The following is a 54,555-nucleotide window of genomic DNA, read 5'->3' on the forward strand; positions in this document are numbered from 1 at the left end:
CCTGCCGCCAGGTGCTGCGCAACTACCGCAAGGACGGGAGCCTGTTCTGGAATGAGCTGTCCATCACGCCTGTTTTCAACGAAGCGGACCAACTGACGTACTACATTGGCATCCAGCGCGATGTCACCGCGCAGATATTCGCCGAAGAAAAGGTACGCGAGCTGGAGGCTGAAGTGGCTGAACTGCGCCGGCAACCAGGCTAGGCCAAGGGCTGACAAAAAACCTGTACAAGCCCCCTGGCTTGTATAGATTAATGCTTAGGTTTCAGCTATACCTGTACAACAAATCACTTTTGTACAGGATGGCCTGGAGCCCAGCATGTCAGCATACCTACAGCAATTCGCCGAGCGCTTCGCCAGCCTCGATGGGGCGCACCTCGACACGCTGGAAAAACTGTACAGCGAAGATGTTACCTTTCGCGACCCTTTGCATCACATACAGGGGCTGCAGGCCCTGCGAGCCTATTTCGAGCAGTTGTACGCCAACGCCAGTGATATTCGCTATGCCATCACCAGCGCCGACGAGGTAAGGCCTGGGCAGGGCTACCTGCGCTGGACACTGCAGTTTTGCCACCCCCGCCTGGCCCGCGGTCGGCCGATCACCTTGCAAGGGTGTAGTTGCTTGCATTGGCGCGAACGCGTGCATTTTCACCAGGACTATTTCGACGCCGGCGCCCTGCTTTATGAACACCTCCCCGTCATGGGCGGGGCGATACGCTGGCTCAAAGGCAGGCTGGCATGAGCCGCTGCTGGCTGACCGGCGCCAGTAGCGGTATCGGTGCCGCACTCGCACACATCCTTTTGGAGCAAGGCCATCAGGTTGCCTTGGGCGGGCGCCATGCCGATCGCCTTGCCCCTCTGGCCGAAAAATTTCCCGGGCAGGCATTGCTGGCCGTTGGCGATCTTGACAACCCGCAGCAGGTCGCCGGGATCGCCGCACAGATCGAGCAGGCCTGGGGCGGGCTGGACATGGCCATTCTCAATGCCGGCACCTGCGAATATCTGGAGCCGGGGCATTTCGACCCCGCGTTGGTCGAACGTGTAATGCGCACAAACCTGCTGGGCGTCAGCTACTGCCTGGCGGCGGCACTGCCCCTGCTTCGCACCGGCCAGCGCCCCCACCTGGTGGTTATGGGCAGTTCGGTGACCTGGCTGGCCCTGCCCCGCGCCGGCGCCTATGGCGCGTCCAAGGCTGCGGTGCGCTACCTGGTGGAGTCACAGCGAATCGACCTGGCTCGGGAGGGGATCGCGGTCACCCTGGTCAGCCCTGGCTTCGTCGACACGCCTCTGACACGTCGCAACGATTTCCCCATGCCGCAGCTGTGGACTGCGCAGCGCGCCGCCCGGCATATCGCCACGCGCCTGCCCCGGCGCCCACTGGAAATCAATTTCCCCGGGCTTTTCACCCTGGTGTTGCGCCTCTTGGGGGCGCTACCCGCGCGCCTGCGTCTGGCACTCGGCCAACGCCTCGCCCGCCATGAACAGGAATGATGATCCATGCGTATCGCAATCATCGGCAGTGGCATCGCGGGGTTGACCTGTGCCCACCTGCTGTCACGCAAGCACGACGTAACGGTTTTCGAAGCCGAGCAGTGGATCGGGGGCCACACGCATACCCTCGATGTGGTCTGGAAGGGCCAGCGCCATGCAATCGATACCGGCTTCATCGTTTTCAACGACTGGACCTACCCCCACTTCATCCGGTTGCTCGACCAGCTCAAGGTCACTTCGCAGCCGACCGAGATGAGTTTTTCGGTGCATGACCCGGTCACTGGCCTGGAGTACAACGGCCACGACCTGAACACACTGTTTGCCCAACGCCGCAACCTGGTGTCCCCGGGTTTCTGGGGCATGATACGGGATATTCTGCGGTTCAACCGCCAGGCACTGGCCGACCTGGACAACCAGCGTATCGACGCCGACACCACCCTGGGCGCCTACCTTCAGGCACAGCGCTATGGGCAGCGCTTCATCGACCACTACATCGTGCCGATGGGGTCGGCGATCTGGTCGATGTCCCGCGCCGACATGCTTCACTTCCCCCTTGAGTTCTTCGTGCGTTTCTGTCGCAACCACGGCTTGCTGTCGGTCAACCAACGCCCACAGTGGCGGGTGATCAAAGGCGGCTCGCGCAGCTATGTCGCGCCGCTGTGCCGACCGTTCGCTGATCGCATCCGCCTCAATTGCAGGGTTCACCGGGTCAGCCGCGACGAAGGTGGCGTGACCCTCGTGAGCGCGGCCGGCACCGAACGCTTCGACAATGTGGTGTTCGCCTGCCACAGCGACCAGGCGCTGGCACTGCTGGAAACCCCCAGCACACTGGAACGCGCCGTGCTCAGCGCCATCGGCTACGCAAGCAACGACGTGGTGCTGCACACCGATACCCGTCTGCTACCACGCCGCAAGAGCGCCTGGGCAAGCTGGAACTACCGCCTGGGCGGCCCAGAGCAGGCTCCCGCCGCGCTGACCTACAACATGAACATTCTGCAAGGTATTCAGGCACCGACAACCTTCTGCGTGAGCCTCAACCAGACCGCACTGATAGACCCAGCGCAAGTGATCGCCCGCTTCCAGTATGCCCATCCGCAGTACAGCATTGCGGCGTCCGCCGCCCAGGCGTGCCAGGCACAACTGCAGGGCCTGCAGCACAGTTACTTCTGCGGCGCCTACTGGGGCAACGGCTTTCATGAGGACGGGGTGGTCAGCGCGCTGAAAGTGGCTGCGCACTTCGGGGAGCAACTGTGAACAGCAGCCTTTGCCTGGGCTGGATCAGCCACCGACGGCTGACGCCGCGGCTGCATGCTTTCCGCTACCGGATCGGCATGTTCTACCTGGACCTGGACGAACAAGCCTGGCTGATGGGCCTGTCACGCTGGCTGGGGCGTTGGCGCCTGGCACCGCTGTGCTGGCGCGAAACCGACTACCTGCCAGCGCAGACCCGCCACGGCGAAACCCTGGCCCAGGCCGCACGCTTGCTGGTCGGGCAAGCCACGGGGCATATGCCCGAAGGCCCGGTACAGCTGCTCACGCAACTGCGTTGCTGGGGGCTGTCGTTCAACCCGGTGAGCTTCTATTTCTGCCATGACCGCGACGGCGGCCTGAAGGCGATCCTGATGGAGGTGCGCAACACCCCCTGGCGCGAACGCTTTCATTACGTGCTACCGGTGCAAGACAACCTTGCCAAGCCCTTCTCGGTGGCCAAAGCCTTCCACGTTTCACCCTTCATGCCACTGGACATGGACTATCACCTGCGCTTTTCCCTGAGCGCGGACCATGTACGCATCCACATGCAGAACTGGCAAGACGGCCGCAAGGTGTTCGAGGCCGACCTCGCCCTGCACCGTCAGCCACTGGATGGCATCGGGCTGCGTCGGTATGTCATGACCTTCCCATGGATGAGCCTGCGCACTGTCTCGGCCATCTATTGGCAAGCGCTACGCCTGTTGATCAAACGCACCCCCGTGCATGACCACACCACCAGCCAAAATGACCTGGCGCTCGGCCAACCTTGCGAGGACCCTGATGATGTCGAATCCCACCCTGAGCGTTAGCAAGTTCGCAGGCCTTGCGCCATTGATCGGCGGGCTGGCACGAAGCGCCGTACTTGCCCAGCTGGGCAAGCTGCGCCACGGCCACCTTCGCCTGCTCTGCCACGGGCAGCAGTGGAGTTTCGGTGATGCCGAGAGCCTGTTGCAGGCCGAGGTGGAGGTCCTCGATGACGCCGCCTGGAGCCTGATCGCCGGGAATGGTTCGATCGGGGCTGGCGAAGCCTACATCCACGGCTATTGGCGAAGCCCCGACCTGGCGCGGGTGACGCGCCTGTTCGTCGCCAACCTTGAAGTGCTGGACGCGCTCGAGGGTGGCCTGGCCCGCTTCGGCCGCCCTGCCCTGCGGTTGCTGCACCGGCTCAACCGCAACAACAAGCGCGGTGCCCGGCGCAACATTCTGGCGCACTACGACCTGGGCAATGCCCTGTTCGAGCGGCTGCTGGACCCCACCATGATGTATTCGGCCGCCCAATTCGAGCACCCTGGGCAAACACTGGAGCAAGCCCAGTTGCACAAGCTGGAGCGCATCTGCCAGAAGCTTGAACTGCGCCCTGACGATCACCTGCTGGAAATTGGCAGCGGCTGGGGCAGCCTGGCGATCCACGCAGCCACCCGATACGGCTGCAGGGTCACCACCACGACGCTCTCCGAGGCGCAGTACAGCCATACCCTGGCGCGCGTTCAGGCCCTGGGGCTGGAGCAGCGCGTGAAGGTGCTGCGCGAAGACTACCGCGACCTTCAAGGCACCTTCGACAAACTCGTGTCGATAGAGATGATCGAGGCTGTCGGCCACCGCTACCTGCCCGTGTATTTCCGCCAGTGTGCCTCGCTGCTCAAGCCAGAGGGCCTGATGCTGTTGCAGGCGATCACCATCCGCGACCAGCGCTACGCCCAGGCGCGGCGCTCGGTCGACTTCATCCAGCGCTATATTTTCCCCGGTGGCGCCCTGCCCTCGCTGAGCGTGTTGCTTGACACCGCCAGCCGACACACCACACTCAACCTTGTGCACATGGAGGATTTCGGCCAGGACTATGCCCACACGTTGCGGCATTGGCGTGAAAACCTGCGTCAGGCGCGCACAGCACTGGCGGACCTGGGCTACGACGAGATGTTCCAGCGCCTGTGGGAGTTCTACCTGTGTTACTGCCAGGGCGGTTTTGAGGAGCGCACCATCGGCGTTGCGCACCTGCTGTGGGCAGCGCCACTGGCACGGCGCGCCCCCTTGCCTGACGGTGCCTGATGCCCGGGCGCTGGCTGGTCGCCAATGCCGTCTGGTTACAGGCTGGCTGGTGGATCTGCGTGCTGGGCGCCGAACGCCCCTGGCTATTGCTGCTGGTGATCGCGGGTGTGGCGGTGCACTTGCGCCTGTGCCCGGACGTCACTGCCGAATTCAGGGCGCTGTTGCGCGTCACCTTGGCCGGGTGTGTGCTCGACAGCGTGCTGGGGGCAATGGGCGTGTTCGGTTTCGACGCTTGGCCGCTGCCACTATGGCTGGCGCTGCTGTGGCTAGTGCTGGCCAGCGGCATGCGCCACAGCCTGGCATGGGCTGGCAGGCACTGGCGGATCGGTGCGCTGCTGGGCGCACTCGGCGGCCCCCTGGCCTATTTAGGCGGCGCAAGGCTTGCGGATGTGGCCCTGCCGTTGGGCGCGCTGCAAACCGGCCTGCTACTGATGCCGATCTGGGCTTTGGCCCTGCCCCTGCTCGCGCGCCTCGCGGCGCGGCGCTGACCTGCGGCATCGGTCGGAGCAGTAGCGCACCTGCTGCCAACAGCGAGCCCAGCGCTTGCGCCAGCTGAACGGCCGGCCACACACCACGCAGACCTTGCTGGGCAAAAGGCTCTTTTTCATAACGCCTGCTGCGCATCGAGCTGCGCCAACAGTGCCTGGCCACGCTGCCATACAGCGTCTCGCCGGCTAGCCGTCATGCCATCGAGGCTACGATAGACCAGAGCCAAACGCGGGCTCGTCGACAGCAGAGGGCGATGGCGGATAAGAAAATGCCAGTACAGGGCATTGAACGGGCAGCCATCGTCCTCGATAACAAGATCAACCTTGTAACTGCACGCCTTGCAATGGTCGGACATGCGCTGGATGTAACGACCACTGGCGCAGTAAGGCTTGGACCCCAGGTAGCCGCCGTCGGCGTGCATCACCATGCCAAGCGTGTTGGGCAGCTCGACCCAGTCGAAGGCATCCATATAGACCGCCACGTACCACTCGCAAATCGCGGTGGGTACGATACCGGCCAGCAAGGCGAAGTTGCCGGTCACCATCAACCGCTGGATATGGTGCGCATAGCCCAGCCGCAGGGTCTGCCCGATGGCTTGCTCCATACAGCGCATTCGCTTGCGCATGCCACGGTAGAAGTGCTCCATACGCAGCTGCCGACGCTTATGGGCCCAGCGCGCGAAGGCTTCGCGGGAGCACAGAAAACGCCTGTCGCGATGCCACACCAGGGGCAAGGCGGCATCACGCAAAGCCTGCTCCAGGCGCCACTCCCCGCACTCGGTCAGGTGAATATGCGTGGCGCCCAGGGCGTGTTGCCAGCGACGCAATTCGCCAACGATGCTACCGCTGTTGCCGTCAGCATCGAGCTCGACATAATGCACTTGCCAACCCCGCTCGCGCAGGGCCTGGGCAAAGTGCCGCATGGCGCTGAAGATCAGAACGATCTTCAGCGGATGATGCGGCACGTACCGGGCCTCGCCCTCCACTTCCGCCATCAAGACAGCATCGCGCGCAGGATCAAGGGCCGCCAGGCTTGCCAGGTCGAACGACAGCTGGTCACCCAGCACAAGGCCCAGACGCATCGTTCGGGCTACCACTGGCTTGTGAGCGTTACCGGTACGCGCAGCGGTGCAACGGGGCCGTCACGTTGCCCGCACATCTCATCATGCACTACCTGCTGCACCAGCATGCAGGGCACTGGTGGCAGGTCGGCCAGCAATTGCCGCAGCTCGGTAGTGGAGCGCAGGCGAACGGGCTGCCCATGGGCGTCGCACAACGTCACGGGGCCTGCGTCGGTCAAGGCGCGCAAGAGGTAAAAACCACCCTCCAGCGACAGCAGTTCCAGTTCCTTGGCTTCGCCGGTGGATACCAGCTGGGCAAGCGCGATCAGGTTCATGGTGTGCCCTCTGGCAGGCGGCGGAAGAACAGGGTGATCTGGCCCACCTCCACGCCCAGTTTGCTCATGCTCGAGCGGTTGATCAGGGTGTCGTCATCCATGAGGTACATCCAGTCGTCCAGGTCTACCTGCCAGTGCCGGCCATCAACGGGCAAGTCCAGCTGGTAACGCCATCGCAGCGCGTTACCCGCCACTTCACCGCGCGCCTCACCGATGACGTCCCCCGCGGTTCCGCGCCAGCGGCCAGGCCCGTCAGGTACCAGCGTCCAGGTACGCTGCTGGCGAGTGCCATCGCTGTATAGAAAATGCTCGTCGAGAATCAGCCGCTCACCTTCGCGGCGGCTGTCGATGCGCACGTGGAAGCGCTTGACCACCTCCCCGGAACGCTTCTGGAACATCCCCCAGGCCTGCACCGGCCGCGAGAAGAATGCCGCCAGGTCGAGTTTCGGTTGCTCCTGGGCATAGTGCTCGACACCGACATTGCCACAGCTGCCCAGAAGCAGGCAGGAAGCCAGCAACAGTACTTTGTACATGTTCATGTTCCTCGGTCGTTGCCAGCCAGCCCCAGCAGGCGCTGACGCAGTTGGGTATCCCTGGCACGGGGGTCGAGCCAGATGGCAAAGAACGCTCGGGCAAAGACCGGGTCGGCGATTTCGCGGCTGAGTTTACCGTCGACGTAAAAGCGGCAACCCTGTCCCGGCAGGTACAAGCCCGTAATGCGCATGCCGGGGCGCACGTCCACGAATGCCTGTTCAATCGCATGGGTCCACGCCGTGCGTTGTTGCGACGTTATGCTGCCACCGTTGAGGCGGCGCATTTCCTCGAGGGTGGCCTGTACCAATGTGCCCTTGGACAACGATCGGTGATAGAGGAGCTCAAGGGCGAAAGGCTGGTTCCAGTCATGAACTGGCCCTGCTGTCCATAATTGGGCTGTGTAAAGACGCAGGCCAAACCAGGTGAACTCACCCACGCCCAGGCGTTTTGCCGCAGGCAACTCCGCTCGCCAGTCCGCCGCTGCCGTCGACAGGGCAGCCAGTAGCAGACAAAGGCAGATCCAACGAGCACGGTGCGCCATGCTGACCTCGATCACACCCGAATACTGTACAACAATAGCACCCTGTACAGTTATTGTGCTGCACTGCATAGATTTTAATGGACGCAGTCACCCTCGATCACGTAAGTAGCGATATCACCAGGTCCGCAATATTGATAGGTACGAATGCCACGGTAAGCAGCGCATAGGCCTTGCGCGAGCTGGCTGCAAACACACACAGCGGGATCACGATCATGATCACGTCAAATGCGCCCCAAAGCGCCAGGGGCGAAACGCCGAACAAGAGAATGTTGACGATAAACCCAAGCAGGTAATAGCCCGACAGGAACAGCAGCGCGTATCGGCCATCCTGCTCGAAATACACACGAAGGCCCTCGAGTTCGTCCTCACTTCGGCTGGGCAACACCAGCGCCGAGGCAACGAACAGCGCAAGTGCCAGCAACACCAGCAGCAAAAATTCCTGGAACGAAAAGGTCCCCCTTACTTGCGGCAGCGTATTGACCGCCCACCAGAAATCCATCTGGGTGGTGAACAGCATGACTGCCCAGACCAGGGCAACCCAGTCTGGGGTTGCGTTGCGACGGATACGGAAGACGGTTAGCGCCCCAAGAAGCAGGCGTGTGACAGAAAGGCCCAACACCATGGACAAGACGGTGGCAACGATAGGGAAATTGCTCATGGTGCCTCCTGCTGATCAAGACTCTGGACAGCGTAGGCGGCGAACAGCAAACTTTGTACAAATGACAAGGACGCCATTGCCCCAATCAGCTGGCAGTCTGTTTGTGATTAGGGGGCAATGGCGCCCGTCTGCAATTCATCGAATCTTGTATGTGAAGGTATTTTTTACATTGGCCACCGCTACCGCCCGCCCATCCACCACCCGAGGCTGGTAACGAAAGCGCTTCGCCGCCGCCAGCGACGGTTTGACGAACAACGGGTGGCACTGGCCCACCACTTGCGGATCGCTGACCTGCCCCTGCGGCGTGACCGTGTAGGTGACCGTGCATTCCCCCTCGATATTGCGATCCAGCGCCCGCTGCGGGTAGTCCGGTGCCTCCTTGGCGATGGGTAGATACTGGCGGCTGGCCGACTCGGCTGCGGCACGAGCCTGGGCAGCAGCCTCTCGCGCCTGCTGCTGCCGTGCCTGCTCTTGTTGCGCCAGTTGCCGCTCGCGCCGCTCAGCCTCTTCGCGTTGCTTGCGCGCCTGTTCCTGTTCCTGACGCTGTTGTTGATCGCGCTTCTGTTGCAGATCGCGCTTCTGCTGCTGCACACGCTTGAGTGCCAATGCGGCCTCATCCACGACCGGCATCTGGGCCTTGGGCGTCGGCAACGCGGGCTTCTCGACCACCGGCTCGGGCGCCGGCGGCTCAGGCACCGCTACGGGTGCCGGCACGTGCACCAGTTGGGTGTGGATCACCGCTGCCGGTACCGGTTGCAGCACCGGCGTATGCGACAGGTTGAACAGCACATAGACCAGCCCCGCGTGCAGTGCAAACGCCACGCCAAACGCCATACCGTGGTCGCGCCAGCTGGCAGGGTCAAAAGTCAGCTTGCTCATGGTTACGGCGCCTCGGTGATCAGGCCCAGGCGGCTGACACCGCCGCGTTGCAGCTCGGCGATGCCTGCCACCACTGCGGCATACTCGGTGTTGCGGTCGGCGCGCAGGTACACCTGGGTCTGCGGGTCCTGGGCGACGATGGCTGCGATCTTGTCGCGCATCTGCGCGGTGTCCACGGCGCTATCGGTCTGGCGGCTGGTGTCCACCTCGCTGCCGAGGTTCCAGTAATAGCTGCCATCGGCCTTCACCGAGAGCGTGACGATCCGCTGCTGGCTGGGTGCCGGCAGTGCCTCGGCGGCCACCTTGGGCAGCTCGATCTGCACGCCCTGTACCAGCATCGGCGCGGTGACCATGAAGATCACCAGCAGCACCAGCATCACATCGATGTACGGCACCACGTTCATTTCGGCCTTCAGGCCATGCTTGCGGACGGGTCTGGCGAGCATCGCATGTTCCTCCTCAGGCCGCTGCCGCCAGGTTGCTGGGCTGGCCTTGCAAGCGCCGTTGCAGGCGGCCTTGCAGTTCGTTGCCGAAGGCGTAGTAGCGGCTGATCAAGGTCTGGCTGCGCGCCGAGTAGCGGTTATAGGCCATTACCGCCGGAATCGCCGCGAACAGGCCTATGGCGGTGGCGATCAGCGCTTCGGCGATCCCAGGGGCCACCGTCGACAGGGTCGCCTGCTGCACCTGGGACAAACCCAGGAACGAATTCATGATGCCCCAAACGGTGCCAAACAGGCCTATATAGGGGCTGACCGAGCCGACCGTGGCAAGGAACGGCAAGCCCTGCTCCAGGCGCTCTTCCTGCTCGGCGATGGCAACCAGCAGGCTGCGTTCGACGCCCTCGAGCACGCTGTCGGGCTGCTGGCCAGGTTGCAGCTGCTGGAACGCCTGATAGCCGGATACAAAAAGCTGCTGCAGCCCGGCATCGACGTGAGGCTGTTGCGTCTTGATGCCTTGATACAGCTGGCCGACTTCGCTTTCCCGGAACTGTTTGAGAAACGCCCTGCTGTGCCTTTCGCTACGGCGCAGGCGGCTGCCACGCTGAATAATCAGGTACCAGCTGAGCAGCGAGGCCAGGGCCAGGCACAGCATTACGGCCTGGACCACCAGGCTGGCTTCGCTGACCAGCCCCCAGACGGTGGTGTGTTCGAGCGGAGTTGGGGTTTGCATGGGGCGTGTCCTTTCAATGTGAGTCTTAGTCAAAGGCAATCAGGTTGCGGTGGCATGACAGGCGGCGATTACTCCAGGCCCAATGCTTCAGCCACCGCCGCCCACGGCACGTATTTGTAGTTCTGGTTGCCTTCGGGCATGCGCTTGCGACCGTCCTGCACGACCAGCAGGCCCTTTGCCCAGGGCCCGCCAAGGTTGGCCGAGGTCACGTCGAGGCCGTCGGTCTCCGAGGCGCCATCGATACCGCGCTGTGCGTCCAGGCTTACCTGGAAGCGGCCGCGCAGCCGGTACGGCGGTTTGGCCTCGAGCACCACGTAGCTGTCATTGCCCTGGCTGGAGATCACCAGGTAATCGCCACCCTTGCCGTGGTACAGCGCCAGGCCTTCGATGTCGTCCTTGACCAGGCCGCCCACGCCGATCACTTTGTCCAGGCGGGTCGGGCCATCGCCACGGGCGTCCAGGGCCCAGACCGCGGCGTCTTCTTCGCCGATGAACAGGCGCTGGTTGCGGTCGTCGGCCACGCAACCCTCCGACTGGGTCGGGGTGCTGAAACTGCGCACCAAGGTGCCACCTGCCTGGCCGCTGCTGCCGTCGAGGCGGTATTGAACGAAGCGGCCATCCTTGTCATTGGCGATGGCGTAAATGGCCGAATCGGCATCCTTGAACAGGCACAGGCCGTAGATTTCCTTGAGCTCGGTCGGCACCTGGCCGATGTCGCTCAACTGGCCGCTGGCCGGGTCGATGGCAAACAGGTGCAGGCTGTTGCGGTCGCGGTTGCTGGCCACGGCCAGGTCGACCTGACGTTCGCCGAGCTGGAAGCCGCTGCGCACATCGACGTTGTTCAGGCGGCCCACACGCAGGTCCTGCAGCTGCTTGCCGTGCAGGTCGTAGGCCAGCAGCCCACCTTTCTTGTCAGTGCCCAGTACCCGACTCAGTTCGGGCTGGCGCGCGTTGACCCAGATTGCCGGGTCGTCCGCCGCATCGCCAAGGCTGGGCACGCCGTCGGTCTGCACCTGCGCCTTGATCTGTACCACCGGAGGCGCAATCGGCGCTGGCGTTGGCGTCCAGACCAGCGTCGCAAGGTGCGTGCCCTGGTCGTCGGCCAGCAACAGTTCCAGGCCTTTGCCTTTCACACGGGCGCTGATCTGTTCCGGCTCTTTCAGCCCTTGCAAGCTCAGGGCTCCATCACGCAGCCATTGCCCGGCGCGGCCCTGGTACAGGTGCAAGGCATTGGCGGCCGGGTCCAGCACCATCAGGCCCCGGGCACCAGCGCCACGCCGGCGGCGGCCTTGGCCAGGCTTCCGAACGGTGCCACCAGGTCCACCGGCTCGCGCACCAGGGGTGCTTCGGCAGCAGCTTCGTAGCGCCACAGGCCGACGTTTTCTTCGTTTACGTACAGGCTGTGACTTGCGTCATCCGCCTGGCAGAACGCGCTCTGCGGCGGCAGGCTCAGGGCGCGCACCTGGCGTGCCTCGGCCAGCGGCTGGCCATGTTCGGCGACCAGCCACTGCTCACCGATGCCCTCCTCGCCAACCAGGAACAGGAAGTCGTTGGCGGCGCTGTCGCGGTACAGGCACAGGCCCTCGATGGCATAGCGGGTCTTGGGCAGGTAGCGCGGGACGCCCCAACCACTTTGTGCATCGAAGCGGGCCAGCAACGCCTGTTGACGCTTCTTGTCGACGGTGGCGACCATCAGGCCGGTGCCATCGGCGCGGTGGTCGAGGGTTTCGAAGCGGCCCGGCAACGCGCCGAGCACACGGCCCTGGCGGTCAATCAGCTGCAGCTCCCTGGCGGTCAGTTGCAGGCGTTCGGCCTGCTTGAGTGCCGGGGTGGGTACCAGCCACTGGCTGGTCTCGCTGTCGATAACGCTGCGGTCGAGCGTGAGGCTCGGCGCCGCGCTCGCAGCCGCGTGGGCCAGGGCTACATACAGCCCCAGCAGGGACAAAGTAAACATACGCATGAGCAGGCAATATCCGTGAAGGGTGCGGGTCAGAAATGGGTGAGCGTCAAGCCGATCTTGTAGGTCGGGCCGTATTCTTCGTATTGGGCGTTGTAGCGACGGTGGCCGCTGTACACGTAATAGGACTCATCGGTGATGTTCTGCGCCTCGAACGTCAACTGCAGCTCGGGGGTCAGGAAGTAGCCTGCCTTGAAGTCCACGTGCAGCTGGTCATCGGCATACTGGTCGTGGGCCTTGTCGTCGATGGCACCCAGCTCCAGCAGGTAGCCCGACTTGTAGTTGGCGGCCAGGCGCATGTTGAAGCGGTCGTTTTCCCAGCCGACCATGAAGTTGCCCACCGTGTCGGACTGATTGGGCAGGTCGATGCTGCGCTTGCCGGTAGGCCCTTGCAGGGTGGCATCAGACTTGCTGAGGGTAAGGTTGGCGCCTAGCAGCAAGCCGTTCCAGGGTGCCGGCAGCCAGTCGAACTTCTGCGAATACGCCAGCTCCAGGCCATACAGCTTGGCGCCGCCACCGTTCTCGAAGGTGAGCGCTTCGTCGAAGTCCACCCAGTCGCCAGTGCCCGCCAGGTCGGTGCTGTAGATGAAGTGGTCGATATCCTTGTAGAACAGGAACGCCGAGGCGGTGCCGGCGCGGCCCATGTAGTGCTCGATGCCCAGGTCGAAGTTCATCGACTCCAGCGGCTTGAGTTCGGGGTTGCCGAACGACGCATCGTTTTCATCAATGACAAAACCCGGCGCCAGTTGACCAAAGGTCGGCCTCACCACGGTGTTGGTCCAGGCGGCTCGAATGGCCGTGGCCGGGGACAACTGGTAGCGAGCGTGCAGGCCCGGCAGCCAGTGGTCATAGCGATTGTTGCTGTCGACGCGCTCGTATACACCCTCGCGCAGGCCAGTACCCTTTGCCTCGAACCTGGTACCTTCGTAACGCAGACCGGCAATCAGGCGCCAGTCGCCGATGTCCAGCGTGTTCATCAGGTACGCCGCGTTGATGTCCTCGCTCATGTCGAAGTCATTGATGCGCGAGGCCTCCTCATCGTAGTAGGCCGCACGGTCGAGGTTACCGATCAGGCCCTTGATTGCGCTGGCGCTGATGCCGTTGCCGAAGTTGCCGAGGGCGTAGTCGACATTGCTGCCCTGATAATCGGCAAGGCTGATGTCATCGAACCCGTCATAGGCCCAGGTTTCGGTGTCGCTGGTCTTGTCGCGGCGGCTGAGCTTGCCGCCAAACTTGACCTGGGAGGCGTCGGCGAAATCGTAGTCGCGGGCAAGGTCCAGGCGGATGTTCTTTTCCTGGTCCTTGCCGTCAACCTTCTCCCACTCCACTTCGTCGAGTGTGAACCGGGCCGGGTCGTAGAAGTCGTTGCCCGCGCTTAGCCGTGGCTTGCGCGTGCCGTCGAAACCGACCTCGTCGAAATCGCCAACGAACCTGGCGCCGGCAATGCCGCCCGGATCCTGCTCGGTGGCCTGGCTGTAGCCGGCCTGGGCACTGATGGTCCACTGGTCGAGGATGCGCTCGCCGCCAAGTACGTAGGACTGGATTTCCTGGGTGTCCTCGCGCGATTTCAAGTCGCGCCAGCCTTCGGCCTCGCCACGCTGGCCGGAACCCTGTGGGTCGGCGAACTCCAGGCCTTCGGCGTTGCGCGTCTCGGTGTCCTTGAACTTGCTGTAGAGGGTGCGCAGGTAATAGCTGGAAAAGTCATCCGGCTGGTAATCGAAGTTCAGGCCCAGGCCGGTGCGCTCACGGGTGATCTGGTAGTCGCGGGCTTCGACCTCTTCCAGCCGGGCGCCGTCTTCGAAATCCCAGTTGCCGCCAGTTTCGACGTTGTCCGAGCCGAACTTGCGCTTCTGCCAGCTGAACGCCGCAGCTACGCCAAAGTTGTTGATGCCGTCACCCAGGCTGAAGCGGTCGCTGACTGCGCCGGAGAATTTCGGGCTGTCGCGGCTGACGTTGGTGTCATGGCTGGCTTCACCGCTGAGGGTGTAGAACAGCCCGTCATGGTCGAATGCCGACAGGCTCTCGACTTCGATGGTGCCGCCGAGGGAGTTGGCGTCCATGTCCGGGGTCAGGGTTTTGACCACCGACAGCGACTGCACCAGCTCGGCGGGCAGCACATCCAGTGCCACGGCTCGGCGATCGCCCTCGGGGGCCGGTACCAAAGTGCCGTTGATGGTCACGCTGTTGAGGTCCGGGGCAATACCGCGCACGCTGACGAAGCGGCCCTCGCCCTGATCGCGCTCCACCGACAGCCCGGGGATACGCTGCAGGGCTTCGGCAGCATTGTCATCGGGCAACTGACCGACACCATCGGCATGCACCACGCTCTTGATGCTGTCGGCGCTTTTCTGCTCACGCAGCGCCTTGTCGATGCTAGCCGCCTGGCCGATCACCTCGACCCGCTCGACCGCATCTTCTGCCCAGGCCGGAGCGGTGGTAATGGCAACGGCCAGCAGGCTGACCCGGAATCCGGCGTTGCGGATATGACGAAACGGCATTGCCACCTTTAAACCCTCGCTTGCAGTGACCCGGTTAACCCCGGGAATGGCTGCGAAAGCTAGAAAGTGTGTGTGGCACTTGCGTGACAGCGCTGGGCTGGACGGCTTGAAAACGCGGCTTTCACGCAGATTTCAGCCCGATTTGAGCTGATATGACCTGAGGCCTGCTGCGGCCCTGGCCAGGCCCTGCAAACCTGTGGCTCAGCTGTGGGGCCGGTTTGGCGGCGCGGGGCCGTTACCGACCACTTGAAATCGCGTTATTGCTGACGATCAGCTGAGCCAAATCGACCCCCCGCCCGGTAACAGAACCGTCATCCGGCTTTGTTTCCTTTGCGCCCATCACGCCTTCCGGGCTCATCGAGGAATTCCCATGCACCGCCCCCTGCTACTGGCCGCCCTGCTTTGCGCCGCACAGGCTCATGCCCAGGCCAATGACTCCGCTGCAATCCCGCGCTCCGCCGGCCTGCCCTACGCCGCCGGCAAGCTGGCCGACCGTATCGTGCTGACCCCCGGCCAGAACGCAGCCACGCAGATGGCCATCAGTTACCGCACCGACCTGGCCCAGGCCGACGCGGTGCTGGAACTCGGCCCAGCCCTCGCCGGCCCTTCGCTGGCAACCAAGGCCAGCCCATTGGGTGGCAGCACCCAGCGCCTGGACAGCGACAACGGCCCAGCCAACTACCACCAGGTGCGTCTGGACCACCTGCAACCGGACACCGCGTACGTCTACCGCCTCAAGGGCAGCGCGGGGTGGAGCGAATGGCACCAGTTCCGCACGGCCAAGGCCACCTTTGCGCCGTTCTCGTTCATCTACCTGGGTGACACCCAGAACGACATCCTCGCCATCGCCTCGCGCACCATTCGGCAGGCGTTGCGCAGCGTGGCGCACCCCGCCCTGGTGGTGCACGCTGGCGACCTGGTGGCATCGCGCGACGACCTCGCCCATGACGATGAATGGGGTGAATGGAACCAGGCCGGCGGCTGGTCGTACGCTGCCATCCCGCAGCTAACCGCGTTCGGCAACCACGAGTACCTGGAAACCCTCAACCCCGATGGCAGCGAAAGCCGCAGCCTCAGCCCTCATGTGACGGCGCAGTTCGCCCTGCCGCGCAACGGTGCCCCGGGTGTGGCTGCAACCAGCTACTTCAGCGATTACCAGAATGTGCGCTTCGTGGTGCTGGACGGCACCTCGGCACTCGACCTGGGCACCTTGCAGGCGCAAACCACCTGGCTGGAGGGGGTACTGAAAAGCAGCGAGGCACAGTGGAACATCGTGGTCATGCACCAGCCGCTCTATACCTGTGCCCGCCCCGATGATACCGAGCCGCTCAAGGCGGCCTGGCAACCGCTGCTGGAGCGCTACAAGGTCGACCTGGTACTGCAAGGCCACGACCACTGCTACAGCCGCCTGACCCACGCCGAAGGGCGCCAGGCCACACGTGCCGCACATCAGGCGAAACAGGCGATCGGCCCGGTGTACATGGTCTCGGTCACCGGCTCGAAGATGTACGGCCTGAACGACCGTGCTCGCCACCAGCCGGACCGCACAGCCGAGGATACCCAGCTGTACCAGACTATCGCTGTCGAGCGAAACCGCTTGCAGGTGCGCACCTATTCGGCTGACGACCAGCTATACGACGCGTTTGATATCACGCGTGATGTCAAAGGACGCAAGTTCCTGCAGGAGCCCAAGCTGGCGCTCGCCAACGAACGGTACTGCAAGGCCAGCATGGGGCCGGACGGGCTGCCGTGCACGGCCCGGAGCAAGTGAGCGTCATCGGTTTGAGATAAATGGCTTGCATGCTGCTCTGCCTGTGCCAGCGACAGTGCCAGCACAGGCAACAATACAATCACAGGACAACCCATGCCCCTGAGCCCTCTCTTCAAACAGCACGCCCTGACGCTGGCCGGCCTGCTACTGGCCGCCAACGCCGGCCTGCTCGTCTACCTGGCCGCCGGCACGCTCAAAGCCTGGCCCGAAATAAACTGGATGGACGTCGCCGGCGAGGGCGGCACCTGCCTGATCCTCTGCGGCTGGCTGGTCATGTTGCTGCGTGGGCGACCTGCTGGCCGGGTCACCCGCCTGCTGTCGCTGGGCCTGAGCTTCATCGCCTTCTCGATGTGGATGGACACCCTCGACGAATTCATCCGCCTGCCCGACGAGGCGGCCTGGGATAACTGGCTGGAGACTGCGCCCATGCCGCTGGGCATGCTGCTGCTGACCCTGGGCATGTACCACCTGCAGCAAGAACAGCACGCCATCACCGCGCAGATGCGCAAGCGTGAGCAACTGTTCCGCGAACACCGCCTGTTCGACAAGCTCACCCCGCTGTCCGGTGCCCGGTACCTGCGCCAGCACCTGCAGCAAGCCATTGCCCAGGCCGCCAGCGCACAGCAGGCACTGTCGCTTGTGGTCGTGGACCTAGACGACTTCAACCAGATCAACCAGCGCTATGGCCAGGAAGAAGGCGACCTGGTGCTGCAAGTAGTCGCCCAGCTGCTGCTGCTCAACCTGCGCCAGCAGGACATACTCTGCCGCCTGGCCGGCGATCGCTTCGTCGCAGCGTTGCCCAGCACCGGCGAGCGTCAGGCCCAGGCCATGGCCGAGGCCCTGCGCCAGAGCATCGCCCACCTCGCCCACCACACCGCCCGGCATGGCGAGCGCCTGCACCTCACAGCCACGGTGGCCAGCGTGATGGCGCTGGACGAAGACGAAGACCACCTGCTCAAACGCCTCAACTACGCCTTGGCCCAGGCCAAGAGCCGCAAGGCGTGCCAGGCATGAATGGCTATGACGGCGACAGCCGCTTCATCACCGCCCACCACCTGCCAGCGGCGCTAATCGACCTGGCGCGCTCGCGGCAGATCGATACCCATCACCTTCTACGCGGCTGCGGGCTGTTCTATGACGACGTCGTCGGCGGCAACGCGCTGATAAGCCCACAGCAGTTCCTGCGCCTGATCGGCAATGCGCAGCGGCTGCTCGATGCCGACGACAGCAGCTTTCTCTACGGCCAGCGTCTGTGGCCCGGGCACCACGGTGCCGCCAGCCTGCTGCTGGAGCAAGCGGATCACCTGCTGCAAGCCTTGGAGCGCATCGATCAGTACCGCGCCCTGCTGTCCCCTTTGCTCAGCCCGGTCCTGCGCCTGGATGAGCAGTACTTGCACCTGTACTGGCGGGAAAGCTGCGCCATCGGCGAGCAACGCCGCTTCCTGCTGGAGTCCAGCATGACCGCGGTGGTCGCCCTCGCGCGCCGCCAGCAGCAAGAGCATCTGCCTTGGCGTTTCCAGTTCAGCCATGCCGAACCGGCCTACGTCGAACAGTATTGGGTGCACTTGGGCGATTCCCTGGCTTTCGACCGCCCATCCACAGTGATGAGCCTGCCACGGGAATACTTGCTGCGCGCCTGGCCTGGCGCCGGGTCGACCGCCCAGCACGTGGCACGCCAAGCCTGCGATGCCCAGTTGGCGGCCTGGGGCTGGCGGGCAAGCTTCCTCGACCTCGTCTACGAACACCTGCTGGGGCTGATTCGCCAACCGTTGAACCTGGAACGGGTGGCGGCCGCCTTCGCCACCAGCCCCGCTTCGTTCAAGCGCCGTCTGGCCCGTCATGGTTCCAACTTCCAGGAACAACTGGACCAGGTGCGCTGCGACCAGGCGCTGTACCTCTACCAGGTCAAGGGCTACAGCAACGATGCTGTGGCCCGGTACCTGGGCTTCAGCGACAGCACCAACTTCCGCCGTTCGTTCAAGCGCTGGACCGGGCGTGTGCCGAGTGAACTGGAAGCCTTGTGGGGCTGATGGGGAGCTGAACAACCCCGCCTTCAGGAAGCCTTGCGCGGCCGTTTGGCAGCCGGCTTCCCGCCCTTGTCCTTGTCCTTGTCCTTGTCCTTCCCGCCGAGGCTGCGCTTGAGCAGTTCGGTGAGGTCGAGGATATCCGCGCCTTTTTCCGCGCCGGTGCCCTCCCCTTTGTCCACCGTCTCGATCTTGCCTTTGCTGGCCTTCTCTTCCACCAGGTCCAGGATGGTCTGGCGAAACGCATCATGGTACTCATCCGGCGCCCATGACCCGCTCATGTCTTCGACCAGGCGCTTGGCCATGGCCAGTTCGCGCTTGTCGACCTTGACATCGGTCACGCTCTTGTCCAGCTCAAGGGTGTCCACGCCACGCACCTCCTCGGGCCAGCGCAGGGTGATCAGCACCAAGGCGTCCCCCAGTGGCCGCAGCAGCGCCAGGTGCTGGCGGGTATGCAGCACCACGGTGGCCAATGCCACCTTGCCGGTGCTCTCCAGCGTGTCGCGCAGCAGTGCATAGACTTTGCCGCCGCGGCGGTCGGGGCTCAGGTAATAGGGGGTGTCGAAGTGCTGTAGCGGAATCTCGCCAGCCTCGACAAACGAGAATATATCGATGGTCTGGGTCGCCTCGGGGCGCGCGTCGCGGATCTCTTGCTCACTGATCACCACGTAGCGGCCCTTTTCGTACTCCACACCTTTGACAATGTTGTCCTTGTCGATTTCCTTGCCGGTGACCTTGTTTACCCGCTTGTAGCCCACTGGCTCCATGCTTCGCTTGTCGAGCCAGTCAAAATCCACCCGCTCGGAGCTCACTGCAACGTTGAGCGAAACGGGAATGTGCACCAGCCCGAAACTGATCGCGCCTTTCCAGATGGCCCGCGCCATGTCGACCTCCTATGCCTTCAACAGTGTAACGGCCCCATTAGTGAAATTGGACTGGCGGCAAGTGCGAAGGTTTAGTCTGGTTGCTTGATGGCAATGAGATAGGTCGGCCCCCTTTTCATCATATGGAGACCAACCGCCGAGCATCCCTTCGCACGGCTTGAGGGGGCACACCAAAACCACGGATGAACACCTCCCGCATATGCCGGCGGTCCCTGAAGCCGGTCTCCCTGGCCACTACGTCCAGGCTGTGCAGACTCTGCTCGATCATTAGCCGGGCAGCCTCCAGCCGCAGGCTCTCGACGGCCCTGGCAGGGGATTGTCCGGTCTCGGCGGTAAACACCCGGGTGAACTGCCGTGGGCTCAGGTGCACCACGTCCGCAAGCTCTTCCACGCTCAATGGGCGGCTGAGGTGCTTGCGTGCGTAGTCCAGCGCACTCTGGATACGGTCCGATTTGGGTGAGAGCGTCAACAGTTCGGAGTGTTGGGACTGCCCGCCAGAACGACGCTGGTGCATGACCAGCTTGTGCGCCACCGACCTGGCTATTCCGCTGCCCAAGTCCTTTTCCACCATGCCCAGCGCCATGTCCAGGGCAGCGGTCATGCCAGCGGACGTCCATATCGGCCCATCGACGATGAAAATCCGGTCTTCCTCGACATCGATTTCAGGGTGCATCTCGCGCAACTTGGGCGCATAAGCCCAGTGAGTGGTCGCGCGCCGGCCATTCAGCACGCCGGCTTGCGCCAGCATGAAACAGCCGGTGCAAAGGCCTGCTGTGCGACGCGCACCGTCGACAAAACCACGCACGCTGGCCAGTAACTCCTCGCTGGGCGGCGTCAGAGGCGTCAGTGTGCCGGTGACCATCCAGGTGTCGGCCAAGCCCGGCGCACCCAAGGGCAGCGTGTCGATATGCATCCCCAGGGATGAGCGCACCGTGCCGCCCCCGATGGAAAAGTTCTGGATCCTGTAAACCGCTTCGCCCGCCACGATATTGGTGAGCTCAAACACGGTTTGCGTCGCCAAGGACATGATCTGGAAGCCTTCGGTGATGAGGTAGCCGACCCGATGCATTGCTGATGCCCTCTGCGCTATGTCCTAAAACCGCACTATATGCGTCGTTCAAGACAAAAACCACCTGCTGCATGATGGCGCCATACCAACCAGCGGAGCATCAGCATGACGCAGCAATTCAAAGGCACCGCGCTCATTACGGGCGCCTCAACCGGCATCGGTTCGATCTATGCAGAGCAGCTGGCCCGCCGGGGCTACGACCTGGTGCTGGTGGCACGCAACCGGGACCGCCTCAATGCATTGGCTGGCCGCCTTACCACCGAAACCCGGCAGAACGTGGAGGTGTTCCCGGCAGACCTGGCCAATGCAGATGACCTGGCCAAGGTAGAACGCAAACTGCGCGAAGACGCCAGCATCAGCATGCTGGTGAACAACGCAGGGATCGGCACCCATACCAGCCTGCTGGAAAGTGACGTTGAGCGCATGGCGCAAATGATCACCCTCAACGTCACCGCCCTCACCCGGCTTACCTATGCAGCTGTTCCCGGCTTCGTCGCGCGCAAGCATGGCGCGCTCATCAACATCTCGTCCATCGTCAGCCTGGCACCCGAACTGCTCAACGGCGTGTACGGCGGCAGCAAAGCCTACGTCACCGCCTTCACCCAGTCGCTGAACAGGGAGCTGGCGGACAAAGGCATCAAGGTTCAGGCAGTACTGCCTGGGGCCACCGCGACCGACTTCTGGCAGACCGGTGGCTTGCCAGTCGAGAACCTGGACCCAGGCATCGTGATGTCTGCCCAGGACCTGGTGGACGGTGCCCTGCAGGACTTCGACAACGGTGTGCTGATCTCCCTGCCGTCGGTGCACGACCTGCAGGCCTTCGACCACTACGAAGCCAGCCGGCAAGCCTTGTTCGGCCAGCTGTCCAGCAACCAGCTCGCGAAGCGCTACAGCGCCAAGTGATCAGCAGTCAGAGCAAACGTGGTCGAGGATTGTGAAGCGACCAGCCAGACCACGGGCGCTTCACACCATTTTCATTGCAAGCGAGAAAGTCTTACTCCACTCAGGCTGTTTTTTGAGTGAATCGAATCGAATAGTCTGAACCCACTTTTCGCATCCCCAAGAGGCAGCGCCAATGAAGGCAGTCGTTTACACCCAGCCCGGTTTACCCATCCAGGACCCACAATCGCTGTATGACGCGCAACTGCCCACGCCCCAACCGGGTGCCCGCGATCTGCTTGTCGAAGTGAGGGCAATCGCCGTCAACCCGGTTGATACCAAGATCCGTGCAAGCCGTGGTGGTGAGCAACCACAAGTGCTCGGTTGGGACGCTGTCGGCGTTGTCCGCGAGGTAGGGCCGCAGGTAACGTTGTTCCAGCCGGGCGATGAGGTTTTCTACGCCGGTGCCATTGACCGCCCTGGCAGCTACAGCGAGCTTCATGTGGTGGACGAACGCATTGTCGGGCATAAGCCCCGCAGCCTGGACGACGCAAGCGCCGCCGCTTTGCCGCTGACATCCATTACCGCCTGGGAACTGCTGTTCGACCGCCTGGGCGTTGAAGAAAACGCTGGCAAGAACCAGAGCCTTTTGGTGATCGGTGCCGCCGGCGGGGTTGGCTCGATCCTGGTGCAACTTGCCCGCAAGCTCACCCAGCTTACGGTCATCGGCACCGCCTCAAGGCCCGAAACCCAGGCCTGGGTCCAGGAAGCGGGAGCCCATCATGTGATCGACCACCGCGAATCGATTCCACTTCAGCTGCAAGCGCTCAACCTGGGCCCGGTCGATTACGTCATCAGCCTGACCCACACTGACACCTACCTGCCGCAACTGGTGGAAGTGCTTCGTCCACAAGGCAAGCTCGCGTTGATCGACGACCCCGCGCAACTGGATGTCATGCCGCTCAAGCGCAAGTCTCTCTCACTGCACTGGGAACTCATGTTCACCCGTTCGCTGTACAAGACCGAAGACATGATCAAGCAGCATCAGCTACTCGATCGGGTTTCGCAGCTGGTCGATGATGGCGTGCTCAAAACCACCCTCGGCGAGCATTACGGCACGATCAACGCCGAGCACCTCAAGCGCGCCCACGCCATGATCGAGAGTGGAAAAGCACGCGGCAAGATCGTGCTGGAAGGGTTCTGACGCCCTGTCATGCGCCCGACGGCCACCCAGCGCGCCCGGACACTGCATTGACGCCTTCCAGCGTCGCAAACGAAATGTCTTTCGCCGTGAGCAGGAAATCACTCATGTAAGGCACTTCGAGCATGTCGCTGCGTACCGCCGCGAACAGCGTGGCCTGCAACCCTGCTGCGCCCAGGCGCCTGGCCAGGACATAGCCGCGGGTGGTGTACTCATGCACCGCCCAGTTCGGCAGGCAGCAAACACCACGGCCGCTGGCCACCAACTGCATCATCATCACGGTCATTTCTGCGGTACGGACCTGGGCAGGTTCGATGTCGGCCGGGTCGAAGAAACGGGTGAAGATGTCCAGGCGGTTTCGCTCGATCGGGTACGTGATCAAGGTCTGGCTGGCAATGTCGGCAGGCTCCAGATACGGCTTTTCCCGCAGGGGATGATGCTTGTCGATGGCCAGCATCGCCTCGTACCCGAACAACGGCACGTAAGTGATACCCGGCAGGGTCACAGGGTCAGAAGTCACCACAAGGTCCAGGTCCCCGCGTTCAAGGGCCGGCAGCGGTGCAAACGACAACCCCGACGCCAGGTCCAGCTCAACTTCCGGCCAGGCGCAGCGAAACTCGTCCAGCGAGGGCATCAGCCATTGATAGCAGCTGTGGCACTCGATCGCGATGTGCAGCCGGTCGGCCGAGCCGCCAGCCAGCTTGCTCAGGTTGCGCTCCGTGGTGCGGATCAGCGGCAGCACCTGGTCGGCCAGCTGCAGCAGCTTGAGACCCGCAGTGGTGAAACGTACCGGTTTGGACTTGCGCACAAACACGGGCATGCCAACGCGACTTTCCAGCTCCCGGAACTGGTGCGATAACGCCGACTGGGTCAGATGCAGGCGTTCGGCGGCCTCGGGCAGGCTGTCCGTTTCGCGCAAGGCATGCAGAGTGCGTAGGTGTCTCAAGTCAATCATGAGCAGAAGGCAACGCTCACGCCGCACCAAGGTTGCTAGAGAGTTCTCTGCGGACGATTTCTGCACCCGCACTCAACGCTCTGAGCTTGCCGCTGGCGACCCTACGCGGTAAGGGCGCCATGCCACAGTTGGTGCAAGGATAGAGCTTGTCTGCCTCTACAAATTGCAGGGCCTTGCGCAGGGTATTGGCCACTTCCTCGGGTGTTTCAATGGTGTGGCTGGCCACATCAATCGCGCCGACCATCACCTTCTTGCCTCGGATCAGCTCAAGCAGGTCCATGGGCACATGGGAGTTGTGGCATTCCAGCGAAATGATATCGATGCTGGACTTCTGCAGCTTGGGGAAGGCTTCTTCATACTGCCGCCACTCTGATCCCAAGGTCTTTTTCCAGTCCGTGTTGGCTTTGATGCCGTAGCCGTAGCAGATATGCACAGCGGTTTCACACTTGAGGCCTTCGATGGCCCTTTCCAGGGTGGCAACGCCCCAATCATTCACCTCATCAAAGAAGACATTGAAGGCAGGTTCATCAAACTGAATGATGTCAACACCGGCAGCCTCTAGCTCCCTGGCTTCCTGGTTAAGAATCTTGGCAAACTCCCAGGCCAGTTTTTCGCGGCTTTTGTAATGGCTGTCATACAGCGTATCGATCATGGTCATGGGGCCTGGCAGCGCCCATTTTATCGGCTGCCCGGTCTGCTGACGCAAAAACTTGGCATCTTCGACAAATACCGGCTTTTGCCGGGCCACAGCACCCACCACTGTGGGGACGCTTGCATCATAACGATCACGGATCCGGACCGTCTCGCGTTTCTCGAAATCGACGCCGCTCAGGTGCTCGACGAAGGTCGTCACAAAGTGTTGGCGCGTTTGTTCACCATCACTGACGATATCAATACCGGCGTATTGTTGCTCCTGCAATGCCAAGCGCAGGGCATCCTGCTTGCCTTCAATCAATGCCTCATCTTGCAGTTTCCAAGGTGACCAGAGCGTTTCGGGCTCTGCGAGCCAGGAGGGTTTAGGCAAACTGCCGGCAGTCGAAGTGGGTAACAACTTTTTCACGAGGGAAGACCTTATATAAGTTAATCAGCAGCAGTAATTGGCGGACCACTGCTCAAGCATCGCGTGGTGCGGTTTGATAAAGTGCTCCTCGACAAACTGCCCCTGCTCGATGGCCAACCGGCTACGCTCCTCCCGGTCATAAACAATACGGGTCAGCGAGTAATCCTGATGCTGCAAGCTGGGTTGATAGCATTTACCGGCGGCAGAGTTCGCATTGTAGATTTCGGGCCGATAGATTTTCTGAAAAGTATCCATGGTGCTGATGGTGCTGATCAGCTCAAGGTTGGTGTAATCACTGAGCAAATCGCCGGAAAAATAGAAGGCCAACGGCGCAACACTGTTTGCCGGCATAAAATAGCGCACCTTCAAACCCATCTTCTCAAAATAGGTATCCGTCAACGAATACTCATCCTGCTGATATTCAAAACCCAACACAGGGTGCTGGTTATCCGTTCGATGGTAGGTCTTGCTGCTTGAAACACTCAAACAAATGACGGGAGGCTTGTCGAAGTGCGCCTGGTAAGTACTTGAGTTGACGAAGCGCTTGAACAGCTTTCCATGCAGCTCGCCGAAATGGTCTGGGGTGCTGAACACAGCCTGGTTTGCATTGTGCCCCAGCAGCAGCACGCTGAAATCGTAATCGCGCACGTAGGATGAAAAATTATTCCCCACCATGCCCGCAAATCGCTCGCCGGTGTGTCGGTCGATAATGCTGGTTTTCAATATTTCAATAAGGGGCAACGCCTGATCCACGCCTTCAGCATCGATACCCATCTCGACAGAAATGATGTCAAGCTCGACGGCGTAGCGGTCGCCCTTGGGGTTGTCCCAATGCGCCAATGCGTTGAAGCGGTTATCTATCATCTTCAAGGTGCTGCGCAAGTTCTCTTGCCGGCTCGCACCTCTCGCCAGGTTGGCGAAGTTGGTAGTGAGGCGCGTCTTTTCGGAGGGTTGATAATGCTCGTCAAAGCGAATGCTCTTGATGGAAAAACTGAAGTCTTTATTCGTCATGGCAGGGAGCCCACTCAAATATCCATATACTCTGTAACTGGCCTGCAGTTTAGGTTGGGGGACTGACCGTGGGAACTGAATTGATTTCACAGAACCTTTAGTCACGCTCATGACGCCCACGGGGATAACGCGAAATATGACCGGCCGGGCCATTAGCGCGGGTTGGACATCAGCTGCGAGAAGCCCTCTCCAGTCGGCCAGACGGTCATGGCGAAGCGCCTTGAGAGGGCTATCGTTGCTTGTCTGGACAACGACTACCCAGCGAGGGCGGTGCCATGAACACCAGTGATCTACTCGAACAATTACTTCGGGCGGGGCAAGGTTCACAAGCGCGTCAAGGAAACAGCGGCCTGCCATGGCAAAACGGCCTTGGCGGCCTGGGCGGCTTGCTGGGTGGTCTGTTAGGTGGCCGTGGTGGCAGCAGCGCGGGCGGCTTGCCCCAGGGGCGCTCCACGGGTGGCACCAATTTCGCGGCACTGGCGTCGTTGGGCATGATGGCGTTTCAGGCCTACCAAAGCTGGCAGCGCAGCCAGGCGGCAGCCCCGCAACAGGCGCTACGTACTGTCGATCAATTGGCCGGCCCCGAGGCCGAGGACCACAGCCATGCGATCCTGCGAGCACTGATTGCGGCAGCCAAGGCAGACGGCCGCATCGACCCGCAGGAGCAACAGCTGATCTACGCGGAAATAAAGCGTCACACCAGCGACCCGCAACTGCAGCAGTGGCTGGATGATGAAGTCAGCAAGCCACTTGATGTTGCTGAAGTGGCCCAGTCCGCCCGCGACCCAGCCATGGCCGCAGAAATGTACCTGGCCAGCGTGATGCTGGTGGATGACCAGCAAGATGCGGAGCGGGCCTACCTTGATGAACTGGCCGGCGCGTTGCAAATCGACCCGGCATTGCAGGTGCATCTGGAACAGCAGGCCAAGGCAACGGCCTGAACGAATCTGAAGCCGCTACGCGGCCCGCTCGCACCAGGGTGGCTAGCCACCCTGGTGCACATCAGCGACGATCAGCGGTCTTGGTCACGCTGTGGGTTATCGCGCTGAGACTGCTGACCTCCCATGCGGTCTTTATCAGCCTGGTTCTGCTTGTCGGTCATGCTGTCTTCCTGCCGGCCGCCTTTGCTTCCGCTATCGCGGTCCCAGTCCTTGTTCATCTTGTCCTCGGGCTTCTGCCCTGGCTGGTTCTGACCTTGTTGCTGCTGGTTGGGCATGCCACCACCCGAGCCTTGACCGCCCTGCTGGCCGGTACCTGCGGTGTTGTTGCCAGTACCGCTATTGGCATTGCCCTGGTTGGCGCCCTTGTCTTGATTATTAGCCATGATCGCTTACCTCAAGTCAGACACAGAAAGGCCTGTGTGCTTCATACGACTGCGGCCTTGCGGGGGTGGATGTATTTATTCGCGGCCTTTCGGATGAGCGATACCAAATGCAGCGACTTGATACTGCGCGGCACTAAATACCGATGTGCCGTAGGACCGGGACTGAGCCTTCATCCGGCGAAAGGCACCCGCTTTGGCCAGGAAAATTGGCACAATTCATCTGTTTAGGCTGATCTATGCCGCTGCATGGCATATCCTTGTGCCTCGCAATCAACTTCGAAGCAGTGAATTGAACAATGGGTTTTGAACAACTAGCCGAGCTACGTGACCGCCTGCGGGCGGAGAAAGTGCAGGAAAAGGCCGATAGCACCAAACAGCCCAAGCGCAAGGCGCCGCCGCAGGCCAAGCCTCGTGAGCAGGACCCGGCGGTGGCAGCGATCTGGCCATTGCAGAAGCATTTTCCATTGGCCTTCCCTGTCAATCCGGCCCCCAAGGTTCCGCTCAAAGAGGGCATTTTCAAGGATGCCGAGCAACACCTGGAACTGCTCGGAATCACCCGCGAACAGCTCAAGCTGGGCATTTCTACCTGGTGCAAGGGAACCCGCTACTGGGCAAGCATGGTGGAGAATGCCCCGCGCCTGGACTTGAATGGTCAAGTCGCTGGCATTGTGACCGCCACTCAGGCGACGCATGCGAAGCAGCAGGCTGCGCGGCATCGCAGCCAGGACCGACGAAATCGTGCGAAGTCGAAAGCGCGTGTTGCGGCCCCCGCTGCCGAGAGCGCAGCGCCGCAGACTTCGGGCTGAATACAGTCGCGCTCTGCCCGGTGCCTGTCAGGATGAAACCCACAGGGAACTGGGCTGGGCGTGTGGCTGAGGGTCGCTATCGTATTCAAGCTGCGCCTGAATCCAGTCGATGAATGCCCGTACGTGGGGCCGGCTCAGGTTCTCTTGGCGGGTAACCACGTAATAGGCAAAGCGCGAAGGCCAAGGCCGGTCTACCGCTACTACCAATCGGCCGTTTCGCAGGTCATCCTCCGCGTGCTGCGCCTGTACCAGCGCGATGCCCTGGCCACTGGCGGCCGCGCGTAGCAAAAGCAGGTCTTCGTCAAAACTCGCCCCTCGGCGGCTACGGTGGTCGGGCTCGACACCATGAGCCTGCAACCACAACGCCCAGTCCGCACGGTCGGCATCCTGCAACAGTGGGTAGCGCAGGCAGTCCTGCGGCTCATCCAGCGCCGGCCCGCCCGCAAGCAGGCCAGGGCTGGCTACCGGCAGCAGCACAGGCGCCAGTAGCGGTATCGATTCCAGCCCAGGGTAATCGCCCAGGCCATGGCGCAGGGCAATATCGACAGGATCACGATGCAGGTCGACAAGCTCGGCCGTGGACTGCACACGCACGTCGATTTCCGGGTGCAGTGTATTGAAATCCACCAACCGGGGCACAAGCCAGCCAGACGCGAATGAAGGCTGGGTGCTGATCGTAAGGGTTTTAGCGCGAGTGAGCGCCTCCAGGTCCAGCAGCGCGCTTTCGATCTGGCCAAAACCGCGTGAAAGCCCAGGATAAAGGCTCGCTCCAGCCTCGGTAAGCTGCACCCCATAGCGGCTCCGGGTCAGCAGGATGACGCCAACACGGTCTTCCAGCAGACGAATCTGTTGACTGATTGCGCCTGGGGTAACCCCCATACGCTCGGCGGCGGCCTTCAGGCTGCCCAGCCGAGTGGTTTCGGTGAAAGCGCGCAATGCGAGCAACGGCAAGACCGCACCCATATCATTCCAACCTTAGAAAAACTGATGTTAGCGAGTGAAAGGATCGTTAGTAAGCCTGCTGGCTGATGCCTAGCATAGCGTTCAGCCATACAAACTCGAATCAGTTTTTTTAAGGTGAACACCATGCAGGGTCCTTCATTCGAGCTGTACACCGACAGCTCCCCCAACGGCTTCAAGATCACCATTGCCCTGGAGGAGCTGGGACTGCCTTATCGTCTCATCCACGTGAATATCGACCTGGGAGCACAGAAACAGGCTGACTTTCTGGCACTCAACCCGGCAGGCCGCATCCCGGTATTGGTAGACCGCCAAGCCGGCATCGTACTGTTCGAGTCAGCAGCGATTCTGCTGTACCTGGCGCAGTACAGCGGGCAGCTGCTCGAACAGGCCGCAAAACCCCGCTGGATGGCGATTACCTGGCTGATGCACCACAGCGCCAGCATGGGCCCTTTACTTGGCCAGCGCGTGCACTTCGACTGCTTCGAGGCCATACCCAACCCTGCGGCGCAGAAGCGCTACCGCACCCTCACCGAAGATGCCTTCGCACTCCTTGACCAGCAACTCGCCACCCGTGCGTGGCTGGCCGGCGAATCCTATTCGATTGCAGACATTGCCAACTTCGCCTGGTTGCACATTGCCGCGATCGTGGGGTTCGACTTCAGCCCCTATCACCACCTGAATCGCTGGTACCGAGAAGTCGAGAAGCGCCCAGCCGTACAACGCGGCATCCGTCTCCCCGCGCCAGCCATTGGCCCCTGAACCCCTGCAAGGATTGCCCATGAACCTCATCAACAGCAAAGGTGCCAGCGCCGATGCCTTTGCCCAGCATCCCGGTTACCGTCGCATGTTCGCCCAGGGTCAGTTGACCCTGGGCATCTTCCTCCCGCTTCGTTTCCATGACGGTGACATGGCTGTGCTCCGTGGACAGGCGCATCTGGTCAATGACATCGACCGCCTGGGCTTCGCAGCCTTATGGGTACGCGATGTCCCCTTGTACGACCCGGCATTTGGTGACGCCGGCCAGGTATTCGACCCGTTCACCTACCTGGCCTATCTGACAGCTCATACCGCTAACATTGCCTTGGCCACCGGTAGCGCGATCTTCGCCCTGCGCCACCCCATCGACCTGGCCAAAGCTGCGGCAAGCCTGGATTGCCTGTCAGGTGGGCGCCTGCTGCTGGGTATTGCCTCGGGCGACCGCCCCGTCGAGTTCCCCGCCTACGGCCTGCCCCATGAGACGCGCGGAGAGCGCTTCGCGCAAAGCGTGGACTACTTCCGTCAGCTATTGGCTGGCCAGCCTGCGCCAATCCATTCGCCACTCGGCCAACTCGATGGCGCGCTGCTGCTCCCGCACCCCGTTACCGGGCGCATCCCGTTGCTGGTGACCGGCTCGTCACGCCAATCCCTGCAGTGGCTTGGCGAACAGGCCGATGGCTGGATTACTTACCCCGAAGCCACTCATAACGTCCTTGGTCCGCGGCGCTTGGCCGAAAAGATCCGGGCTTGGCGAGCAGCCATTCCTGGCGGTGGTTTCCGTCCGCATGTCACCAATGAATGGATTGATCTTGATGAAGACCCGCATTTCCCGCGCACCCCGCTACAGGGTGGCTACGTGTTGCGCACAGGCCGCAACGGGTTGATCGCACTGCTGCATGAGTGGCGCGAAGCCGGGGTCAATCATGCTGCATTGGGCATGCAGATGGCCAAGCGCCCGGCACAGGAGATCATCCAGGAGCTGGCAGAAGAAGTACTGCCGCTGTTTCCATCGCTGAGGGGGCCAGCACCCCATGCGCAAAACTGGTAGCCACTGTGGGTTTCAACGGAGCGCTTACCGTCTGTTGGCCTGAGGCAGTACATTGAGAGCGGCTGCCTTCGACCCATAGCTGCCATTGCGAAAGCACTGCCAGTGCTCTTTTTCCGAGGCCGGCGCGAACCCTGTGGGAGCGGGTTCACCCGCGAAGCAGGCAACGCGGAGGCTGGCACGGGCTTCGCCCGTGTTCGCGGGTAAACCCGCTCCCACAAAGATCAGCTCTGACACGACTGACAACTGTGGATCGCAAGCGGCCATTCATTCATGGCCGTAATCGGCATTCCAATCGTTGAAGGCTTGCATCATCCTCTGCCTGGTCGATAAATCGGCTGGAATCAAATGTTCGATTCGCAGTGACTCAACGGTGATGTCCAGGGGCATGCCGAACGTCGTGAAGGTTGAGAGAAATCTCAACTCGCCGTCTGCGGTGCACACACGCGTCAGTAGTAAAGGGCTGGCTGTCGGTGCCGGCAAGACAAAGCCGGGAGACGGAAAACGGTTCAGGCGCTCTGCGAGCGCAGGATTACTGACTGACTCCCGGGAGGCGCGTTGCCACGCAGCAGCGCGGATCTCGTGTGCATTGGCCAACCGATCACCCAGGCCGCCGGGGCAGAACAGTGTTTCCAGAAGGTTGAGGCCAGAGCCCACGTCCTGCGCGACGCCCGCCATCGCCAACAGCAGCCCTGTACTCACGTTGGCGGCAGTGATATCCCAGTTGCTGTCGATCACGATGGCAGGTGCCGGATCGTTCGCATGCAGTATGTGATCAATGGCTGCACGAACCACATCCAGGGTGGGCGATTCAAGCGGCGTAGTGCTGTAACGAGGCGCGTAGCCAGCAGCAAGAAAAACTTCATTGCACTGATCCAACGGTGCATTCAGGGCCGATAACAGGGCGTGCAAGGTGCTGGGGCTGGCTTTAGCGCGCCCCGTCTCGACGCAACTGAGGTGGCGCTGGGAAACCCCTGCCATCAGCGCAAGGTCAAGCTGGCTGAGTGCTGCTTGCCGACGCAAGTGACGCACATGCTGCCCTGCCGTCGTTGTCGGTGCGGGTGACTTCTGGTGGAACAGCTGGTAATCCATGCTTCGCCTCTGACCGTCCTTGCACTCGACTTCAATGACCTCACAGGTCATTGAGCCTCAACAACCCTACCACTACTGTGCCAGGAAACCCTACCAAGGACAGGACCATGGCACTTCGTTTCATTGCGCTGGCATCGCTGGTGCTCTTTTCGATTTATACCGGCTGGACGATACTGATTGCAGAACAGTCGCTGATGGCTTTTGGGCTTGAGCTGATTTCTCGGCCGGACACCGCCCAGCTGGTCATGGACTTGTACCTGATGGCAGGGCTGGCCTGCTTCTGGATGGTGACGGATAACCGCTCTCGAGGCAGGTCCCCCACCGCCGTGCTTCCTTACCTACTGCTGACGGCTGTATTCGTTTCTGCCGGGCCGCTGCTGTATCTCGTGGTCAATGGCCTTGATCGGGGACGCTAACGATGAGCAATGCCTAGACCGTCCATGCACTCTGCGTGGTTGTGCTGTTTCTCAAGATGTTTGCGACCTCCTGTTACCGAGGTTTATTCCGCCTACGCTACAGAGATGTCACTGACATCTCTGCCCAAGGAGTCACCCCATGTCCACGCTTTATCCCAGTAATGATCCTGAGGGGCTCATCGAGTACTCGGTCGTCTATACCGACCGCTCGCTCAACCACATGTCACAAACCTTTCAAGGCGTGATGAAGAACATTTCCAGCACGCTGAAAGAGGTCTATGGCGCCCAGGCTGTTGCGGTAGTGCCGGGCAGCGGTACATTCGGCATGGAATCGGTAGCGCGACAGTTTGCCACCGGCCAGCAATGCCTGGTGATACGCAACGGCTGGTTCAGTTATCGCTGGAGCCAGATCCTTGATGCGGGCAACATCCCGGCGGCCACCACAGTGCTGAAAGCCCGACCGGTCGACGCGGGACGCCAGGCTGCCTACACGCCCCCGCCGCTGGAGGAAGTGCTGGCGAGCATCCAGGCGCACAAGCCTCAGATCGTCTTTGCCCCCCACGTTGAAACCTCATCCGGGATTATTCTGCCCGACGATTACCTGCGGGCCGTCGGCGACGCGGTGCATGCGGTGGGTGGCCTGTTCGTGCTGGACTGCATCGCCTCCGGCACGCTTTGGGTGGATATGCACAAGTGCGCAGTCGACCTGCTGATCAGCGCACCGCAAAAAGGCTGGAGCGCCTCCCCTTGCTGTGCCCTGGTGATGCTCAGCGCGTTGGCGCTTGAGCGCATCGAGCACACGCAGAGCAGCAGCTTTGCCTGCGACCTGAAAAAGTGGCTTCAGATCATGCAGGCCTACGAACAAGGCGGACATGCCTACCATGCGACCATGCCCAGCGATTCGCTGGCGCGGTTCAACGACGTGATGAACGAGATGCAAGCCTACGGTTTCGAGAAGGTGCGTAGCGAACAACAGGCACTGGGTGATCGGGTGCGCGCCATGCTGACCGGCAAAGGTATCAAGAGCGTGGCCGCAGCCGGCTTTCAAGCCCCGGGGGTCGTGGTGAGCTACACCGATGATGCCGACATCAAGAGCGGCAAGAAATTTGCCGATCACGGCTTGCAGATAGCCGCCGGCGTTCCGTTGCAATGCGACGAGCCGGCCGACTTCCAGACCTTCCGCATCGGTCTGTTCGGGCTCGAAAAGCTGCACAACATCGAGCGTACGGTCAGCACTCTTGAGCAGGCCCTTGATGAAGTGATGGCGGACTAAGTCATCCGGCGGGAGCCCGTGAAACGGGCTACGCGCTGGATGGCACGGGCTTCGCCCGTGTTCGCGGGGCAAGCCCGCTCCCACAGAGACCTTATGCCGCAGAGACCTTAGGCAGAGGGACCCTGTGCCACAGAGACCTTAGGCACAGAGACCTTGTGCCACAGCCTCCCTATTGCAGAGACACCGCATGCCGCATAGACCTCGTACCGCCGTTGAACAGATGATCAATGATCCAATTCGTCCTTGATGATCTTGCCGTCATGGGGATCGACCTGGAATTCGTACTGTTTGCCGTCAGCTTTCATGCCCTCACCTTCCCAATGGCCGTCATCGGCCTCGATCTTGGTGATTTGCGTGTAGCCGGCACCTTTCAGGGTGGCCTCTGCCTGATCCTTGGTCACCTTCCAGTCTGCGCCAGGCTGATCTGCCCATGCTGCAGTGCTGGCCAATGCGCCGGCCATGGCCAGGCCTGTGAACAGTCGAGTCATCGCTTTCATCGCTAACATCCTTTTTCATGAGGTTAAACGGTCTGACTGGCGCGCCAATGCCACGGTTCAGTTTGATTTGATGCCCGCCGCACCTATCAATCGATGAACCAGGGCTGCACGAAAACAGTCAACCCATTACCTGAATGACGGAAGGATGGGTGAGCGAATGGTTTCGTTTGATCTGCAACGGATGCTGATAGGCGAGTTCCCATTTACCTTTCTTCTGGAAGTTGCCGTCCGTGCTTCGGCGGCCTTCCTCGCCGTGTTCCTGTTTCTGAAATTCAGTGGCCGACGCGGGATCAGGCAGCTTTCCCGTTTCGAGCTCGTAGTGATTCTTACCTTGGGCTCTGCCGCCGGCGATGTGACCTTTTACGAAGATGTGCCTCTGCTTCCGGTGGCCCTGGTTTTCCTCACACTCTTTTTGCTTTATCGAGGCACGGTCTACCTCATGAGACGAAGCAGAACCTGCGAAGCCTGGATCGATGGGCTGCCCATTACGGTAGTCAAAGATGGCATGTACGAGATTCATTCGCTGCGTCACTTGAACATTTCACCGAATGAACTGTTCATGGAACTCCGCCAACAAGGCGTCGAGCATCTGGGCCAGGTTCGCCTGGGCCTTCTGGAAACCGATGGCGATCTCAGCCTGTATTTCTACGACCAGGAGGACACACGACCCGGCCTGTCGGTGCTGCCGGTTGAACACCGTCCGGAGTACCTGTCGCCGCCCGGCGCCGGCTTGCACTGCTGCGTCAGCTGTGGTTTTCCGACCTATCATGAGGCGCACGACACAATGGCATGTACACGCTGCGGTCATACGGTGTGGTCACCTGCATTGGTCACTGTGCGCAACCGCTAGCGGGTTTCGCCCAAGACACAAAGGTGCCAGCCTTCTGCATTGGCAGCAAAGGCTGGCACTGCACGTCCAACCGATCAAGGCGTGAAGCCCAGGCCAGCGGAAAGGTCTGAGCCTTGTGGTTTGCCGGCTTGCTGGGGCTGTTGCTGCTGGCCCGCCTGATCGAGCGATTGCTCGACAGATGCCTTCGCCTCGCTGGCTTTTTCCTTGAGTGTGTCGGTCAAACGATCACTGCTGGCGCCCATCAGCTGATCTTCCTTGCGGGTACCGGGCAGCGCCGCCCCCAATGCAGCGCCCAGGGCCATGCCCAAGGCAGCCAACACGAGCGGTTGCTCCTGGAGCAGATGATCGAACTGACCCTTCAACGCCGTAGCCTGGTCTGCGACCTTGTGTGCAGAGTCGCGCAGGGTGCCTGCCGAAGCGCCCACGGAATCGCGTACGCCGCTGCCAAGATCATGGGCCCGTTCGCGTACGTCATGGGCTTTCATGCTCACCTGCTGCCTGGCATCGTGCACCGCCTCCCCCGCATGGGCAAACGCATCCTTCACCGTATCCACGGCGTCTGTCAGTTTTGCGCCCAATCCGGGGCCCTGGTGCGCAGGCCCAGGGTTGAAGGGGCGGTTCTGGTTCAGGCCTAGCCAGACCAGGCCCAGTACGGTCAGGGTAGCGGGTACGGGGTTGTTTTTGAGAGTAGTGCCCAGGTTTTGAAAGAATTCGCCGCCATTGCCCTTGCCGTAGGCCAATAGCCGGTCGACCATCTGGCCTGGGCTAAGGCGCTGTTCAAGCGCATCCATCAGGTCGCTGATGTGCTCGCGCTTGGCATTGATTTCCTGCTCGAGCAGGTCCGGGTCTTTTTGCGCGTCATGTTCGAAGGAAGTGGTCATGGCAATTTCCTCTTCAGCGTGTCCTTGTCCTGTTGCATCGCGTGTAACGTGCGCTCAGGGGCCAGGTGCGCAGGCTCGAACTGTTTTTTGCCGGACTGCAGCATGATGAACCCTATCACCACGGTGATCGCGCCCACGATCAAGGCTGCAAGCCAGGGTTCGACCACCATGGCCAATGCGTAGACCGCCGCCAGCAGCAGGATGATAAAGCCCGCCAGTACCACGATCGCACCCGCCGCCACCGCCGCCGTGCCGGCCTTGAGCGTGGCAAGGTTGTGCTGCAGTTCGGTTTTAGCCAGTGCCAGTTCCTTGGTGAACAAATCCGGTACTTCCCGCATCAACTGGCGCAACAGGCCTCCGACGCCGACGGCGTCGTCTTCCGGCGTGTGCAATCCCGGTGTGGCATGCATGGGATCTTTGTTCATCATTCACCTCCTTTGAGCGGGTCGCGCTCGAACGGGCTGCCGCTGACCGGCGTGCCTGCACCAGCCCCGACCGGATCGACAGGGGTGTAAGGGTGCCGGGTGGAAACGTCGCTACCGCGATCAGGCGTCACGGCCTGCGCAGGGGGTGACGAGTGCCCTTCATGGGATGTGGCCGCAGCCTGGGCGCCATGGCTGGCGCTGGCGCGTATGAACCGCGACACTGCAAACCCGACCGCTACGCTACCGGCCAGGAACAGCGCCGGGTTGCTCCGCGCCAACTGGGCACCGCGCTGCATCAGGTGCTCGGCGCTTTCATGGCGTACCTGTTCGGCAAAGTCGCCCATGCATTCTGCGGCCTGGCTGAGGTATCGCGAGAGCCCCAGCGTGTCGTTGTCTTGCAGCGCTGCTGCCGCCGAACGCACCCCTTCCTCAAGCGAATCAAGCTGATCTGCTGCGCTATCGCGGTAGTGCTCGAATTGCTCGCTGCCTTTCTCCCTTGCCTCACCAAGCAGCGCACCTGCCTCATTGGTGATGGCATGCACATGATCCTGAGTGCTGCCGGGTGGGGACGTTGAGCTTTGATCGGTCTTGTCCATCGTCATGCCCTCGTAGCTGACTGTTGAGCGAATGCCACAACAATGACTGGGCATTCAGTCGGGGGACGCAGGTATGACGACGGGAGTTCAGAGTATGTGATCTATGACATTTACCTGAAGGCTCAAAAGAAATGACGCGATTAACCTGCGGCACTGGAGCCGGCGCAGAGGCTTTGGATGCGCTGGTAATCAGCGCCAGCAAAGGCATTCCGTTTGTCGGTACCTACGCACGGTTCGCTGCCGGGCAGGACGAAGAAGAAGTGAACAACCCAAAGAGGAGATTCACCATGAACATCATCAAGGCCCATTCACTGCTGCTCGTACTGTGCATCGGTGCCAGTGCACCGTTGGTGTTGGCAGCCACCGACATGAACGACCAACGCGCACCTGGTGCGCAGACACAGGACAACGGCCCGATGGATGGCACCGGCTCCGGCACGCCTGGGGATGGCATGGGAACCGGCTCTGGCGGTACGGGGACCAATGGCACCGACAATACTGGGGGTGACGGGACCGACAACGGCTCGGGGACGGGCACCGGCGCGGGTAACGGCACGGGTGGCGCCCCAGGTAGCGGCACAGGACCGGACGCCGGCAGCGGAGGCTCGGGCGGTTCTGGTTCTGGTTCTGGTTCCGGCTCGGGCGCTGGCGGTAGTGGCGGTGGTTCAGGCGGTTGAGCCAACCACCCAAATCTGCCTGCGATCATTCAAACCTGAAAGCTGTCGCGATCCCTGTGGGAGCGGGCAAGCCCGCGAAGCAGACCGCGCGTTGCATGGCAGGGGCTTCGCCCGTGTTCGCGGGCATGCCCGCTCCCACAGGATCTCTACAAGCTTCAAGACCAAGGCACGTACGCATGCCGGTTGATGCTGACACTTTGGCCAGATCGGCTGAACGTTTGCACAGCCGGCCCGGTCGCACCACAGAGATGCAGTCAACTGTGCAAGACCGACCGTGAGGACCATCCATGAGCGCAACCGCCCCCGAGGGTGTCGTAGAACACCCCATCCGCCTGACCCTCAATGGTCAGCCCCGATCACTGCAGGTGCACCCTTGGGCCACATTGCTCGACCTGCTGCGTGAGCAGCTGGACCTGGTAGGCACCAAGAAGGGCTGCGACCATGGCCAGTGTGGGGCCTGCACAGTGTTGCGTGATGGCAAGCGTATCAACGCCTGCCTCACGCTGGCCGTCATGTGCGACGGGGCTGAGCTGGTCACCATCGAAGGCCTGGCCAGCGACGGCGAGCTGCACCCCGTGCAACGCGCCTTCATCCGCCATGATGCCTTCCAGTGTGGCTATTGCACCCCAGGGCAGATCTGCTCCGCAGTCGGGCTGGTGTACGAAGGGCATGCTGACACTCGCGAGGCCATTCGCGAGCAGATGAGCGGCAACCTGTGCCGCTGCGGAGCTTACGGCAACATCGTCGCAGCAGTAGAAGAAGCCATGCCATTGATGATGGACGCGGCCCGGCGACAAGGCGGGTCGAATTCATGACGCCATTCAGTTACCACAAGCCCGCATCGGTCAGCGAAGCTGTCAGCCTGGCAGACGCCAGCTCGCGTTTCATTGCCGGTGGTACCAACCTCGTCGACCTTATGAAGGAAAACGTGGTTCGCCCCAACCGCCTGATCGACATCTCCGGGCTTGGCCTGAACGGCATCCAGGCCACCTCGAATGGCGGAGTGCTGATCGGTGCATTGGTGAGCAATGCCGACCTGGCCTGGGATCCAATCATCCAACAGCATTACCCGCTGCTGTCCGAAGCCATTCTGGCGGGGGCATCACCTCAGTTGCGGAACATGGCCAGCACCGGCGGCAACCTGCTGCAACGTACCCGTTGCTATTACTTCTACGACACCGGCACACCCTGCAACAAGCGCGAACCGGGCAGCGGATGCCCAGCGCGTACAGGCCTGAACCGTATCCATGCCATTCTCGGCGCCAGCGATGCCTGCGTCGCCACCCATCCCTCGGACATGTGCGTTGCACTGGCGGCGCTCGAAGCTGTGGTGCATGTACAGGGGCCAGCCCGTGAACGCAAGATACCCTTCGCGGATTTCCACCGCCTGCCCGGCGACGCCCCGGAGCGCGACAACCAACTGGCAACCGATGAACTGGTGGTCGCCATCGAGTTGCCACCCCCTGTATTCGAACACCATTACCGTTATCTGAAGATTCGCGACCGCGCCTCCTATGCGTTCGCACTGGTATCAGTCGCCGCGGCCTTGAGCCTCGATGACGGCGTGATCCAGCGGGCTCGACTGGCGCTGGGCGGCGTTGCCCACAAACCGTGGCGGGACACGGTTGTAGAAACGATGCTGGCCGGCCAGGCGCCTTCGCAAGCGCTTTTCACCCAAGCCGCACACACCCTGCTGCAAGGGGCACAACCCCTGAGCCACAACGGTTTCAAGGTAACACTCGCGCAACGTGCAATCGTTCGGGCATTGAGCGAGGCAGTGCTCGGTGCCGCAGCCGGGGGGACAACACCATGATCGACACCACACCCATAGTCGGCACGCCCCTGGACCGCGTGGACGGCGTCGCCAAGGTTACAGGGCAGGCGCGCTACGCAGGTGAGTACCCACAAGCCGGGCTGCTCCATGGCAGCGTCGTGTGCAGTACCATCGCCTGTGGTCGGGTGCTCGCCATCGACCATTCACAGGCAATGCGCGTGCCCGGGGTAGTCGCTGTGCTGGACCATGGCCATCGGCCGCACATTTCCAGTTATGACGACGATTACAGTGACGCCGACTCGGCCGAGGGGTCGCCGTTTCGCCCCTTGTTCAACGACCGCGTGCTCTACAGCGGTCAACCCTTGGCCCTGGTGGTAGCCACAACCCTTGAGGTGGCGCGATACGCAGGCTCGCTGATCAGAATCGACTATGCCGAGGAGGCCCACCAGACAGACCTGGGTGCAGCCCGGCAGTCGCATGAGGCACCCGCCGAAACACCGGCACCGCGTGGCGATTTCGCCGGGCAGTTTACCGCTGCGCCGGTGCAGATAGATGCCACCTACCTGACGGCCAGCGAGCATCACAACCCGATGGAGCCCCATGCTTCGACCGTGCACTACAAGGCCGACGGCACCCTCGAAATCCACGACAAGACCCAAGGCACGCAAAATTGCCAGGACTACCTGCACAAGGTGTTCGGCCTGCCCAAGGCCAACATTCGCGTGCGCGCGGCATTCGTCGGCGGCGCCTTCGGCTCGGGCCTGCGCCCACAGTACCAGTTACCGCTGGCCGTGATGGCGGCGTTGCATTTGCAACGCTCGGTGCGCGTCACGCTGACTCGCCAGCAAATGTTTACCTTCGGCTACCGGCCCCGCACCGAGCAGCGGCTGCGCCTGGGTGCTGACGCTGGCGGGCGGTTGCTAGCGATCGCCCACGATGCACTGGGCCAGACATCACGCTTCGAGGACTTTACCGAGCACCTGGTGGAATGGAGCGGCATGCTCTACCAGTGCGACAACGTTGCGCTCAGCTATCGCCTGGCGCCGCTCGATGTATATACCCCGCTGGACATGCGTGCCCCAGGGGCCGCGTCAGGCATGATTGCCCTCGAATGCGCCATGGATGAGCTCGCCTGCGCAGCCCTGATCGACCCGCTCGACCTGCGCCGGCGCAACTTCGCCGCCAACAATGGCAATGAGGGCAAGCCCTACTCCAGCAAGGAGCTGCTGGCATGCTACCAGCAAGGTGCCGAGCGTTTCGGCTGGCAAAACCGCAACCCGCAACCGCGCAGCATGCGCAATGGCCACCAGCTGATCGGCTGGGGCATGGCCGGCGGGGTCTGGGAAGCCATGCAGATGAAGGCCAGCGCCAAAGCCTGCATCGATGCCCAGGGGCACCTGACCGTGAGTAGCGCCACCACCGACATCGGTACCGGCACCTACACCGTCATGACCCAGATCGCAGCCGATGCAGTCGGCACCAGGGTGCAGGATGTCACCTTCGTGCTGGGGGACTCCTCACTGCCGACAGCACCGCTGCAGGGTGGCTCGTTCACGGTGTCGTCGGTGGGCTCGGCGGTGCGCCAGGCCTGCCTGGTCCTGCGCACCAAGCTGCTGGAACATGCGCGCAAGTCGTATGCCGAGGTGGCCAGCACCCCCACAGAGCAAATCGTCTTCGCCGAGGGCTACCTGCATGCGGGCAGCCATCGCCTGGCCTTGGCGGAGATAGTCGCCAGCGCCCCGGGGCGAAGTTTCGAAGTGCACATAGAAGCCGAGCCAGGTGCCAGGCGCCAACCCTTCTCCACCGCTACACATTCGGCGGTCTTTGTGGAGGTGCATGTTGACGAGGACCTTGGCACGATCAAGGTCACCCGGGTGGTCAGCGCCGTCGCAGCAGGACGGGTGGTCAACCCGAAAACCGCGCGCAGCCAGATCCTGGGGGGCGTGGTGTGGGGCGTGGGCATGGCCCTGCACGAGGAAGCCTTGACCGATCACCGGTTGGGCCGCATCGTCAACCACAACCTGGCGGAGTACCACATCCCGGTCAACGCGGACAGCGGCGATATCGAGGTTATTTTCGTTGAAGAGAACGACGACATCGTCAACGAGCTGGGCTCCAAGGGGGTGGGTGAAATCGGCGTGGTCGGGGTGGCGGCGGCAGTGGCCAACGCGGTCTACCATGCCACGGGCAAGCGTGTGAGGGCGTTTCCGATCACGCTCGACAAGGTGCTGTAATCGAGTACATCAACGCCTTTGCAAGCAGGCCTCGGCCGCCAGTGCGTCGCCCAGGGCCGCTCCGCTTGCGGTGTTGTCGAATACGCACCAGGTCGGTAGTTGCAAGCTGTCGCGCTTCTGCAACTGGGTAGCCAGACGCTGCAGGTAGTCGCTGCCATAAGCGCTGCGATAAATCTGCGGCTCACCGTGCAAGCGCCAATAGGCCAGGCCCTGCCAGCCGCCTGGCTGGGCATCCACACCAAAGCGCGAGGGGCTGGCCGCGACTTGGGCAACCTGAAAGTCGACGAGCACCGACTGCGCTGCCGCCCATGATCGGTGCCGCGGCTCGACCGCCAGCCCTCCCTCATAACGCGCGCGCAGGTCGGTGAAAAACGCATGAACAACGTCAACTTCAAACGCCAGCGACGGCGGCAACTGCACCAGCAGGCACCCAAGGCGATCGCCCAGATGCCCGCACTCATCGAGAAACCGCTCGAGCAGGCCCGCACAGCCCTGCAAGCGGTGCTCATGGGTGATGGCCTTGGGTAACTTGACGGAAAAACGAAAGTGCTCAGGCACCGACGCAGCCCATCGGGCATAAGTTTGCGACCGATGAGCACGGTAGAACGAGGAGTTGATTTCGACCGCGTTCAATCGGCCCGCGTAACGCTGCAAATGGGTCCCATGCAGGGGGAAGTGTTCGGCATGAAGCCGTGACAGGTTCCAGCCTGCGCAACCAAGATGAATCATCCTGAGCGTCCCTTGTGCATCATTCGTGCCCTCTCCTAGTCGAGGCTCGGGTACCCAGGAGGTTCACTCGCTGCACACCAGCGGTCATCTTGTAATTCAGCACGCCACTGGAACCCTTGACCTGAACTTTACAGCGTCCCACGCATTCCCCTGCTTACCCGATGCCTTTGTACACAGCGAAGGTTGAACGCTTGCTGACACACTTCGAGAGGGTTCTGCACCATGATCGATCAAGCGACAGGCATGAAACCAGGCGAACGCTACTGCGTGGAAAACATCGAACGCGCCCATCAATTCCCCGGTTACTTTCAGGACGGCAAATATTACCTTGGCCCAGAACTGCTGACTGCAGTCGGCTGGCTCGAAGGGACCACGTTCATTTATGACAGCCTGGATGCAGAAGGCGAGCCGGTCTTTGCGGACCGGGTAGCGGGCACCATCGAGGGCTTGAAACTGGTGCTGGTCGACGGCACCGCCCTTGAGCTCTCGAAGATGGAAGCCAGCGCCACCCTCGCGCCTGCGCCTGAGGACATCGAGCCACCCCAGGCTGCCGAGCCTGCACCGCCGGCCGCCCCCGTATCGACACAAGGCCCGTTGCGCGGCAAGGTCGTGGTCATCACTGGCGCTTCAAGTGGCATCGGCAGGGCCGCTGCGCATGCCTTTGCCTGCAAAGGCGCTCGCCTGGTGCTTGCTGCGCGGGATGAGGAAGCGTTATTCGACGTGCTGGACGAGTGCACTGATTGCGGTACTGACGCCGTGGCAATCACTACCGATGTCAGCCGCAGCGACCAGGTGCAGGCGCTGGCTGCGCAGGCTGCCGAGTTTGGCCATGGGCGAATCGATATATGGGTCAACAACGCAGGCGTCGGCGCGGTCGGCAATTTCGAGGACACGCCACTGGAGGCGCATGAGCAAGTCATTCAAACCGACCTGATCGGTTACCTCCGTGGCGCCTACGTCGCCCTTCCCTATTTCAAGGCGCAACGCAGCGGCATCCTGATCAACACGTTGTCACTCGGGAGCTGGATCGCGCAACCCTATGCAGCGGCCTACTCGGCGAGCAAATTCGGCCTGCGTGGCCTGACCGACGCGCTGCGCGGAGAACTGACGGCGTTTACCGACATTCATGTCTGCGATATCTATCCTGCGGTCATGGATACCCCGGGTTTCAGGGATGGTGGCAACTACACTGGCCACACGCTGACGCCCCCCGGGCCAGTCTACGACCCGGAGCTGGTGGCCAAGGCCATGGTGGCTTGCGCCCTCTCCCCTCGTGCGCGCACCACGGTCGGGGCAACCGCTCGCCTTGCCCACCTGGCCAGCTACCTCGTCCCGGGGCTGCCGCTGCTTTCAGGATGGCTGACCCGCTGGGGGTTGAGCCGTAGCCCCAGCGCCGGAACATCGCCCGGTAACCTGTTCGAACCGCCGAGTGACCGGCGCAGTGTGGACGGTGGCTGGAGAGCCCGAAAAGACAGGACAGCGGTGTTGGTGAGTGCCGCCGTGCTCGGGGCCATTGCCGGGTTTGCGATCACTCATTTGCAGCGCCGGCGCCGCCAAGGGGTCGACCGCTAAGCATCAAAGACAAAGGGTTTGAAGCGCCCTCATCACGCCCGCTGCTTCCACGTTTCGTATCGGGCAAGCAGCGGCTGCACGCTCAACCCATGCAGCAGTATGCTCAACGCTACCACTGACAACACCAGGTTGGTGCTCTGTGCCGCATAGCCAGGAGGCAGCCCATGGTCAAGGGCATAGAAGAGGTAGTAAAAGCTACCGATACCCCGGATGCCAAACCAGCCAAGCAGCCCACGTTGTCGAATATCCAGCATTCCCCGGATCGGAAACAGCACGATGCTCAAGGGACGAATCACCAGGAACAGCGCTCCGGCGATCAGCAACGCCCGCCAGTCCCAGTGCTCTATCAGCACCACCCCGAGCAAGGTCACGAGAAAAACCTCCATTGCACGCTCGATCAGGCTGCCGAAGGCCAGCATGTCCCCCAGCATGATCCCCGCTGCGACCTGAGAATCGTCCAGCCCGCGCACATCACCTTTGACAGCCAGCTCCGGCGCCACATGCTGGTGCCCCACTACGGGCTGCACCAAATGTTCGGCAGCCGGCTCCTCCGGGTTGCTGGATGTATGAGCCTCCGCCTGGCGCAAACCCAGCCCAGCGGCGAATACGGCGAGAAACCCATAGGCCTGGATCGTTTCGGCAAACACATAGGCCAGCGCGATCAGTGCCAGGGCCAGGTAATCGTTGGGCGATACGGTACTGTCGTCGTTGCGCAGTCGCAGGAAGAGTGTGAGTTTGCCCAGCCCGCGCCCCATCCAGTAGCCAAGCAGCAGACCAGCACTCACTGCCCACAGCATGTCCTTCAGCAACCAGTCGCCGAGCCAGGCCTGCCCGGGGTTCTGTTGCAGGAACAGCCCAAGGATGACGAAGGGAAAGGCCACTCCGTCGTTCAAGCCAGCCTCCCCCGACAAGCTGAAACGCACAGGATCATCGTCCTGGGCATCGGCCACCTGCACAAGTGTTGCAAGCACGGGATCTGTGGGTGCGAGGATCGCCCCGATCAGCACTGAAATACCCCATTCAAAGTTCAGGCCGTAGTGCAGCAGCAACGTTACGCCACCGATGCAGATCATCATCACAGGCCCCGCCAGGTAAAACGCGCTCCACCATCGGCGGTCGTGCAAGGGCAAGCGCAATTTCAGGCCGCTGAAGAAGAGGGAAAATAACACCGCGACCTCGGTCAGGTGCTCCATCCATCCCTTGGAACTGCTGACATCCAGGTGGAGTAAACCAAGCCCGGATGATCCCAGCCCGATGCCCAAGGCCAGACACACCACCGAGGATGTCACCGGGATCCAGCGTAAATAGGAGGATGAAAGCGCCAGCAGCAGCAAGACTGCGCCCAGCATGGCGAACCATACGATGAAGGTCATCTGCGCAGTTGCCTTGGTGAAGTGCTCGATTATGGTTTGACTTACCCTGGCGACGGGTCGTTCAGCTGCGATAACCGGTTCCCCGTAAACAACCTGTGGAAGCGGGCTTGCACCCGAAGCAGGCTGCGCGGTGGTTGGCACGGGCTACGCCCGTGTTCGCGGGTCAAGCCCGCTCCCACATGGACCGCATCGCGTCCAACTCATGCGCCATACCTGTGGGAGCGGGCTTGCCCCGCGAACCCCGGCGCAGCCGGGGCCGTATTGACCGGCCTTATGCAGGCAGTTTCATGTCGCATGACCCAGTGCCCGGCGTACCTTGACGAGCAGTTCGCTGATCTGGAACGGCTTGATCAGCAGGTCCATGCCACTGCCCAGAAACGCCTGGCGGTCCAGGGCGGTCTCCGCGTAGCCGGTCATGAACAGCACCGGCAGCCCCGGCCGGTAGCTCCGCGCCATATCGGCCAGCTCGCGGCCGCTTATGCCTGGCAGGCCGACATCGGTCAACAACAACTGAATACCGGCATCTTCACGCAGATGATCGAGGGCCTGCTCGATGGTTTCGGCCAGCACGCAGCGATATCCTGCATCGGCCAGTACTTCTGCCACTGACAGGCGCACCGAAGCCATGTCCTCGACCACCAGCACATATTCCCCGGCGCCTTGCTGGTCGACTTGCGGGCTGGGCGCCTCGCAAGACTCCTGCTGGTTGCTGGCAGGCAACATCAGGGTGACTTCAGTGCCCAGCCCCGGCGCGCTGTGGATCGACACGTGCCCGCCCGACTGGCGGGCAAAACCGTAGATGGTCGATAGCCCAAGACCGGTACCTTGTCCTACCGGCTTGGTGGTAAAAAAGGGATCGAATACCTTTTCCAGCAGCTCCGGCGCGATACCACAACCATCATCGCGTACCGTCACCGCCACATAAGGGCCATCCCGCAGGTTGGGGTCACCGAGTGAGAAGGCCGCCGCCGTATTCACCCAGATATGCCCGCCCTTGGCCAAGGCGTCGCGGGCGTTGATCACCAGGTTGAGTACCGCGCTCTCCAGCTGGATGGGGTCGACCAGCGCAGTGGTGGGCTCGTGTGACAGCTCCAGTTGCAGCACGATTCGCTCACCAATGGTGCGATTGATCAGTTCCTCCAGCGAGCGAACCCGCTCGTTGATGTCCACCGGCCGCGTGTCCAGGGGTTGCTGCCGTGCGAAGGCGAGCAGCCGATGAGTCAGCGAGGCAGCGCTCATGGCAGAGCTCAAGGCCGCGTCGGCGTATGCAGGGACCTTTTCGATACGGTTCTCTGCTACCCGTTTACGAATCAGCTCCAGGCTGGTGATGATGCCGGTCAACAGGTTGTTGAAGTCATGGGCGATACCGCCTGTCAGGCTGCCCAGAGCATCCATCTTCTGCAGCTGCAACAGTTGCGCCTCGGTCTGCTCACGCTGGGCCGTTTCCCGCGCCAACTGGGTGTTTGCGTCCTCCAGGCGCGCCAGATGCGAGCGCTCGCGGTGGCGATGCTCGGTGACGTCCTCGACAAACACCAGGCACAATCCCGGCTCCCGGTAGGGCGATAGCTGCCACTCGGTATCCCGGGGCATGCCGCCCACATGCATGCCTAACGTGCCGCGCCAGCGCTGCCCCGCAAGCAGGTGCTGACGCAAATCGGCGATGGCGGTCTGCTGGTCATCGGCGAAGCATTCCTGCAACGCATCGGGGTTGCGATTGTCCTGGATCAACTGCTCGAAGGCATGGTTGCATTCATGCACCTTCAGCCCTGCATCAACCACGGCGATCGGGGCTGACACATTGGTGAAGATTTCCCGAAAACTCGCCTCGCTTTCCCGCAAGGCCCGCTCAGTGTCACGTACCCGTAGCAGGGTACCCAGGGTGGCCACCAGCACGTCGGCGTCCACGGGGTGAACCAGGTAGGCGTCGGCGCCTGCATCGAGCCCGGTAATGATGTCACCCGTCTGGATCGACGCCGCCGACACGTGGATCACGGGTAGCAAGGCCGTTTCGGGCCTGGCACGCAGCAACCGGACGATATCGAAGCCGCTCATGTCCGGCAGGTTGACGTCCAGGATCAGCGCATCGAACTGCTCGCGGCCGATCAACGCCAGCCCCTCGCCACCGGTGCCAGCCTCCATCACCGTGTAGCCATGCAGTGCCAGGCGGCGGCGCAGCGCATAGCGTGTGGCGGCGTTGTCGTCGACAATCAGCAGACGGATATCAGCGTTCATCAGCGCTCTCCGGGGCCAGCGCCATCGGCAGAATGACAAAAAAACACGACCCGCTGCCAGGCGTACTTTCCACCCCCACCTTCCCGCCCAGCAGCGCCGCAAAACGCTTGCACAGCGACAGCCCCAGCCCAGTGCCACGCAGGCGTTTTTGCAGCGGCGAGTCCACTTGGGCGAAGTCTTCGAACAAGCCGCCGAGCAGCTCGGGGGCAATACCAATCCCCGTATCACTCACGGCAAAGCGGACCTGGTCGCTACCCAGAAGCTGCGCTGACACGCGCACTTCACCGCGGGTGGTGAACTTCAAGGCGTTGGAGATGAAATTGCGTAGGATCTGCGCCAGCTTCTTGTCATCGGTATACATCTTCGGCAGGCCCTGCGGCTCTTCGAAGATCAGGTCTACCGCGCCGGTGTCGACGATCGGGCGGAACATGCCGCGCAAGGCCGCGAACAGGTCGAGCATATCGAACCAGGCAGGCGATATGGTGATGCGGCCGGCTTCGATCTTGGCAAGGTCCAGCAGGTCGTCGACCATATCGCCCAGTTCACGCGTCGCGGTATTGATGAACGCCACCTGCAACTGCTGCTCCTTGCTCAACGGCCCGTCTACCTCGTCGGCGAGCAGGCTGGTGATGCTCAGGATCGAACCCAAGGGCGTGCGGAACTCGTGGCTCATGTAGGAGAGAAAGCGGCTTTTCAGGTCCGACGCCTGGCGCAGTTGCTCAGCCTGGCTGTCCAGCTCGGCATACAGCGCCAGCACCCCCTGGTTGGTGTCCTCCAGCTCGGCGCGCAGCGCCTGGTTTTCGGCCTGCAAGCGGATGACGAGGTCGGCCTGCTCGGCGCTGTTGTTGGATGATGGTTCAGCCATGCACGGTCTCCAGGTCAATGACCAACACCGTCACGTCATCCCGCCCACGGCAGAAATCGCGATGCAGCACGGCGGCTATAACCGCCGGGTGGCGGTGAACAAGCCCGGGGTAGGTTTGCAGATTCCAACGGGACTGCAGGCCGTCACTGAACATGATCAACAGATTTCCCTTCACGTGAGCGTAGTCGAACACCTGGCCCTTGCGGTATTGCCCGCCGACGATGCCCGGGTGCGAGGCCAGGCCGCGAGGCCGTTCGGTGCCGACCAGGGTAGCGCCGATATTGCCGATGCCGATAAACGACAGGCGGTCGCCGGTACCGTCGTACTGGGCGATGCCAGCCGCACCGCCACGGGTGCCGGCCATTGCATGATGCATCTCGCCAAGCACGTGCTCCGGCGCGCTGAAGGGCGCCAGGGTAAAGGCCTGAATGCCCGCCTTGGCCGCACGCTCGGCCTCCTCGCCATGGCCAAGGCCATCGATCATCACAGCGCTGAAACGCTGATCAGCAAGCGTTACGTGCCAGCTGTCACCGCAGGCCGGGTCATCGTGCAGCGAATGCTGGGTGACGCCGATGCGTATATCCCTGACCGTATGATCTTGCCGGTAAATGCGCGCCAGTACCACAGCACCCTTCGCGTCGGCGTGCACGTCAAACACTTGCGCCAAGCGGCTGACCGCCCCCAGCCCGATGCCCTGGGTGCCGCCGGTGGAATAGCCATCAGCCAGGCAGCTGGCCAGGTCGAACCCCTGGGCACGGTCTACCGCCACCAGCTCGATTCCCGGATCGGCGCCATGCGCAAGCACGCGTATATGCAATTCGCCACGCTCGGCGTGCTTGAGCACATTGCTGGCAAGCTCGGTGGCAACAATGGCCGCACGGCCAGCGTCGGCGGCAGAGAAACCAAGCTGCTCGGCCAGCTTCTGGACAACACGCCGGGCATGCCCGACCTGGCTGGCCTCATCAAGGCGCAGCACCTGCGTCAAACTCGCTGCCAGGTTCACGCCCATCGGGTGATCGTTACCCGGGTGCCTTGCCCGGGAGTGGTGTCCAGATCAAATTCGTCTACCAGCCGGCGAGCGCCGGTCAACCCCAGGCCAAGCCCGCCGCCTGACGTCCAGCCATCGGTGAGGGCCAGTTTGACGTCGGCAATGCCCGGCCCCTCATCACGAAACACCAGGCGCAGGCCAACCCGCCCGGCTTGTTCGATGACCTCCCAGTCCATGTCACCGCCGCCACCGTATACCACGGTGTTCCGTGCCAGCTCACTGACAGCCGTGACCAGTTTGGTAAGGTCGACCAACCGCATGCCGCAGTCAGTGGCAATCTTGCGGGTCAGCTGACGGGCCAGTACCACGTCCTGCTCCAGGCGTACCGGCTGGCTACCGCTTTGGCGGATGCTCATGAGTGGCCTACCCGCTGCCGCAACAGATGCATGCCGCGGTCGACATTCAGTGCAGTGCTTACCCCGGGCAAGGTCAGGCCAAGTTCCACCAGGGTGATGGCCACCGCGGGTTGCATGCCGACCAGCACAGTCTCGGCATCCATTATCCGTGAAAGGCCGGAAATACTGGCGATCATGCGGCCAATGAACGAGTCGACCATATCCAGCGCGGAAATATCGATCAGCACGCCGCGGGCTGAAGTCTGGTCGATTCGGTCGGTAAGATCGTCCTGCAGGCGCAGCGCCAGTTGGTCGTGCATGTCGACCTGAATGGTTACCAGCAGGAATTCGCCCATTTGCAGAATGGGAATACGCTCCATCGCCTCACACCTTCTCGCCAGTGCTGGTACCCAGACGCGAAAGCGCCAGCTTCAAGGCGTCAGCAAGGTTGGACTTGGTGGTCAACGTGCCCAGGTCAAGGCCCAGGTGCACGATGGTCTGGGCGATTTGCGGGCGAACACCGCTGATGATGCAATCGGCGCCCATCAAGCGGATGGCCGTCACGGTCTTGAGCAGATGCTGCGCGACCAGGGTGTCCACAGTTGGGACACCGGTGATATCGATGATGGCAATCTCAGAGCCGGTATCGACAATGCGCTGCAGCAGCGACTCCATCACTGTCTGGCTGCGTTGCGAGTCGAGTGTGCCGATCAACGGCAGGGCCAGTACACCCTCCCAGAGTTTGACCACCGGGGTGGAGAGCTCAAGCAACTCTTCCTGCTGGCGCTTGATCACGCCTTCGCGGTTTTTCTGATAGGTCCGTATGGTGTGCAGGCCGAACGCATCGAGCAACTGGGAGATTTCCCACAGTTGTTCGGCCAGCAGCGCTGGTTTTTCTCCGTAATGGGCCTGCAACAACCTGAACAGCGGCCCCTTGAGGGCGAAGATGAAATAGGCCGTCTGGTGCGATTCCTGCCCGACCTGGGCACGGCTTGCAGACAGTTTTTCGAGGAAGCGCCGGGCTTCCTCCCAATCTTGCGCACCAATCTGCGTACCGGCCTCCTTGCGCAGCCCGTCAATCACCAACTGCAGGAAGTCATGCGTCTCCTGGCGCAAGTCGTGTTCACGAATATTGCGTGTCGCGCCATTGGCCTCCAGGGCGCTGATCCACTCCGCCAGCAACTGCGCCTGATTACCGACAATTGCTTCCAACGTGCTGTTCTGCAGTGCTGCCATGTGCGCTTCGCTCCTGAAAAATGCCTGGCCGGCTCACCAATGTTTGCGCCGGCTTCGACAATGACATCTACCGGTGAAAATAGTTGTGGCGCTGATCAATAATTTCATTGCGCCATCTTCTGTGACGCTAACTGTAGGCCAAGTTACCGGTGCGCGTTACCGCCGGGCCCAAGGTCCAACCCATGGCAGAACGAGCCGCCGAGCATCGAGCAGGAACTTTGCTCGCTGTTCGCAGGCCCCTATGGAAGGCCTATCAGTAAGAGGAAACACATGATGAGTGCACAACTGAACGGCAAGCGCGTGGCCTTTCTGGTCACCGATGGCTTCGAGCAAGTAGAACTGACCGGCCCGCGTGAAGCGCTGGAAGACAGTGGCGCAGTGGTGGATATCCTGAGCGACAAGGAAGGCAGCGTACGTGGCTGGAACCATGACAAACCCGCCGACGAATTCAATGTGGACGCTACCTTCGACAGCGCGCAGCTTGACCTGTACGACGCCCTGGTGCTGCCCGGCGGCGTGCAGAACTCCGACACGATTCGCCTGGTCCCCGGCGCGCAAAAGCTGGTAAAAAGCCATGATGCGGCGGGCAAGCCGCTGGCGGTCATCTGCCACGGTGGGTGGCTGCTGGTATCGTGCGGGTTGGCTAAAGGCAAGCGAATGACCAGCTACAAGACCTTGCAGGATGACATTCGCAACGCCGGCGGTACGTGGGTGGATGAACAGGTGGTGGTGGATGGCAACCTGATCACCAGCCGCCAGCCGGATGATATTCCCGCCTTCAACGCGCAGCTGCTCAAGGCGCTGGCCGGCTGAGTCTGATCATCTTCAGCGCGTCTTCTGGTCGCACCGGGTGCCGACCAGGAGGCGCTGGTCACGCCAGCTGGATGTAAACCGAATAGCTGCCCAGCAAGATCCAGAAGCCGAGGAAAATCCAGGGCGTGCGCAGGGAAAACAGCAGCGATTTGCGGTGCCCCGCCTGTGAGGTTTCTGCCTCGCAGAACAGCGGCGATTCATCATAAGCCAAGCCCATCATCGGCTCGCTGCGCAGCAGATGGCTTTGCTTCAATTGCCAGTGCTCGATGATCCGGAAGGCCGCGCGAATGCCTGGCCAGGCGTTCAGCGTACTGAGCACGCCGAGCAGTGCGAGAAAAGCCGGCACCATCAAGGTGAACATCTCACCCCAGCCCTGGTTCAGGTTACTCATCGCCGAGACGTACGCGATGACCAGAAACGACTGCGCAGTGAGATAGGCATCGGTTCGGTTGGCCAGGATGCTGGTCTCGTACTGAATTTCGCGTCGATAGAAGTCCAGCCGCTCTTTCGGCGTACCGAACATCCTTGCATTTTGCTGATCGATCTCATGTTCAGGTGTGGCGGGCGTGATGATTCGAGGCACTGCGATACTCCTTGAAAACCTTGGCCTTGCCCGTGACAGCGCAAGGCCGGTGAGCGGTAGAGCTGTCCACGCGACGAAAATTCATTGGCAATGCGCGTGACAACCGCCCGTCGCACAAAGCCAGGATCCACTTCAACACCGGCTGCGCGCGCCCCCTCGAACGGTAACGAGCGTTTCCGACTGCTGGAGATATCACCATGAGCGACTACCCTACCCCGCCCTTCCCATCCCAACCGCAAAGCGTTCCCGGTTCACAACGCAAGATGGAGCCGTATCCGGACTGTGGCGAGCAGACCTACACCGGCAACAACCGGCTTGAAGGCAAGATCGCCCTGATTACCGGTGCCGACAGCGGCATCGGCCGCGCCGTAGCGATCGCCTATGCCCGCGAGGGCGCTGACGTTGCCATTGCCTACTTGAATGAACACGAGGATGCGCAGGAAACGGCGCGCTGGGTCGAGGCCGCTGGCCGGCAGTGCCTGCTGCTGCCCGGTGACCTGGCACACAAACAGCACTGCTACGACATTGTCGACAAGACCGTGGCACAGTTCGGTCGCATCGATATCCTGGTCAACAACGCCGCGTTCCAGATGGCCCATGAAAGCCTGGCCGACATTGACGACGATGAATGGGTGATGACGTTCGACACCAACATCACTGCCATTTTCCGCATTTGCCAGCGCGCGTTGCCCTCAATGCCCAAAGGCGGGTCAATAATCAACACCAGCTCGGTCAACTCCGACGACCCGTCACCCAGCCTGTTGGCCTATGCCGCCACCAAAGGGGCGATTGCCAATTTCACTGCAGGCCTCGCCCAGTTGCTGGCCAAGCAAGGGATTCGGGTGAACAGCGTGGCCCCCGGCCCGATCTGGACACCACTGATCCCGGCCACCATGCCTGACGAGGCGGTAAAAAACTTTGGTTCAGGCTACCCGATGGGGCGACCGGGGCAACCGGTCGAGGTGGCGCCGATCTACGTCTTGCTGGGTTCGGATGAAGCCAGCTACATCTCGGGTTCGCGCTACGGCGTTACAGGGGGCAAACCTATCCTCTGAATGCTTTGCCGGGGCCTGTATGCACGGGCCCCAGTGCTTCTGCCTGAACCATTTGCACTGCCAGTGCGTCCACCGCACAACAACTCGTGAGTCGATTCGAAAATGGCGTGCGATCCAGTACTGGCCGTGCTCGGCTACCTCAAAGATCATCAATTGATACTCACCACGGCCGAGTCCTGCACCGCAGGGTGCATGGTGGCTTTGCTGGCGGCTTTTCCAGGTACAGGGGAGGTATTGGAAAGCGGCTATGTGGTGTACTCACCCACTGCCAAGAAGCGCCTGCTAGGGGTGAACCAGGACACGATCGAGCGCTATGGCCTGACCAGCGAGGCCGTCGCCTGGGAGATGGCCTTGGGCGCGTTGAAGGACAGCGACGCCAACGTGGTCATCGCTACCACTGGCGTAGCCGGGCCAAGCCCGCAATCGGGGATCCTGCCCGGCACGTTGTGCTTCGCCTGGGCGTTTGCCGGCGAGCCCATTGCCGTGTTTACCCGCACCCAGCGTTTTTTTGGCGAGCGCTCGCAGGTGATGCACGACGGCGCCGTCTATGGGCTGACCCGACTGGTTCATTATCACGAACGCTGGCTGAGAGGCGAGCGCGCCTGAGGGAATTGGGCCTGCCGGATCGAGCCTGTGCTACCAGACATCATCAACGTTGAACCCTGCCGTGTACTGCTACTCAACACCAAGGAAGCCATTATTCATTCGCCCGCAACGAGGTGACACCATGAATGCAATCGATCTGCTGATGCAAGACCACAAACTGGTCAAGAAGCTGTTGGAAGAGCTCTCCTCGACCACCGAGCGTGCCGTTAAGAAGCGCGCTGATCTGCTGCACCGGATCGAGCAGGAACTGCAGGTCCACACGGCCCTGGAGGAAGACATCCTCTACCCCGCGATCAAGCAGGCCGGTGGCAAGGAGGAAGCCAAGATGTATTACGAAGCCAAGGAAGAACACCGGACTGTCGACGCCCTGGTGCTCCCTGATCTGCTTCATACGGACACCGGCACCCTTGAGTTTGCCGGTCGGGTGAAGGTGATGAAGGAGCTGCTCGAGCATCATATAGAGGAAGAGGAAGAGGAACTCTTCCCCACGGCGAAGAAGCTCCTGGGTAAAGCCCAACTGGACGAACTGGGGGCCGCCATGGAAGCCCAGAAAAAACTGCTCAAGGGTGAGCAGCGGGCTGCTTGAGTAAAAGGCGCCTCGCCAGACCGGGCGCGACCGGTCTGGCGAGGCGCCATGGTTAATGTCTGGGACTCGTTTCGATGGACAGCTGGATCGAATTGCTGGAATGGCCTGCCATGGCGGTCACAGTGGTGGCAGCCTGGTGCATCGGGTCGCA

Annotated in this window: 60 protein-coding genes and 1 pseudogene (2 of these 61 cut by a window edge); 29 read left to right on the forward strand and 32 right to left on the reverse strand. The window is 61.8% G+C overall.

Annotated features, from left to right (window positions below; translation table 11 throughout):
• From N805_RS10040 to N805_RS10070, 7 genes are all read left to right on the forward strand, one after another.
• Positions 1-203, forward strand: the end of a protein-coding gene (locus N805_RS10040; protein WP_028613713.1) for a PAS domain S-box protein. Its footprint begins 232 nt before the window's first position; 203 of the gene's 435 nt are visible here — the last part of the coding sequence; the start codon falls outside the window, past its left edge; it ends in the stop codon at positions 201-203.
• 115 nt (positions 204-318) lie between these two features.
• Positions 319-741 (forward strand): nuclear transport factor 2 family protein, encoded by a 423-nt coding sequence (locus tag N805_RS10045; protein WP_028613712.1) that lies wholly within the window; start codon positions 319-321, stop codon positions 739-741.
• Positions 738-1,490, forward strand: coding sequence for an SDR family NAD(P)-dependent oxidoreductase (locus N805_RS10050; protein WP_028613711.1), 753 nt, complete (start codon positions 738-740; stop codon positions 1,488-1,490). Before N805_RS10045 ends, N805_RS10050 begins: the two co-directional genes overlap by 4 nt.
• 6 nt (positions 1,491-1,496) lie before the next feature.
• Positions 1,497-2,744: an NAD(P)/FAD-dependent oxidoreductase gene (locus N805_RS10055; protein ID WP_028613710.1), complete on the forward strand. Its 1,248-nt coding sequence runs from the start codon at positions 1,497-1,499 to the stop codon at positions 2,742-2,744.
• A complete protein-coding gene (locus N805_RS10060) occupies positions 2,741-3,550 on the forward strand; it encodes a DUF1365 domain-containing protein (RefSeq protein WP_028613709.1) in 810 nt (269 codons plus the stop codon). The genes N805_RS10055 and N805_RS10060 overlap by 4 nt, the downstream gene beginning before the upstream one ends.
• On the forward strand, positions 3,525-4,787 hold the full coding sequence (locus N805_RS10065; protein WP_028613708.1) for an SAM-dependent methyltransferase: 1,263 nt from the start codon (positions 3,525-3,527) through the stop codon (positions 4,785-4,787). Before N805_RS10060 ends, N805_RS10065 begins: the two co-directional genes overlap by 26 nt.
• Positions 4,787-5,275, forward strand: a complete 489-nt coding sequence (locus N805_RS10070) for a DUF2878 domain-containing protein (RefSeq protein WP_028613707.1) — start codon at positions 4,787-4,789, stop codon at positions 5,273-5,275. Before N805_RS10065 ends, N805_RS10070 begins: the two co-directional genes overlap by 1 nt.
• Here N805_RS10070 and N805_RS31160 read toward each other — a convergent pair.
• From N805_RS31160 to N805_RS10120, 11 genes and pseudogenes are all read right to left on the reverse strand, one after another.
• Entirely contained in the window at positions 5,213-5,395 is a 183-nt protein-coding gene (locus N805_RS31160) for a DUF2256 domain-containing protein (RefSeq protein ID WP_080956792.1), read from the reverse strand. The two genes, N805_RS10070 and N805_RS31160, sit on opposite strands and share 63 nt — an antisense overlap.
• Complete coding sequence (locus N805_RS10075; RefSeq protein ID WP_028613706.1) at positions 5,392-6,357, reverse strand: cryptochrome/photolyase family protein; 966 nt, start codon at positions 6,355-6,357, stop codon at positions 5,392-5,394. Before N805_RS10075 ends, N805_RS31160 begins: the two co-directional genes overlap by 4 nt.
• 8 nt (positions 6,358-6,365) lie before the next feature.
• On the reverse strand, positions 6,366-6,671 hold the full coding sequence (locus N805_RS10080; protein ID WP_028613705.1) for a DUF6482 family protein: 306 nt from the start codon (positions 6,669-6,671) through the stop codon (positions 6,366-6,368).
• Entirely contained in the window at positions 6,668-7,204 is a 537-nt protein-coding gene (locus N805_RS10085) for a DUF3833 domain-containing protein (RefSeq protein ID WP_028613704.1), read from the reverse strand. The genes N805_RS10080 and N805_RS10085 overlap by 4 nt, the downstream gene beginning before the upstream one ends.
• A 2-nt stretch (positions 7,205-7,206) precedes the next feature.
• Positions 7,207-7,746, reverse strand: coding sequence for a chalcone isomerase family protein (locus N805_RS10090; protein ID WP_028613703.1), 540 nt, complete (start codon positions 7,744-7,746; stop codon positions 7,207-7,209).
• 97 nt (positions 7,747-7,843) lie between these two features.
• Positions 7,844-8,404: a hypothetical protein gene (locus N805_RS10095; protein ID WP_028613702.1), complete on the reverse strand. Its 561-nt coding sequence runs from the start codon at positions 8,402-8,404 to the stop codon at positions 7,844-7,846.
• A 135-nt stretch (positions 8,405-8,539) separates the two neighbouring features.
• The gene (locus tag N805_RS10100; protein WP_028613701.1) at positions 8,540-9,283 is read right to left on the reverse strand and encodes an energy transducer TonB; all 744 of its coding nucleotides are present in this window, start codon (positions 9,281-9,283) and stop codon (positions 8,540-8,542) included.
• Between the two features lie 2 nt (positions 9,284-9,285).
• Complete coding sequence (tolR, locus tag N805_RS10105; protein ID WP_028613700.1) at positions 9,286-9,729, reverse strand: protein TolR; 444 nt, start codon at positions 9,727-9,729, stop codon at positions 9,286-9,288.
• A 13-nt stretch (positions 9,730-9,742) separates the two neighbouring features.
• A complete protein-coding gene (gene tolQ, locus N805_RS10110; protein WP_028613699.1) occupies positions 9,743-10,453 on the reverse strand; it encodes a protein TolQ in 711 nt (236 codons plus the stop codon).
• 68 nt (positions 10,454-10,521) lie between these two features.
• A pseudogene (locus N805_RS10115) lies at positions 10,522-12,407 on the reverse strand (phytase).
• A 35-nt stretch (positions 12,408-12,442) separates the two neighbouring features.
• On the reverse strand, positions 12,443-14,908 hold the full coding sequence (locus N805_RS10120) for a TonB-dependent receptor (RefSeq protein WP_028613697.1): 2,466 nt from the start codon (positions 14,906-14,908) through the stop codon (positions 12,443-12,445).
• 370 nt (positions 14,909-15,278) lie between these two features.
• Here N805_RS10120 and N805_RS10125 point away from each other — a divergent pair, with 370 nt between their 5' ends.
• From N805_RS10125 to N805_RS10135, 3 genes are all read left to right on the forward strand, one after another.
• On the forward strand, positions 15,279-16,679 hold the full coding sequence (locus N805_RS10125; protein WP_019473321.1) for a purple acid phosphatase family protein: 1,401 nt from the start codon (positions 15,279-15,281) through the stop codon (positions 16,677-16,679).
• A gap of 99 nt (positions 16,680-16,778) precedes the next feature.
• Positions 16,779-17,693 (forward strand): GGDEF domain-containing protein, encoded by a 915-nt coding sequence (locus N805_RS10130; protein WP_026034656.1) that lies wholly within the window; start codon positions 16,779-16,781, stop codon positions 17,691-17,693.
• The gene (locus N805_RS10135) at positions 17,690-18,709 is read left to right on the forward strand and encodes an AraC family transcriptional regulator (protein WP_019473319.1); all 1,020 of its coding nucleotides are present in this window, start codon (positions 17,690-17,692) and stop codon (positions 18,707-18,709) included. The genes N805_RS10130 and N805_RS10135 overlap by 4 nt, the downstream gene beginning before the upstream one ends.
• A gap of 23 nt (positions 18,710-18,732) precedes the next feature.
• Here N805_RS10135 and N805_RS10140 read toward each other — a convergent pair whose 3' ends face one another.
• Both N805_RS10140 and N805_RS10145 read right to left on the reverse strand, forming a co-directional pair.
• Entirely contained in the window at positions 18,733-19,587 is an 855-nt protein-coding gene (locus N805_RS10140) for a Ku protein (protein ID WP_019473318.1), read from the reverse strand.
• A 118-nt stretch (positions 19,588-19,705) separates the two neighbouring features.
• On the reverse strand, positions 19,706-20,656 hold the full coding sequence (locus tag N805_RS10145) for a GlxA family transcriptional regulator (protein ID WP_019473317.1): 951 nt from the start codon (positions 20,654-20,656) through the stop codon (positions 19,706-19,708).
• Positions 20,657-20,761: 105 nt separating this feature from the next.
• On the opposite strand from N805_RS10145, the gene N805_RS10150 reads away from it, so the two are divergent.
• Both N805_RS10150 and N805_RS10155 read left to right on the forward strand, forming a co-directional pair.
• Positions 20,762-21,559 (forward strand): SDR family NAD(P)-dependent oxidoreductase, encoded by a 798-nt coding sequence (locus tag N805_RS10150; RefSeq protein ID WP_019473316.1) that lies wholly within the window; start codon positions 20,762-20,764, stop codon positions 21,557-21,559.
• A gap of 172 nt (positions 21,560-21,731) precedes the next feature.
• Positions 21,732-22,739, forward strand: coding sequence for a zinc-binding alcohol dehydrogenase family protein (locus tag N805_RS10155; RefSeq protein ID WP_019473315.1), 1,008 nt, complete (start codon positions 21,732-21,734; stop codon positions 22,737-22,739).
• A gap of 7 nt (positions 22,740-22,746) precedes the next feature.
• On the opposite strand, the gene N805_RS10160 is transcribed toward N805_RS10155, so the two are convergent.
• From N805_RS10160 to N805_RS10170, 3 genes are read right to left on the reverse strand one after another with little or no spacing between them, the layout of a single operon-like run.
• Complete coding sequence (locus tag N805_RS10160; protein WP_019473314.1) at positions 22,747-23,691, reverse strand: LysR family transcriptional regulator; 945 nt, start codon at positions 23,689-23,691, stop codon at positions 22,747-22,749.
• A gap of 16 nt (positions 23,692-23,707) precedes the next feature.
• Positions 23,708-24,751 (reverse strand): methionine synthase, encoded by a 1,044-nt coding sequence (locus N805_RS10165; RefSeq protein WP_026034655.1) that lies wholly within the window; start codon positions 24,749-24,751, stop codon positions 23,708-23,710.
• Positions 24,752-24,775: 24 nt separating this feature from the next.
• The gene (locus N805_RS10170) at positions 24,776-25,762 is read right to left on the reverse strand and encodes a DUF1852 domain-containing protein (RefSeq protein WP_019473312.1); all 987 of its coding nucleotides are present in this window, start codon (positions 25,760-25,762) and stop codon (positions 24,776-24,778) included.
• 275 nt (positions 25,763-26,037) lie between these two features.
• Between N805_RS10170 and N805_RS10175 the strand changes: the two genes are divergently transcribed.
• Positions 26,038-26,703: a tellurite resistance TerB family protein gene (locus N805_RS10175; protein ID WP_019473311.1), complete on the forward strand. Its 666-nt coding sequence runs from the start codon at positions 26,038-26,040 to the stop codon at positions 26,701-26,703.
• A gap of 71 nt (positions 26,704-26,774) precedes the next feature.
• Here the strand turns inward: N805_RS10175 and N805_RS10180 are convergent, their stop codons facing one another.
• Positions 26,775-27,086 carry a hypothetical protein gene (locus N805_RS10180; protein ID WP_019473310.1) on the reverse strand — a complete coding sequence of 104 codons (312 nt, stop codon included), beginning with the start codon at positions 27,084-27,086 and terminating at the stop codon, positions 26,775-26,777.
• A 296-nt stretch (positions 27,087-27,382) separates the two neighbouring features.
• On the opposite strand from N805_RS10180, the gene N805_RS10185 reads away from it, so the two are divergent.
• On the forward strand, positions 27,383-27,892 hold the full coding sequence (locus N805_RS10185; RefSeq protein ID WP_019473309.1) for a ProQ/FinO family protein: 510 nt from the start codon (positions 27,383-27,385) through the stop codon (positions 27,890-27,892).
• 27 nt (positions 27,893-27,919) lie between these two features.
• Here N805_RS10185 and N805_RS10190 read toward each other — a convergent pair whose 3' ends face one another.
• Positions 27,920-28,855, reverse strand: a complete 936-nt coding sequence (locus tag N805_RS10190; protein ID WP_019473308.1) for a LysR substrate-binding domain-containing protein — start codon at positions 28,853-28,855, stop codon at positions 27,920-27,922.
• A 123-nt stretch (positions 28,856-28,978) separates the two neighbouring features.
• On the opposite strand from N805_RS10190, the gene N805_RS10195 reads away from it, so the two are divergent.
• A complete protein-coding gene (locus tag N805_RS10195; protein WP_019473307.1) occupies positions 28,979-29,614 on the forward strand; it encodes a glutathione S-transferase family protein in 636 nt (211 codons plus the stop codon).
• A 19-nt stretch (positions 29,615-29,633) separates the two neighbouring features.
• Positions 29,634-30,659: an LLM class oxidoreductase gene (locus tag N805_RS10200; RefSeq protein WP_019473306.1), complete on the forward strand. Its 1,026-nt coding sequence runs from the start codon at positions 29,634-29,636 to the stop codon at positions 30,657-30,659.
• A 264-nt stretch (positions 30,660-30,923) separates the two neighbouring features.
• Here N805_RS10200 and N805_RS10205 read toward each other — a convergent pair whose 3' ends face one another.
• Positions 30,924-31,748, reverse strand: coding sequence for a helix-turn-helix domain-containing protein (locus N805_RS10205; RefSeq protein WP_026034654.1), 825 nt, complete (start codon positions 31,746-31,748; stop codon positions 30,924-30,926).
• A gap of 107 nt (positions 31,749-31,855) precedes the next feature.
• Between N805_RS10205 and N805_RS10210 the strand changes: the two genes are divergently transcribed.
• Both N805_RS10210 and N805_RS10215 read left to right on the forward strand, forming a co-directional pair.
• Positions 31,856-32,164, forward strand: a complete 309-nt coding sequence (locus tag N805_RS10210) for a hypothetical protein (RefSeq protein WP_019473304.1) — start codon at positions 31,856-31,858, stop codon at positions 32,162-32,164.
• 139 nt (positions 32,165-32,303) lie between these two features.
• Positions 32,304-33,437 (forward strand): aminotransferase class V-fold PLP-dependent enzyme, encoded by a 1,134-nt coding sequence (locus N805_RS10215; protein WP_019473303.1) that lies wholly within the window; start codon positions 32,304-32,306, stop codon positions 33,435-33,437.
• A 224-nt stretch (positions 33,438-33,661) separates the two neighbouring features.
• Here N805_RS10215 and N805_RS10220 read toward each other — a convergent pair whose 3' ends face one another.
• A complete protein-coding gene (locus tag N805_RS10220) occupies positions 33,662-33,934 on the reverse strand; it encodes a PepSY domain-containing protein (protein WP_019473302.1) in 273 nt (90 codons plus the stop codon).
• A gap of 157 nt (positions 33,935-34,091) precedes the next feature.
• On the opposite strand from N805_RS10220, the gene N805_RS10225 reads away from it, so the two are divergent.
• Positions 34,092-34,784, forward strand: a complete 693-nt coding sequence (locus tag N805_RS10225; RefSeq protein WP_019473301.1) for a DUF421 domain-containing protein — start codon at positions 34,092-34,094, stop codon at positions 34,782-34,784.
• A 74-nt stretch (positions 34,785-34,858) separates the two neighbouring features.
• Here N805_RS10225 and N805_RS10230 read toward each other — a convergent pair whose 3' ends face one another.
• The 3 genes from N805_RS10230 to N805_RS10240 are packed head-to-tail and all read right to left on the reverse strand — an operon-like array spanning position 34,859 to position 36,686.
• Positions 34,859-35,665: a DUF3618 domain-containing protein gene (locus tag N805_RS10230; protein ID WP_019473300.1), complete on the reverse strand. Its 807-nt coding sequence runs from the start codon at positions 35,663-35,665 to the stop codon at positions 34,859-34,861.
• The gene (locus N805_RS10235) at positions 35,662-36,090 is read right to left on the reverse strand and encodes a phage holin family protein (RefSeq protein ID WP_019473299.1); all 429 of its coding nucleotides are present in this window, start codon (positions 36,088-36,090) and stop codon (positions 35,662-35,664) included. Before N805_RS10235 ends, N805_RS10230 begins: the two co-directional genes overlap by 4 nt.
• Positions 36,090-36,686: a hypothetical protein gene (locus N805_RS10240; protein WP_026034653.1), complete on the reverse strand. Its 597-nt coding sequence runs from the start codon at positions 36,684-36,686 to the stop codon at positions 36,090-36,092. The genes N805_RS10235 and N805_RS10240 overlap by 1 nt, the downstream gene beginning before the upstream one ends.
• Positions 36,687-36,817: 131 nt before the next feature.
• Between N805_RS10240 and N805_RS10245 the strand changes: the two genes are divergently transcribed.
• The 4 genes from N805_RS10245 (at position 36,818) to N805_RS10260 (ending at position 41,371) form a co-directional block, all read left to right on the forward strand.
• A complete protein-coding gene (locus N805_RS10245) occupies positions 36,818-37,363 on the forward strand; it encodes a hypothetical protein (protein ID WP_230685715.1) in 546 nt (181 codons plus the stop codon).
• Between the two features lie 287 nt (positions 37,364-37,650).
• A complete protein-coding gene (locus N805_RS10250; RefSeq protein ID WP_019473907.1) occupies positions 37,651-38,178 on the forward strand; it encodes a (2Fe-2S)-binding protein in 528 nt (175 codons plus the stop codon).
• Positions 38,175-39,176, forward strand: a complete 1,002-nt coding sequence (locus N805_RS10255) for an FAD binding domain-containing protein (RefSeq protein WP_019473908.1) — start codon at positions 38,175-38,177, stop codon at positions 39,174-39,176. Before N805_RS10250 ends, N805_RS10255 begins: the two co-directional genes overlap by 4 nt.
• The gene (locus N805_RS10260) at positions 39,173-41,371 is read left to right on the forward strand and encodes a xanthine dehydrogenase family protein molybdopterin-binding subunit (protein ID WP_019473909.1); all 2,199 of its coding nucleotides are present in this window, start codon (positions 39,173-39,175) and stop codon (positions 41,369-41,371) included. Before N805_RS10255 ends, N805_RS10260 begins: the two co-directional genes overlap by 4 nt.
• Positions 41,372-41,380: 9 nt before the next feature.
• On the opposite strand, the gene N805_RS10265 is transcribed toward N805_RS10260, so the two are convergent.
• Positions 41,381-42,100, reverse strand: a complete 720-nt coding sequence (locus N805_RS10265) for a DUF72 domain-containing protein (protein ID WP_019473910.1) — start codon at positions 42,098-42,100, stop codon at positions 41,381-41,383.
• A gap of 222 nt (positions 42,101-42,322) precedes the next feature.
• Here N805_RS10265 and N805_RS10270 point away from each other — a divergent pair, with 222 nt between their 5' ends.
• On the forward strand, positions 42,323-43,672 hold the full coding sequence (locus N805_RS10270) for an SDR family oxidoreductase (protein ID WP_026034705.1): 1,350 nt from the start codon (positions 42,323-42,325) through the stop codon (positions 43,670-43,672).
• Between the two features lie 32 nt (positions 43,673-43,704).
• Here the strand turns inward: N805_RS10270 and N805_RS10275 are convergent, their stop codons facing one another.
• The 7 genes from N805_RS10275 to N805_RS10305 all read right to left on the reverse strand — a co-directional run bounded on the left by N805_RS10275 (position 43,705) and on the right by N805_RS10305 (position 50,761).
• Positions 43,705-45,045 (reverse strand): cation:proton antiporter, encoded by a 1,341-nt coding sequence (locus tag N805_RS10275; RefSeq protein WP_019473912.1) that lies wholly within the window; start codon positions 45,043-45,045, stop codon positions 43,705-43,707.
• Between the two features lie 285 nt (positions 45,046-45,330).
• Positions 45,331-47,277, reverse strand: coding sequence for a response regulator (locus N805_RS10280; protein ID WP_026034706.1), 1,947 nt, complete (start codon positions 47,275-47,277; stop codon positions 45,331-45,333).
• Positions 47,267-48,142, reverse strand: coding sequence for a sensor histidine kinase (locus tag N805_RS10285; RefSeq protein WP_019473913.1), 876 nt, complete (start codon positions 48,140-48,142; stop codon positions 47,267-47,269). Before N805_RS10285 ends, N805_RS10280 begins: the two co-directional genes overlap by 11 nt.
• Positions 48,135-49,151 (reverse strand): ATP-binding protein, encoded by a 1,017-nt coding sequence (locus N805_RS10290; RefSeq protein ID WP_019473914.1) that lies wholly within the window; start codon positions 49,149-49,151, stop codon positions 48,135-48,137. Before N805_RS10290 ends, N805_RS10285 begins: the two co-directional genes overlap by 8 nt.
• Complete coding sequence (locus tag N805_RS10295) at positions 49,142-49,546, reverse strand: anti-sigma regulatory factor (protein WP_019473915.1); 405 nt, start codon at positions 49,544-49,546, stop codon at positions 49,142-49,144. Before N805_RS10295 ends, N805_RS10290 begins: the two co-directional genes overlap by 10 nt.
• A complete protein-coding gene (locus tag N805_RS10300; protein ID WP_016500103.1) occupies positions 49,543-49,905 on the reverse strand; it encodes an STAS domain-containing protein in 363 nt (120 codons plus the stop codon). Before N805_RS10300 ends, N805_RS10295 begins: the two co-directional genes overlap by 4 nt.
• 4 nt (positions 49,906-49,909) lie before the next feature.
• Positions 49,910-50,761: an STAS domain-containing protein gene (locus N805_RS10305; protein WP_019473916.1), complete on the reverse strand. Its 852-nt coding sequence runs from the start codon at positions 50,759-50,761 to the stop codon at positions 49,910-49,912.
• Between the two features lie 273 nt (positions 50,762-51,034).
• Here N805_RS10305 and N805_RS10310 point away from each other — a divergent pair, with 273 nt between their 5' ends.
• The gene (locus tag N805_RS10310) at positions 51,035-51,574 is read left to right on the forward strand and encodes a type 1 glutamine amidotransferase domain-containing protein (protein ID WP_019473917.1); all 540 of its coding nucleotides are present in this window, start codon (positions 51,035-51,037) and stop codon (positions 51,572-51,574) included.
• 58 nt (positions 51,575-51,632) lie between these two features.
• Here the strand turns inward: N805_RS10310 and N805_RS10315 are convergent, their stop codons facing one another.
• The gene (locus N805_RS10315; protein WP_019473918.1) at positions 51,633-52,157 is read right to left on the reverse strand and encodes a hypothetical protein; all 525 of its coding nucleotides are present in this window, start codon (positions 52,155-52,157) and stop codon (positions 51,633-51,635) included.
• Between the two features lie 197 nt (positions 52,158-52,354).
• On the opposite strand from N805_RS10315, the gene N805_RS10320 reads away from it, so the two are divergent.
• The 4 genes from N805_RS10320 to N805_RS30995 all read left to right on the forward strand — a co-directional run.
• Entirely contained in the window at positions 52,355-53,212 is an 858-nt protein-coding gene (locus tag N805_RS10320) for a glucose 1-dehydrogenase (protein WP_019473919.1), read from the forward strand.
• Between the two features lie 102 nt (positions 53,213-53,314).
• Positions 53,315-53,818: a CinA family protein gene (locus tag N805_RS10325; RefSeq protein WP_026034707.1), complete on the forward strand. Its 504-nt coding sequence runs from the start codon at positions 53,315-53,317 to the stop codon at positions 53,816-53,818.
• A gap of 121 nt (positions 53,819-53,939) precedes the next feature.
• Complete coding sequence (locus tag N805_RS10330) at positions 53,940-54,404, forward strand: hemerythrin domain-containing protein (protein WP_019473921.1); 465 nt, start codon at positions 53,940-53,942, stop codon at positions 54,402-54,404.
• A 74-nt stretch (positions 54,405-54,478) separates the two neighbouring features.
• Positions 54,479-54,555, forward strand: partial view of a hypothetical protein gene (locus tag N805_RS30995; protein ID WP_080956793.1) — the 5' portion only. 229 nt of this gene lie beyond the right edge of the window; the window shows 77 of its 306 coding nt (coding positions 1-77); it begins with the start codon at positions 54,479-54,481; the stop codon falls past the right edge of the window.

It is taken from the genome of Pseudomonas putida S13.1.2, from assembly GCF_000498395.2.
In the GTDB taxonomy this organism is placed as follows: domain Bacteria; phylum Pseudomonadota; class Gammaproteobacteria; order Pseudomonadales; family Pseudomonadaceae; genus Aquipseudomonas; species Aquipseudomonas putida_Q.

Excerpts from the sequence above, each read along its gene's own strand:
- N805_RS10045 (WP_028613712.1), top strand. The coding sequence starts at position 319 with ATGTCAGCATACCTACAGCAATTCGCCGAGCGCTTCGCCAGCCTCGAT.
- N805_RS10050 (WP_028613711.1), top strand. The coding sequence starts at position 738 with ATGAGCCGCTGCTGGCTGACCGGCGCCAGTAGCGGTATCGGTGCCGCA.
- N805_RS10055 (WP_028613710.1), top strand. The coding sequence starts at position 1,497 with ATGCGTATCGCAATCATCGGCAGTGGCATCGCGGGGTTGACCTGTGCC.
- N805_RS10065 (WP_028613708.1), top strand. The coding sequence starts at position 3,525 with ATGTCGAATCCCACCCTGAGCGTTAGCAAGTTCGCAGGCCTTGCGCCA.
- N805_RS10070 (WP_028613707.1), top strand. The coding sequence starts at position 4,787 with ATGCCCGGGCGCTGGCTGGTCGCCAATGCCGTCTGGTTACAGGCTGGC.
- N805_RS31160 (WP_080956792.1), bottom strand. The coding sequence starts at position 5,395 with ATGAAAAAGAGCCTTTTGCCCAGCAAGGTCTGCGTGGTGTGTGGCCGG.
- N805_RS10075 (WP_028613706.1), bottom strand. The coding sequence starts at position 6,357 with ATGCGTCTGGGCCTTGTGCTGGGTGACCAGCTGTCGTTCGACCTGGCA.
- N805_RS10080 (WP_028613705.1), bottom strand. The coding sequence starts at position 6,671 with ATGAACCTGATCGCGCTTGCCCAGCTGGTATCCACCGGCGAAGCCAAG.
- N805_RS10085 (WP_028613704.1), bottom strand. The coding sequence starts at position 7,204 with ATGTACAAAGTACTGTTGCTGGCTTCCTGCCTGCTTCTGGGCAGCTGT.
- N805_RS10090 (WP_028613703.1), bottom strand. The coding sequence starts at position 7,746 with ATGGCGCACCGTGCTCGTTGGATCTGCCTTTGTCTGCTACTGGCTGCC.
- N805_RS10095 (WP_028613702.1), bottom strand. The coding sequence starts at position 8,404 with ATGAGCAATTTCCCTATCGTTGCCACCGTCTTGTCCATGGTGTTGGGC.
- N805_RS10100 (WP_028613701.1), bottom strand. The coding sequence starts at position 9,283 with ATGAGCAAGCTGACTTTTGACCCTGCCAGCTGGCGCGACCACGGTATG.
- tolR (WP_028613700.1), bottom strand. The coding sequence starts at position 9,729 with ATGCTCGCCAGACCCGTCCGCAAGCATGGCCTGAAGGCCGAAATGAAC.
- tolQ (WP_028613699.1), bottom strand. The coding sequence starts at position 10,453 with ATGCAAACCCCAACTCCGCTCGAACACACCACCGTCTGGGGGCTGGTC.
- N805_RS10120 (WP_028613697.1), bottom strand. The coding sequence starts at position 14,908 with ATGCCGTTTCGTCATATCCGCAACGCCGGATTCCGGGTCAGCCTGCTG.
- N805_RS10125 (WP_019473321.1), top strand. The coding sequence starts at position 15,279 with ATGCACCGCCCCCTGCTACTGGCCGCCCTGCTTTGCGCCGCACAGGCT.
- N805_RS10135 (WP_019473319.1), top strand. The coding sequence starts at position 17,690 with ATGAATGGCTATGACGGCGACAGCCGCTTCATCACCGCCCACCACCTG.
- N805_RS10140 (WP_019473318.1), bottom strand. The coding sequence starts at position 19,587 with ATGGCGCGGGCCATCTGGAAAGGCGCGATCAGTTTCGGGCTGGTGCAC.
- N805_RS10145 (WP_019473317.1), bottom strand. The coding sequence starts at position 20,656 with ATGCATCGGGTCGGCTACCTCATCACCGAAGGCTTCCAGATCATGTCC.
- N805_RS10150 (WP_019473316.1), top strand. The coding sequence starts at position 20,762 with ATGACGCAGCAATTCAAAGGCACCGCGCTCATTACGGGCGCCTCAACC.
- N805_RS10155 (WP_019473315.1), top strand. The coding sequence starts at position 21,732 with ATGAAGGCAGTCGTTTACACCCAGCCCGGTTTACCCATCCAGGACCCA.
- N805_RS10160 (WP_019473314.1), bottom strand. The coding sequence starts at position 23,691 with ATGATTGACTTGAGACACCTACGCACTCTGCATGCCTTGCGCGAAACG.
- N805_RS10170 (WP_019473312.1), bottom strand. The coding sequence starts at position 25,762 with ATGACGAATAAAGACTTCAGTTTTTCCATCAAGAGCATTCGCTTTGAC.
- N805_RS10175 (WP_019473311.1), top strand. The coding sequence starts at position 26,038 with ATGAACACCAGTGATCTACTCGAACAATTACTTCGGGCGGGGCAAGGT.
- N805_RS10180 (WP_019473310.1), bottom strand. The coding sequence starts at position 27,086 with ATGGCTAATAATCAAGACAAGGGCGCCAACCAGGGCAATGCCAATAGC.
- N805_RS10185 (WP_019473309.1), top strand. The coding sequence starts at position 27,383 with ATGGGTTTTGAACAACTAGCCGAGCTACGTGACCGCCTGCGGGCGGAG.
- N805_RS10190 (WP_019473308.1), bottom strand. The coding sequence starts at position 28,855 with ATGGGTGCGGTCTTGCCGTTGCTCGCATTGCGCGCTTTCACCGAAACC.
- N805_RS10195 (WP_019473307.1), top strand. The coding sequence starts at position 28,979 with ATGCAGGGTCCTTCATTCGAGCTGTACACCGACAGCTCCCCCAACGGC.
- N805_RS10200 (WP_019473306.1), top strand. The coding sequence starts at position 29,634 with ATGAACCTCATCAACAGCAAAGGTGCCAGCGCCGATGCCTTTGCCCAG.
- N805_RS10205 (WP_026034654.1), bottom strand. The coding sequence starts at position 31,748 with ATGGATTACCAGCTGTTCCACCAGAAGTCACCCGCACCGACAACGACG.
- N805_RS10210 (WP_019473304.1), top strand. The coding sequence starts at position 31,856 with ATGGCACTTCGTTTCATTGCGCTGGCATCGCTGGTGCTCTTTTCGATT.
- N805_RS10215 (WP_019473303.1), top strand. The coding sequence starts at position 32,304 with ATGTCCACGCTTTATCCCAGTAATGATCCTGAGGGGCTCATCGAGTAC.
- N805_RS10220 (WP_019473302.1), bottom strand. The coding sequence starts at position 33,934 with ATGAAAGCGATGACTCGACTGTTCACAGGCCTGGCCATGGCCGGCGCA.
- N805_RS10225 (WP_019473301.1), top strand. The coding sequence starts at position 34,092 with ATGGTTTCGTTTGATCTGCAACGGATGCTGATAGGCGAGTTCCCATTT.
- N805_RS10230 (WP_019473300.1), bottom strand. The coding sequence starts at position 35,665 with ATGACCACTTCCTTCGAACATGACGCGCAAAAAGACCCGGACCTGCTC.
- N805_RS10235 (WP_019473299.1), bottom strand. The coding sequence starts at position 36,090 with ATGAACAAAGATCCCATGCATGCCACACCGGGATTGCACACGCCGGAA.
- N805_RS10240 (WP_026034653.1), bottom strand. The coding sequence starts at position 36,686 with ATGGACAAGACCGATCAAAGCTCAACGTCCCCACCCGGCAGCACTCAG.
- N805_RS10245 (WP_230685715.1), top strand. The coding sequence starts at position 36,818 with ATGACGCGATTAACCTGCGGCACTGGAGCCGGCGCAGAGGCTTTGGAT.
- N805_RS10250 (WP_019473907.1), top strand. The coding sequence starts at position 37,651 with ATGAGCGCAACCGCCCCCGAGGGTGTCGTAGAACACCCCATCCGCCTG.
- N805_RS10255 (WP_019473908.1), top strand. The coding sequence starts at position 38,175 with ATGACGCCATTCAGTTACCACAAGCCCGCATCGGTCAGCGAAGCTGTC.
- N805_RS10260 (WP_019473909.1), top strand. The coding sequence starts at position 39,173 with ATGATCGACACCACACCCATAGTCGGCACGCCCCTGGACCGCGTGGAC.
- N805_RS10265 (WP_019473910.1), bottom strand. The coding sequence starts at position 42,100 with ATGATTCATCTTGGTTGCGCAGGCTGGAACCTGTCACGGCTTCATGCC.
- N805_RS10270 (WP_026034705.1), top strand. The coding sequence starts at position 42,323 with ATGATCGATCAAGCGACAGGCATGAAACCAGGCGAACGCTACTGCGTG.
- N805_RS10275 (WP_019473912.1), bottom strand. The coding sequence starts at position 45,045 with ATGACCTTCATCGTATGGTTCGCCATGCTGGGCGCAGTCTTGCTGCTG.
- N805_RS10280 (WP_026034706.1), bottom strand. The coding sequence starts at position 47,277 with ATGAACGCTGATATCCGTCTGCTGATTGTCGACGACAACGCCGCCACA.
- N805_RS10285 (WP_019473913.1), bottom strand. The coding sequence starts at position 48,142 with ATGGCTGAACCATCATCCAACAACAGCGCCGAGCAGGCCGACCTCGTC.
- N805_RS10290 (WP_019473914.1), bottom strand. The coding sequence starts at position 49,151 with ATGGGCGTGAACCTGGCAGCGAGTTTGACGCAGGTGCTGCGCCTTGAT.
- N805_RS10295 (WP_019473915.1), bottom strand. The coding sequence starts at position 49,546 with ATGAGCATCCGCCAAAGCGGTAGCCAGCCGGTACGCCTGGAGCAGGAC.
- N805_RS10300 (WP_016500103.1), bottom strand. The coding sequence starts at position 49,905 with ATGGAGCGTATTCCCATTCTGCAAATGGGCGAATTCCTGCTGGTAACC.
- N805_RS10305 (WP_019473916.1), bottom strand. The coding sequence starts at position 50,761 with ATGGCAGCACTGCAGAACAGCACGTTGGAAGCAATTGTCGGTAATCAG.
- N805_RS10310 (WP_019473917.1), top strand. The coding sequence starts at position 51,035 with ATGAGTGCACAACTGAACGGCAAGCGCGTGGCCTTTCTGGTCACCGAT.
- N805_RS10320 (WP_019473919.1), top strand. The coding sequence starts at position 52,355 with ATGAGCGACTACCCTACCCCGCCCTTCCCATCCCAACCGCAAAGCGTT.
- N805_RS10325 (WP_026034707.1), top strand. The coding sequence starts at position 53,315 with ATGGCGTGCGATCCAGTACTGGCCGTGCTCGGCTACCTCAAAGATCAT.
- N805_RS10330 (WP_019473921.1), top strand. The coding sequence starts at position 53,940 with ATGAATGCAATCGATCTGCTGATGCAAGACCACAAACTGGTCAAGAAG.